We start from the raw sequence: 44,981 nt of genomic DNA, 5'->3' as shown, positions 1-44,981 counted from the left end.
ACGGCATGACAAGCCACCACGGACACCCCCGCCAACCGAGCCACGGGCGCCTCCGCCCGGCACCGATCATTGGCATGCGGACAACGCGGATGAAACGTGCACCCTGACGGCGGATTCAACGGATTCGGCACTTCCCCGGCCACCGCGGTGCGCGGCTTGCCCGCCCCGTTGATGTCCGGAATCGCCTCCAACAGCATCCGCGTATAAGGATGCCGAGGCCGCGCGAACAACTCGTCCCGCGGCGCCACTTCCACCATGCGCCCCAGGTACATCACCCCCACCCGGTCGGCCACGTGATGCACCACCGCCAGGTTGTGCGAAATGAACAGGTACGTCAGCCCCAGCTTGCGCTGCAGGTCCTTCATCAGGTTCAGCACCTGCGCCTGCACCGACACGTCCAGCGCCGACGTCGGCTCGTCGCACACCAGAAATTCGGGATTCACCGCCAACGCCCGCGCGATCGAAATGCGTTGACGCTGCCCGCCGGAAAACTGGTGCGGATACCGCCCCTGATCCGCCGGGTCCAGGCCCACCTGCTTCAACAATTCGCTGACCCGAGCCACGCGCTCTTCCGGTGTCATCCGGGTATGCGTCAGCATCGGTTCCGCGATGATGCGGCCCACGCGCCAACGCGGATTCAAGCTGGCATAGGGGTCCTGGAAAATCATCTGCAAGCGCTTGCGCAAAGCCCGCCCGCCAGGCTCCGACATGCGCGACAGAGGTTGCCCGTCAAAACGGATATCGCCGCGAGTCAGTCCATACAGGCCGACCAGCATCCGCGCGACGGTGGATTTTCCACAGCCCGATTCGCCCACCAGCGCCAGCGTTTCACCGCGGGCGATCTCGAACGATACGCCGTCCACCGCCCGCAGCATCACTTTGGGCTTGCCGGCAAGTTTGCGTTCCAACCACGGCGGCGACACATCGAACCAGCGCGCCGCGTCCTTCACTTCCACCAAGGGCGCGCTCATGCTGCCTCCTCTGATCTTTTGCCGTCGGACCGCCCCGCCCCCTCCGGGGTGACAAACCCGCCTGGCGGGAGCGTCGTTGGGGCGTTTCCGGTGTCATGCAACCAACAGGCCGCGCGGGACGTGCCCGCCGGCAGCAACTCGGGGCGCTCGGTCGCGCAGCGCGGCAAGCGCTGCCCGCAACGCGGATTGAACGCGCAGCCCGGCGGAATCGCGTTCAGGCGCGGCATGCTGCCGTCGATCTGCACCAGACGCTCGCGATGGCCCTCCAGCGACGGGATCGATCCCATCAGCCCCGCCGTATACGGATGGCGCGGCTTGTGGATCACGTCCGCCACCGGGCCGATCTCGGCCACACGGCCCGCGTACATCACCGCCACGCGGTCGGCGGTTTCCGCGATCACGCCCATGTCGTGCGTGATCAGCATCACCGCCGTGCCGTGTTCGCGGCACAGGCGTTTCAGCAGTTCGATGATCTGCGCCTGGATGGACACGTCCAGCGCGGTCGTCGGCTCGTCGGCCACCACCAGTTTGGGCTCGGCCGCCAGCGCCAAGGCGATCACCACCCGTTGACGCATGCCGCCCGAAAACTGATGCGGATAGTGGTCGATGCGTTCGCGCGCCGCCGGAATGCCGGTGGACGCCAGCAGTTCGACCGCGCGGTTGCGCGCCTGCGACCACGTCATGTCCAGGTGCGTGACGATGGTTTCGGCCAACTGCCGGCCCACCGTGTACAACGGATTCAACGAGGTCAACGGGTCCTGGAACACCGCGCCGATCTCACGGCCGCGCACGCGGCGCATTTGCTCGTCGGGCAGGTTGTCGATGCGGCGGCCCGCCAGCAGGATCTCGCCCGCGGCGATGCGCCCGGGCGGCTCCAGCAAGCCGATGATGGATGCGCCGGTCAGCGATTTGCCGGCGCCCGATTCCCCCACCACGCCCAGGACTTCGCCCGCCTGGATGGAAAAGGACACGTCGTCCAGGGCGCGTAGCGTGCCGCGGCGCGTGGGAAACTCCACGCGCAGATTGCGGACTTCAAGAAGTGCGCTCATGGTTACCTCAATTCAGCCGCGGGTTGAGCGCATCGCGCAGCCAGTCACCCAAGAGGTTGACCGACAGCACCAGCAGCACCAGCGCCGCGCCGGGGAAAATGGTGATCCACCACTCGCCGGAAAACAGGAAGTCGTTGCCGATCCGGATCAGCGTGCCCAGCGACGGCGCCGTCGGCGGCACCCCCACTCCCAGGAACGACAGCGTCGCCTCGGTGATGATGGCGGTGGCCAGATGCACCGTCGCCAACACCAGCACCGGCCCCAGCACATTGGGCAGCACGTGGCGGAACATGATCACGGGGGACGCCACGCCGATCACGCGCGCGGCCTGCACGTATTCGCGGTTCTTCTCCACCAACGTAGAGCCGCGGACCGTGCGCGCATACTGCGGCCAACCGGCAAGCGCAATGGCGCCGATCAGCACCGGGAACGCGATCAGCTCATGCATCTCGCGCGGGACGGCGGCGCGCGCCACCCCATCGATCAGCAACGCGATCAGGATCGCCGGGAACGACAGCTGCACGTCGGCGATCCGCATGATGAACGCATCGATGCGCCCGCCCGCGTATCCCGAGATCAGCCCCAGCACAATGCCGATCAGCATCGACAGCACCACCGAGGCCAGCCCGATCAGGAGCGACACGCGGGTGCCGTACAGGATGGCCGAATACAGGTCCCGGCCCTGGCTGTCGGTGCCCAGCAGATAGGTCTGCTGGCCGTTGGCCTCCCAGGCGGGAGGCAGCAAGGCGTCCAGCAGTTCCACCGTGGTCAGGTCGAAGGGGTTGTGCGGCGCCACCCAGCCGGCCCCGAAGGAGCCGATCAGCAGCAGCGCCAGCAACACAGTCGCCACGATGGCCACGGGCGCCCGGCGCCAGGCCCAGGCTAGGTCGCTGTCCCACCAGCGTTTGAGTACGGCGCGCATCAGTGAGCTCCCCCGGCACGGGTCATGCCCGAACGCAAGCGCGGGTCCACGACGAAATACAGAAGATCGACGATCAGGTTGATCACCACGAACACCAGCGCGATCAGGCACAGGTACGCGGCCATGACCGGCACGTCGGCGAATTGGACCGCCTGGATGAACAGCAGGCCCATGCCGGGCCACTGGAACACGGTCTCGGTGACGATGGCGAAGGCGATGATGCCCCCCAGCTGCAGGCCGGTGATCGTGATGACCGGCACCATCGTGTTCTTCAACGCGTGGCCGAAGTGGATGGCGCGGCGCTTCAGGCCCCGGGCGCGCGCGAACTTGATGTAGTCCGAACGCAGCACTTCCAGCATTTCCGAACGCACCAGGCGCAGCACCAGCGTCATCTGGAACAGCGACAAGGTGATGGACGGCAGGATCAGGTGCTTCCAGCCGGTGGCCGTGAAGAGGCCCGACGTCCACCAGCCCACGCTGACGGTTTCGCCGCGCCCGTAGCTGGGCAGCCAGCCCAACTGCACGGAGAACACCAGGATCAGCAGGATGCCGATCAGGAACGTGGGCAACGACACGCCCAGCAGAGAACCTGCCAGCAGCATCTGGGACACCAGGCTATTGCGCTTGAGCGCCGTGTACACGCCCAGCGGCACGCCCACGACCAGCGCCAGCAAGGCCGCCACCATGGACAGTTCCAGCGTGGCCGGCAGGCGCGATTTGAGCAAGGTGGAAACGGGTTCGCTCTGCCGCAGGGAAATGCCGAAATTGCCCTGCGCGGCGTTGGCCACGAAATGGCCGAATTGGACGATGGCGGGCTCGTTCAGCCCCAGTCGTTCACGCAACTCGATGCGCTCGGCATCGGTGGCGTCCTGCCCCAGCATGATGGTGACAGGGTCGCCGACGTATTGAAAAAGCACAAAGGCCAGTAGCGCGACGGTGAGCATCACCGCTACGGCCTGCAACAGGCGACGCAGTATGAAAGCAAACATAGATGGAAATACCCCCACGCCGCGCACGGACAGCGTGCGTGCTGCCTCCCAAGGGGGCGTATTTTCCTTGGGACCGCCCGGCGGAAAAGAAGAAAACAAAACGGCGGGGGTCGGGTAGACCCCACGCCGTCCGGTTAGCCAGGATCAGTCGACCTTGACCCAATCGGCGACAAGGCGATTGTCGGCACGGTGGATGACGGTGACGTTCTTGCGCATCGCCCAGGGGATGACCTGGTCATGCAGCGGGATGTGGCCGAAGTCCTTGGCGTGCCCTTGCAGCACGGTGATGATGTCGGCGTCGCGCTTGGCGGGATCGGTTTCGGTCTTGATGCGATCGATGATCACGTCAAGCTCCTTGTTGCTGTAGCCGCCCAGGTTGTACATGCCGTCAGCGCCTTCGCCCTTGGTGCGGATCAGGTTCTGCAGGGAGTACATGGCGTCGAACGTGGGCACGCCCCAGCCGAACAGGAAGGCGCTGGTGTCGAACGACTGCACCTTGGGGAAGTAGGTGGAACGCGGCATGGCGTTCATCGTGGCCTTCACGCCAACCTTGGCCCACATGCCGACCACGGCCTGACAGATGGCTTCGTCGTTGATGTAGCGGTTGTTCGGGCAGTCCAGCGTGAAGTTCAAGGTGCCGTCGTAGCCGGCTTCCTTCAACAGCGCGCGCGACTTTTCGGGATCGTAGGGCACGCGCTTGTGCACGGATTCCGCCCAGCCATGCACCTGCGGCGCGATCATCGTGCCGGTGGGCGCGGACAGGCCACGCATCACGGCGCGCTTGATGGCGTCCACGTCGATGGCGCGGTACAGCGCTTCACGCACGCGGATGTCCTGGAACGGGTTCTTGCCCTTGATGTTCGAGTACTGGAGTTCCGGACGCTTCTGGTCCAGGCCCAGGTAGATGGTGCGGTATTCGTTGCCTTCCACGACCTTTTGCGCCTGGCGGATGCGCTCCAGATCCTGGGCGGCCGGGTCCAGCACGAAGTCGATTTCGCCCGACAGCAGCGCGGCGGTGCGCGTGGCGTTCTGCTTGATCGGCGTGAACACCACTTCGGTCACGTTGCCGACCTTGCCGGCCTTGTTCCACCAGTCCTTGTTTTCTTCAAAGACCGTGCGCACGTCCACTTCACGCGACTTCAGCTTGTAGGGGCCGGTGCCGTTGGTGTTGCGCGCGCCGTAGGTCTCTTCCTTGTTGACGTAGTCCTGCGGCTTGGCGATGTTGTTCTTCTCGGACCAGGCCTTGTTCATGATGAACACGTTGGTCAGCTGGCGCAGCAGCACGGGGTTGGGCGCAGACGTTTCGATCTCGATCGTCAGGTCGTCGATCTTGCGCGCTTCCTTGATGCCGGTCGTGTAGGCCTTGTAGTTCGACGTCGGGGCCATGGCGCGATGGATCGAGAACACCGCGTCGTCCGCCGTGAAGGCGGCGCCGTCATGGAATTTCACGCCCGGGCGCAGCTTGAAGCGGTACAGGGTCGGCGACAGCTGTTCCCACTCCGTCGCCAGGCGCGGCACCACCTTGAACGTCTTGTCGTAATCCACCAGCGGTTCGTAGATGTAGCTGTTGGCGGCGATCGTCATGCCTTCGTTCTGGGAGTGCGGATCGAAGGTGAGGATGTCGCCCTGGGCGGCCCAGCGGAAGGACTTGGCCTGCCCGATCGAGGGCACAGCCACGGCGGCGGCGATCGCGATAGCAATCAAGGTGCGGCGCATAGGGGTTAACTCCTGACATTAGTCTGAATACCGGCGCGAGTGTGCCTACGCGCCAGACCCCCGTCAATTCAGGGTTTATGCGTACCGGAGACCGTTTTCACAGAGAGCGAACAATTGGGGACATATATGCTTGTAACAAAATAATTGAAACGAACAGCGTTCGAGTGCGCGCCTGCAACAGGCTTACTCGTCCGCGTCGATCGGCAACTCCAGCGGCACGTGTTCCGTCATCAGCACGCCCAGCATCTCGATCAGCAGCGCGGCGCGTTCTTCGCCGAAGGGCGCCAGCACCGCTTTCTGATGCTGGAGCGCCTGTTCGCACAGGGAAGCGATCAGGTGGGTGCCCTTGGTCGTGATGCAGACCCGCGTCTGGCGCCGGTCGGCGCGCACCCCCGTGCGCGCCACCAGCCCTTCGGCCTCCATGCGCTGCACCACCTTGCTTAACGTCGGTTGCTTGGTGATGGCCAGCACCGCCAGCGTGCCGATGGTTTCGCCCGGGCTGCCTTCCAGACTGGCCAACACGCGCCATTCGGTCACCGACAACCCCGCCGCCTTCACCTGCAAATGGAATTCGGCCGAAATGCGCTGGCTGGCCTGCGCCAGCAGATAGGCCAGGTAGCCGTCGACGAAACGCGGCCCCGCCGCGCCCCGACCTGTCAGAAGCGTGTCCCGCTGCTTGTCCAACCGCATGTTGCATTGCTCCCACGCACCGGAATTCATGTTTGGCCGATGGCCGAAAAGCGCATTGCACCACGACGGCGCAAACACGCGCCATGATGAGCCGCAATGCTGTTGCGCAGCACAGGGTATACCCGGAATCGCAACCCGTTTTTGCACCATGCCGGCGCTGAAATATTGCCGTCGGCCTAGAGAACAACCAGTATATACACCCTTGTTTTAGCGTGATATTTTTTGAGTTCCATGAAATTTCATCTTTTTTGTTGACAGCTAAAACGTTGACTCCTAAAGTATTTTTCAGATGAAGTTTTCGTGGCATGACGATGCTGCACGGCAGCAAGGCTTGAGGACCGGCAACCCGGCCCGCGAAGGAGTTCGAGATGGCTGAAAGGTCTTTCAAGAAAGAAGTCCAGCAGTTGCGCATCGGCGAAGGCGAAGAGTTTCGCGGCGAGGGCATTCTTGCCGTCACGAAAGGCCTGCTGCAATCCGGGGTCGGCTATGTGGCTGGCTACCAGGGTTCGCCGATCTCGCACCTGATGGACGTGCTGGCCGACGCCAACGACATCCTGCAAGAACTCGGCGTGCACTTCGAGGCCAGCGCGTCGGAAGCCACCGCCGCCGCCACGCTGGCCGCCTCCGTCATGTACCCGATCCGCGGCGCCGTCACGTGGAAATCCACCGTCGGCACCAACGTCGCCTCCGACGCGCTGGCCAACCTGGCCTCTGGCGGCGTCACGGGCGGCGCGCTGGTCATCGTGGGCGAAGACTACGGCGAAGGCTCGTCCATCATGCAGGAGCGCTCGCACGCGTTCGCCATGAAGTCGCAGATCTGGCTGCTGGATCCGCGCCCCAACCTGGAAAGCATGGTCAAGGCGGTGGAAGACGGCTTTGAACTGTCGGAAGCCAGCAAGACGCCCGTGATGCTGCAACTGCGCATCCGCGGCTGCCACGTGCATGGCCGCTTCATCGCGAAGGAAAACAAGCGGCCCGCCTTTTCGCTGGCCGAAGCGCTGGAAAGCCCGGCGCGCGACACCAGCCGCATCGTGCTGCCGCCCGCCTCGTTCCTGCACGAGCAGGAAAAGATCAAGGAGCGCTGGCCCGCCGCCATCCGCTACATCAAGGAGCACAAGCTCAACGAGCACTTCGACGGCGACCAGAAAGACATCGGCCTGATCCTGCAGGGCGGCCTGTACAACGGCGTCATCCGCTCGCTGCAGTTGCTGGGCCTGGCCGACAACTTCGGCAACAGCCGCATTCCGCTGTATGTCATGAACGTGACCTATCCCGTCATCGAGGACGAGGTCATCGATTTCTGCCGCGACAAGCGTGCCGTGCTGCTGCTGGAAGAAGGCCAGCCCGACTATATCGAACAGAACCTGCACGCGGTGCTGCGCCGCGCCGGCATCGATACCCACCTGTCCGGCAAGGACGTGCTGCCCATGGCGGGCGAGTACACCACGCAAGTCATGCGCGACGGCGTACGCGAATTCCTGAAACGCCACCGCCCGGAATCGTTGCAGACCCATCCCGCCGTGGCGGCGGACGCCCAAGCGGATGCGCGCCAGCTGGAAATCACCGAAGTCTCGCGCCCCAAACCCGCCAAGCCCGCCGCCGCGGAGCAGCCCATCACTTTTCACAGGCAGGTCGAAGGCCTGGCGTCCGTCGTGCCCCCTCGGCCCGCCGGTTTCTGTACGGGCTGCCCCGAACGCCCCATCTTTTCCGCGCTGACGCTGGCGCAGGAAACGCTGGGGCAGCACCATATTTCCTGTGACATCGGTTGCCACCTGTTCTCCATCCTGCCGCCCTTCAACCTGGGCGCCACCACGATGGGCTACGGCCTGGGCGCTTCCAGCGCGGCGGCGTTCAACGTGCCGGCCGCCAAGCGCCCGATCTCCATCATGGGCGACGGCGGCTTCTGGCATAACGGCTTGTCCTCGGGCATCGGCAACGCCGTGTTCAACAAGTACGACGGCGTCATCGTCATCGTCGACAACTTCTACGCGTCGGCGACCGGCGGGCAGGACATCCTGTCGTCGCGCGCCGAGAACCCCGACCGCTCGACCAACAATCCCATCGACCATGCCGTGCGCGGCGTGGGCGTGAAATGGGTGCGCACGCTGGACCGCACGTATGACGTCGCGCGCGTGCGCGCCACGATCGAAGAGGCGCTGACCACCGACATCAAGGGTCCCAAGGTCATCATCGCGCAGTCCGAATGCATGCTGAACAAGCAGCGCCGCATCAAGCCGCTGTTCAACAAGGCAGTCAAGGAAGGCAAGCGGGTAGTGAAGGAACGATTCGGCGTGGACCCCGACGTCTGCACCGGCGACCACGCCTGTATCCGGCTGTCAGGCTGCCCGTCGCTGTCGGTGAAAGACAGTGGCGACCCCTTGAAGGAAGACCCGGTGGCGCACGTGGAAAGCAGCTGCGTCGGCTGTGGCAACTGCGGCGAAGTCGCCCATGCCGCGGTGCTGTGCCCGTCTTTCTACCGCGCCGACATCGTGCACAACCCGACGGGCGGCGACCGCTTCCTGGCCCGGGTGCGCGGTGCCGTCATCGGTTTCCTGCAACGCCGCCGCGCGGCGCGCCTGGCCCAATACGCCCTGTAAGGACGACAGCTTCATGAACCCGGTGGCACTGCAACAAGGCAACCCGATCAAGATCGCCATCCTGGCCATGGGCGGCCAGGGCGGCGGCGTATTGGCCGACTGGATCGTCGACATGGCCGAGCATGCCGGCTGGTGGGCGCAGACGACGTCGGTGCCGGGCGTGGCCCAGCGCACCGGCGCCACGATCTACTACCTGGAACTGCTGCCCGAGGCCGATGTGCAGCGCGCCGGCCGGCCGCCCGCACTGGCGCTGATGCCCACCCCGGGCGATGTGGACCTGGTGGTGGCCGCCGAACTGATGGAAGGCGGACGCGCCATCCAGCGCGGCCTGGTCACGCCGGAACGCACGGTGCTGCTGTCTTCGTCGCACCGCAGCTACGCCGTCAGCGAAAAATCCGCGCCGGGCAACGGCATCGCCGATCCCAACAAAGTGCTGGAGGCCGGCCGCGCCGCCGCCAAGCGCTTCCTGTGCTTCGACCTGCAAGACCTGGCCGACCGCGCGGGCAGCGTCATCAGCGCCAGCCTGTTCGGCGCGGTGGCCGGCAGCGGCGCCCTGCCCTTTTCGCGCGAAGACTTCGAAGCCACCGTGCGCCGCGCGGGCCTGGGCGTGGAGGCCAGCCTGCGCGCCTTCGCGCTGGGTTTCGACGCGGCCCACCAAGCCCCGGCCCAGCCGGCCGCCATCGACCTGACGCGCCCGGTGCCCGCCGTGCCCGAACGCGCCGCCAGCCCCAAGACCCAGGCGTTGCTGGACGCGATCAAGCGCGACTTCCCCGCCTGTGCGCAGCCCATGCTGACGGCCGGCGTGCGCCGCCAGCTGGAATTCCAGGACGCCGCCTACGCCGCCGACTACCTGCGCCGCATGAAGGCGCTGCGCGACCTGGACGCGCAGCACGGCGGCGAGGCCCGGCAGTGGGCACTGACCTGTGCCGCTGCCCGCTACGTGGCCACGGCCATGGCCTACGACGACGTGATCCGCGTCGCCGACCTGAAGACGCGCGGTTCGCGCTTTGACCGCGTGCGCCAGGAAGTGGGCGCGCGCCCGGAACAACTGGTCTTGACGACCGACTACATGCATCCGCGGCTGGAAGAGATCTGCGGGACCCTGCCCGTGCGCATGGGCCGCTGGCTGGAAAGCTCCAAGGCATTCGGCGGCTTTGTCGAACGCCGCCTGGGCAAGGGCCGGTTGATGCAAAGCAGCACGCTCGGCGGTTTCCTGATGCTGTATTCGCTGGCCGGCATGCGGCGCTTTCGCCGCAGCACGCTACGCCACCAGATCGAATCCGCCGGCCTGGAACAGTGGCTGGACCTGATCGCGCGCCTGGCGCCGCAGGACTACGCCCTGGCCGTCGAAACCGTCAACTGCCGCCGCCTGGTCAAGGGCTATAGCGACACGCACGTGCGCGGCGGCGGCAAATACCGCCAACTCATCGCCGCGGCGGCGCAGCTGGTGGGCCGCCCCGACGCCGCCGACACCTTGCGCGCCCTGCGCGACACCGCACTGGCCAACGAGAAGTGCGGTCCCATGGAACGCCAACTGGCCGAAAAACTGGCCGCCTGACAAGAACACCGAAAGAGACAACCGCCGTGCAGACACTCAAACTGATCGTCCGGGAAGTCCGGCAAGAGTCGCCGCTGATCCGATCCTTCCGCCTGGCGCGCGAGGACGCCGGCCCGCTGCCCGCCTTCGGGCCGGGTGCGCACCTGAAGGTGACGGTGCCGGGCCTGCGCGACCCGCGCTGCTACTCGCTGGTACAGCTGGCGCCCGAGGCCGGCCAATTCGCCCAGCCCGCGGAATACCGGCTGGGCGTGCGCCTGGAAGAAGCCAGCCAAGGCGGATCGCGCCACATGCATGGGCTGGCCGAAGGCGACGTGCTGACCGTCGAAGGCCCGAAGAACGATTTCCCGCTGCATGAATCGCCCGCGGGCGACGAACCCGTGGTGTTGATCGCGGGCGGCATCGGCATCACGCCGGTGGCGTCCATGGCCGCCGCGCTGAAAGCCGCCGGCCGCGACTTCCATCTGCATTACTGCGGACGCAGCAAGGACCAGTTGGCCTTCCTGCCCGAACTCGCCGCATTGGCGGGCGACGCCCTGACCGTGCATGCCGACGACGACCCTTCTTGCCGCTTCGACCTGCAGGCGCTGCTGGCAGCGGCCTCGCCGAAGCAGCACCTGTACGTATGCGGCCCCAAAGGGCTGATCGACGCCGTCATCCACGAAGCCCGCGCACGCCACTGGCCCGATGCCCACATCCATTTCGAACTGTTCGTCACGGCAGCGCCGCAGGCCGGCGACCAGCCGTTTGAAGTCGAGCTGCGCCAAACGGGCCGCACGCTGACCATCCCCGCCGACAAGACCATCGTCGACGTCATGGAAGAAGAAGGCTGCGACCCGATGTACGACTGCAAGCGCGGCGAATGCGGCGTCTGCCAGGCCACGGTGCTGGAAGGCGAACCCGACCACCGCGACTACTACCTCTCGGACACCGAGCGCGCCAGCGGCAAGATCATCCAGATCTGCATCTCGCGCGCGAAGTCCGCGCGCCTGGTGCTGGACCTCTAAGGCCGCCGGGCCCACGACAAGGAAGCGACATGGCCAAATACCGCGACAACCCCGCCGCCATCCGCGCCCTGCTGCGCGACACCGAAGTCCACAAGGACCTGTTCATCGACCAGGAACTGTTCGACCTGGAAATGGAGCGGCTGTACGCCAACACCTGGGTCTACGTCGGCCACGACAGCCAGGTGCCCAACCCGGGCGACTACATCACCACCACCGTGGGCAACCAGCCCGTGGTGATGGTCCGCCACAGCGACAAGAGCGTGCGCGTGCTGCACAACCGCTGCCCGCACAAGGGCACGATGGTGGCGGGCGAGGCCTGCGGCAACACCGGCAAGTTCTTCCGCTGTCCTTATCACGCCTGGACCTTCAAGACCGACGGCAGCCTGCTGTCGATCCCGCTGAAGAAAGGCTACGAGAACACCGGGCTGGAGAACTGCGAAGCCAGCCAGGGCATGGCGGCCGTCAAGGACGTGAAGAACCATCGCGGCTTCGTCTTCTGCCGCCTGAACCCGGAAGGCCAGTCGTTCGAAGACTTCTTCGGCGAATCGCTGTCCACGCTGGACAACATGGTCGACCGTTCGCCCGAAGGCCGGCTGGAAGTGGCCGGCGGCGTGCTGCGCTACATGCACCGGTGCAACTGGAAGATGCTGGTCGACAACCAGACCGACACCTGCCATCCCATGGTCGCGCACGAATCGTCGGCCGGCACCGCCGTGAAAGTCTGGGAACAGGCGCCGGAGGGCACGCCCAAGCCCATGGCCGTGGAACTGTTCGCGCCCTTCATCTCGCCTTACGAGTTTTTCGAGAACATGGGCATCCGCGTGTGGGAGAACGGGCACGGCCACACCGGCGTGTCGGATTCCATCCACGCGTCCTACTCGGGCGTGCCCGGCTATTGGGACGCGATGGTCTCGGCCTACGGCGAAGCGCGCGCCAAGCAGATCCTGGGCGACGTGCGCCACAACACCGTGTACTTCCCCAACATCATGGTGAAGGGCCCGATCCAGACGCTGCGGGTCTTCAAGCCCATCGCCGCGGACCGCACGCTGGTCGAATCATGGACGTTCCGCCTGGTGGGCGCCCCCGACCTGCTGCTGGAACGCACCCTCATGTACAACCGGCTGATCAATGCGCCCACCTCGGTCGTCGGCCATGACGACCTGGAAATGTACGAACGCGCGCAAGACGGCCTGAATTCCCGCGCGCGCGACTGGGTGAACGTGGGCCGGCTGTACACGCCCGACGAAATCGGCCAGAAGAACGTCACCACCAATGGCACCAATGAATGGCAGATGCGCAACCAGTACCGCGCATGGGGCCGCTACATGACCGGACCGGAGTCGGTATGAGCGCAAGCGACCGCGAGTTGATCGATTTTGTCTACGCCGAGGCGCGCCTGCTGGACGAGCTGCGCTTTGAGGACTGGCTGGACCTGTACACCGAAGACGGCTACTACTGGATGCCCCTGGCACACGGCCAGACGGACCCGAAGCTGCACGCCTCGCTGATGTACGAAGACAAGCTGCTGCTGCGCGTGCGCGTGGAGCGGCTGGCCGGCCAGCGCACGTTTTCGCAGCAGCCGAAAAGCCGTTGCCACCACCTGCTGCAGGCGCCCACGGTCGAACACGGCCACCCCGACGCGGCGCCCGCCGACGGCCGCCACGTCGTGCGCACCGCCTTCCACTACGTCGAGACCCGGCAGGACGCCCAGACGCTGTATGCCGGCTGGACGACGCACCATCTGGTGGAGCAGGACGGCGCGCTGCGTATCCGCTTGAAGCGCGTTGACCTCGTCAACTGCGATGCCGCCTTCGGCAACATCCAATTGTTCATGTAGGAGCGGCTTGTGAACACGACCGTCCACCAGGCTTTCCGCAACACCGCGTCGCGCCACGGCGCCCAGCCCTTCCTGTGCATCCTGCCGGAAACGGCAGCCGCCTATGGCATCGAAGCCGGCGAACTGGCCTACGCCCGCGCCGCCGACGCCATCGAGACGCTGCGCGCCGCTTATGCCCGCGCGGGCTATGGCCACGGCCACCGCGCCGGCCTGCTGCTGGAGAACCGCCCGTCGTTTTTCCTGCACTGGTTCGCGTTGAATGCGCTGGGCGTATCGGTGGTGCCGATCAACCCCGACCTGCGCGCGGCCGAACTGGAGTACCTGACCGGCCACTCCGAGATCGCGCTGGCCGTCGCCTTGCCGGAACGGCACGCCGACCTGCTGGCGGCCGCCACGCGCGCAGGCCGCCCCTTGCGCGTGATGGGCCCGGACGACGCGCCGCCCGCCGCGGCCTTTGCCGCCCCGCTGGGCGACACCGCGCCGACCGAACTGAGCGAATGCGCGTTGCTGTACACGTCCGGCACCACCGGCCGCCCCAAGGGCTGCATCCTGCCGAACCGCTATTTCCTGCACGCGGGCGGCTGGTACGCCCGCATCGGCGGATTGGCCGCCTTGCGTCCCGGCCAGGAGCGCATGCTGACCCCGCTGCCTCTGGTCCACATGAACGCGATGGCGTATTCGGCCATGGCCATGGTGCTGACGGGCGGCTGCCTGATCCCGCTGGACCGCTTCCATCCCAAGACCTGGTGGGACAGCGTCCGCGAGTCGGGCGCCACCGTGCTGCATTACCTGGGCGTCATGCCCGCCATCCTGATGAAGGCGCCGCCGTCCGACGGCGACCTGCAACCCGTCATTCGCTTCGGTTTCGGTGCAGGCGTGGACCGCAAGCTGCACGCGCCGTTTGAAGCGCGCTTCGGCTTTCCGCTGCTGGAAGCCTGGGCCATGACCGAAACCGGCGCCGGCGCCGTCATCATTGCCAACCAGGAACCGCGCCACATCGGCACCAGCAGCTTCGGCCGCGAGGAAGACGATGTGCAAGTGCGCATCGTGACCGACGCCGGCCAGCCGGCCGCCATCGGCGAACACGGCGAACTGCTGGTGCGCCATGCGGGCGACGACCCGCGCTACGGATTCTTCGCGGGGTACCTGAAGGACGACGCCGCCACCGCCGAAGCCTGGCAGGACGGCTGGTTCCATACCGGCGACATCGTCCGCCGCGAAGACGACGGCGCGTTGCGCTTCGTCGACCGCAAGAAGAACGTGATCCGCCGCAGCGGCGAGAACATCTCGGCCGTGGAAGTGGAAAGCGTGCTGATGCAGCACCCGCTGGTCAAGGCCGTGGCCGTGGCCGCCGTGCCCGACGCCGTGCGCGGCGACGAAGTGCTGGCCTGCGTCGTGGCGGAACCGTTGCCCGCTGGCGATGCGGGCATCTCGGATGCCGCGCGCAGCATCGTGCAGTGGTGTCTGGAACAGCTGGCCTACTACAAGGCGCCCGGCTACGTGGCCTTCGTGGACAGCCTGCCGCTGACCACCACCAACAAGATCCAGCGCGGCGAAATGAAAGCCCTGGCGCCCACCTTGCCCGGCACCGCGCGCTGCGTTGACACGACCGGCATGAAGAAACGCCAGGAGGCGGCCCGATGAGCCGCCTGGGCTATGACGGCATCGTGGCGGCCCTGCCCGTCACGATCCCGTACGAGCGCTATTCCACGCACGCCGCGCACTGGTGGCTGGGGCGGGCGCTGGGCGCGCTGATCCGGCAGTCCGGCGTGGCCAAGGCGGACGTGGACGGCCTGTGCGTGTCCAGCTTCACGCTGGCGCCCGACACCGCCGTGGGTCTCGTCCAGCACCTGGGCATGAGCCCGCGCTGGCTGGACCACATCCCGATGGGCGGCGCCAGCGGCGTGGCGGCCTTGCGCCGCGCGGCCCGCGCCGTGCAGGCCGGCGACGCGAACATCGTGGCCTGCATCGCGGGCGACACCAACCATGTGGATTCCTTCCGCAACACGGTCAGCCAGTTCTCGCGCTTTGCGCAAGACGCCGTGTATCCCTACGGCGCGGGCGGTCCCAACGCCAGCTTCGCGCTGCTGACCACGAACTACATGCGCACGACCGGCGCCACGCGCGAGGACTTCGGCAAGCTATGCGTGGCGCAGCGCGACAACGCGTTGCGCTATCCGCACGCGCTGATGAAAAAGCCGCTGACGCTGGCCCAGTACCTGGACGCCCGCGTCATCACCGACCCGATTCACCTGTTCGATTGCGTGATGCCCTGCGCGGGCGCCGATGCCTTCCTCGTCATGCGCGAGGCCCAGGCCCGCGCGCTGAACCTGCCTTACGCCCGCATCCTGTCCACCATCGAACGCCACAACGCCTGGATCGACGACCCTATCCAGACGCGCGGCGGCTGGACCATGGACATTGACGAGCTCTACGGCCAGGCCGGGGCCGCGCCCGCCGACATGGATTTCCTGCAAGCCTATGACGACTATCCCGTCATCAACCTGATGCAGATCGAGGACCTGGGCTTCTGCGATAAAGGCGCCACGCCGGAATTCGTTCGCGACAACACCTTCACCGTGGACGGCAGTTTCCCGTTCAACACCAACGGCGGCCAGCTGTCGGTGGGCCAGGCCGGCGCCGCGGGCGGCTATCTGGGCATGGTCGAAGCGCTGCGCCAGCTGACCGGCACGGCCGGCGGCACCCAGGTGGCCGATGCCCGCGTCGGCATGGTCAGCGGCTTCGGCATGATCAATTACGACCGCGGGCTGTGCACCGCCGCGGCCATTCTGGCCAGGAGCGACGCATGACCGAACCGCTAGCCAAGCCGCCCCGGAAGAACCCGGTTGCGCGCACCCGCCAGCCCACGCTGCCGCCCGGCTGGCGCAGCCGCAGCGCCCTGGGGCTGACGGCGGCCGCGGCCGAAGGCCGCTTCGACCTGCAGACCTGCGCCGACTGCGGCGCGGTGCAATACCCGCCCCGCGAAGTCTGCGGCCACTGCCTGTCGGAACATCTGCCTTGGCGGCCGGCCGATCCCAACGGCGTGCTGCTGGTCAGCACCACTTTGCACCATAGCAACGACCTGTATTTCCGCGAACGCCTGCCGTGGCGCGTGGGCACCGTGCGCATGGACGCCGGGCCCTCTGTCGTGGCCCACGTCCACCAGGACTGCGCCGACGGCGCCCGTGTGCGGCTGACGCTGAAACTGGATCGCGGCGGCCAGGCCGTGATGATCGCCCTGCCAGAAAGGAACACCCCGAACATGGAAGACGACAAGACCCTGCGCGAGACCTCGTGCGACCCGAAGTTCCGCCGGGCCCTGGTCACGGACGGCAAGTCCGCGGTCGGCCAGGCAGTGGCGCGCGCCCTGCTGGATGCGGGCTGCCCCACCGTGTTCCTGGGCGATCCGCAGGCCTGGAAACGCGACGACGCCTTCGACGCCCTGGCCGCCGACCCGCGCGTGCAGACCATCGTGCTGGACGTGACCGATACGGATTCCGTCGAACGCGCGGCTGCCTCGATCGGCGGCAAGGTCGAGATCCTGGTGAACACGGCCGATCTGGAACGTGAAGGCGGCCTGCTCGGCCGCAAGGACGTGAACACCGCGCGCGACGCCATGGACGTGAACGTGCTGGGCCTGATGCGCCTGGCGCAGTGCTTCGGCCCGGCCCTGTGCGGCCGCGCCGCCGACGGCGTGAACAGCGCCACCGCCTGGGTCAACGTGCTGTCCATCTACGCGCACATGAACCTGCCCGCGCGCGGCATGTGGTCGGCATCCAAGGCCGCCGCCCTGTCGCTGGCCCAGTGCCTGCGCGCCGAGATGCGGGGCGCGGGGGTACGGGTGGTGAACGTGTTCCCCGGCCCGGTGGACCACGAGTGGGAGCAGCGCACGCCCCCGCCGCGCGTGGCCCCCGCCGCGATCGCCGGCGCCATCGTGCGCGCGCTGAAGGACGGGGTTGAAGACGTCTACGTCGGCGACGTGGCGCAGGAATTCCGCGCCCGGCTGGCCGAAAACCCCAAGGGACTGGAACGGGAATTGGGCGCCTGACCGCCCGCGCCCGATAACGCACGAACCAAGAGGAGCAACAACATGAGCCAGAACATTCTTGCCCAATTCATGTCGGAACTCGTGTCGGGCCGCATCGGCCTGGTGGACCTGACCGAGACCCTGACGCCGGAATTCCCCACCATCGTGCTGCCGCCGGAGTTCGGCCAGGCGTGGCCCTTCCGCATGGAAGAGATCTCGCGCTATGACGAGCGCGGCCCGGCCTGGTACTGGAACAACTTCTCGTGCTCGGAACACACGGGCACCCACTTCGATGCGCCGGCCCACTGGGTCACGGGCAAGGACCAGCCCGACAACACGGTGGACACGATCCCCATCGAGTCATTCATCGCCAGCGCCTCTGTCATCGACTGTTCCGCCGAGGCGCGCGATAACCCCGACTTCCTCCTGACCATCGACTTCGTGAAGGCCTGGGAAGAAAAGCACGGCCGCATTCCGGCGCGCTCGTGGGTGCTGATGCGCACCGACTGGTCCAAGCGCGCCAAGCCCGCCGAATACCTGAACATGCAGGCGGACGGCGCGCACTCGCCCGGCCCCGACGCGGACGTCGTGCCGTGGCTGATCAAGGAGCGCGACGTGCACGGCTTCGGCACCGAATCCGTGGGCACCGACGCGGGACAGGCCCATCACCTGAACCCGCCCTACCCCTGCCACTACTACATGCACGGCAACAACCGCTACGGCCTGCAGTGCCTGACGAACCTGGATCAGCTGCCGCCCACCGGCGCGGTGATCTTTTCGGCGCCGCTGAAGATCCGCAGCGGCTCGGGCAGCCCCCTGCGCGTGCTGGCGCTGGCGCCCAAGGCCTGAACGGCCCCGCCCACAACGAACAAAGGGATTCCATGACACAAGCGAATGTTGCCCTCGTCACCGGCGGCAGCGCCGGCATCGGGGCGGAAATCTGCCGCAGCATGCTGGACGCGGGCTATGAAGTGATTTCGATGGCCCGCCGCGCGGCCGACTTCAGCCATCCGCGCCTGCACAACATGCAGGTGGACCTGCTGGACGCCGAGGCCACCGCTCAGGCCGGGAAGGAAGCCGCCTCCCGGTTCCCCATCAGCCACGTTATCCACAACGCGGGCGTCATCTGGCCGAATCTGCTGCCGCAGGTCACGCAGGAAGAACTGCACGGGCTGACCCAGATCCATCTGGGTGCGGCGATTTCCCTGGTGCAGGCGGCGTTGCCCGGCATGCAGGAACGCAAGTTCGGCCGCATCGTGATGATGTCCTCGCGCGGCGCGCTGGGCCTGCCCACGCGCACGGCCTATTCGGCCACCAAGGCCGGCATGGTCGGCATGGCGCGCACGTGGTCGCTGGAACTGGCGCCTTACGGCATCACGGTCAACGTCGTGGCGCCCGGCCCCATCCAGACGGACATGTTCTACGAAGTGATCGAACCCGGCAGCGAACGCGAAAAGCAGCTGGCCAACGGCATCCCGGTCAAGCGCCTGGGCCGTTCGGACGACGTCGCGCGCGCCGTGATGTTCTTCGCGGACCCCGCCAACAGCTTCGTCACCGGGCAGACCTTGTTTGTGTGCGGTGGCGCCAGCGTCAGTTCCATCACCATCTGACCGGGCGCATCCCGCGTCTGTCGTCGGGTTTTAACGGATAGGTAAGCATCAGTACCACGTCTACAGTGCTCATCCTTGCGTCTTAGAAATTTTAAGCAACAAGTAATTCCCGCCGTTCCTGTTTTCTCCGCTTTTCAACCGCACGCCCATTGCTCCCTATCCGGAGGTTTTGCCATGCTGTCGAAGAAACTCCCCCTGGCCGCGGTCGCCGCCGTCGCCGCCCTGTTCGCCCTGCCCGCCCTTGCCCAGGTCAAGGTCGGCGTCGTCACGTCTTCCACCGGGCCGACCGCGCTGGTCGGCATTCCGCAGAAGAACACCGTGCCGCTGCTGCCCAAGAAGATCGGCGACCTGACGGTGGAATACATCTCGCTGGACGACGCCAGCGATTCCACCAACTCGGTCACCGCCTTCAAGAAGCTGATCTCGGAGCAGAACGTGGACGCGTTGATCGGCCCGTCGGGTTCTCCCAACGCCATGGGCGTGATCCAGTTCGCGGCCGAAGCGGGCGTGCCGATGCTGGCGCCGGTGGGCACGGCAGCGGTCGTGCTGCCCATGAACGACCAGAAGAAGTGGGTGTTCAAGACCACGCAGAACGACGACATCATCGCCCGCGCGCTGGTGGACCACATGGTCAAGACGGGCGTGAAGACGGTCGGCTTCATCGGCCTGAACGATCCCTACGGCGAGAACTGGTCCAAGGTCTTCACGGGCCTGGCCACCGAGAAGGGCATCAAGGTCACCGCCAATGAACGCTATCTGCGCTTCGACAGCTCGGTCACGGGCCAGGCGCTGAAGATCCTGGCCGCCAAGCCGGACGCTGTGCTGGTGGCCGCCCCCGGCGCCGCCAGCGTGCTGCCGCAAGCGACGCTGTTCGATCAAGGCTACAAGGGCAAGTTCTACCAGACCCACGGCGCGGCGCTGCCCGACTTCCTGAAGCTGGGCGGCAAGAAGGTCGAAGGCACGGTGCTGGCCGCCAGCCTGATGCTGGTGCTGCCGGAAATGCCGGACAGCAACCCGTCCAAGAAGGTCGCCAGCGACTACATCGCGGCTTACGAAAAGCTCAATGGGTCGAAGCCCGCTACGTTCGGCGCCAACGTCTACGACGCCGGCCTGCTGCTGGAGAAGGCCGTGCCGCTGGCGGAAAAGGCCGGCAAGCCAGGCACCAAGGAGTTCCGCAGCGCCCTGCGCGACGCGCTGGAACAGACCAAGGAGCTGGTGGGCACGCAAGGCGTCTACAACATGAGCGCCGCCGACCACAGCGGCTTCGACGACCGCGGCCGCGAACTCATCACCGTGAAGGACGGCAACTGGGCGCTCGTCAAGTAAGGCCTTAACCGCGGCGTGGGCGGCGCAAACCGTCCGCGTTGCGCGGGCCGCCTTCGGGTGGCCCGGCGTTTCCCGTCCCTGTCGGAATTTCGCATGAATGCTCAGATCGCCTTGATACTTGGGCAGGACGGCATCACCAACGGCGCAATCTACGCGTTGCTGGCGTTGTCGATCCTGCTGGTCTTTACCGTTACCCGCGTGCTGTTCATCCCCCAGGGCGAGTTCGTCGCCTTCGGCGCGCTGACCATGGCGGCCATCCAGGCCGGCAAGCCCGTGCTGCTGGTCTGGCTGCTGCTGGCGTTCGCGCTGGCCGAAGCGGCCGCCGACCTGGTGGCGCGCGCCAAGCGTCCTGGCCGCGCCCGTGGCCTTTGGCGCATCGCGGCCAAGGCGATCTATCCGCTGGTGCTGGCGGCGCTGTTCTATCGGCTGCCGCTGGCGCAACTGCCCATGTCGGTGCAGGCGCTGTTGACCTTGCTGCTGGTAGTGCCGATGGGCCCGCAGCTGTACCGCCTGTTCTACCAGCCCATCGCATCGGCCTCGACGCTGGTGCTGCTGATCGTCTCCATCGCCGTCCACCTGGCGCTGGTCGGCCTGGGCCTCCTGGCCTTCGGCGCGGAAGGCGCGCGCACCGCGCCCCTCAGCGACGCCAGCCTGGCGCTGGGCCCCATCAACATCAACAGCCAGGCGCTGTGGGTGGTAGCGGTGTCGGCGGTGCTGATCATCGTGCTCTACCAGTTCTTTGAAAGATCGATGTACGGCAAGGCCCTGCGCGCCGCCGCCTTCAACCGGCTGGGCGCGCGGCTGATGGGCATCTCGCCCATCTTCGCCGGCCGCGCCACCTTCTTCCTGGCCGCGCTGATTGGCACGGTATCGGGCATCCTCATCGCCCCCATCACCACCATGTACTTCGACTCCGGCTTCATGGTCAGCCTGAAGGGCTTCGTGGGCGCCATCATCGGTGGCCTGGTCAGCTATCCGCTGGCTGCGGCCGGCGCCATCCTGGTGGGCCTGATCGAAGCCTTCTCGTCGTTCTGGGCCAGCGCCTACAAGGAAATCATCGTATTCACGCTGATCATCCCCGTGCTGCTCTGGCGCTCGCTGAAAAGCCATCACGTCGAGGAAGAAGACGAATGAATCCCCGCATCATCCTCTTCGTATTCCTGGCGCTGCTGGCGCTTGGGCCGCTGGCCTTGCCGCCGTTCTACGTGACCCTGCTGAACTACATCGGCCTGTATGCGCTGGTGGCGCTGGGTCTGGTGCTGCTGACCGGCGTGGGCGGGCTGACGAGCTTCGGGCAGGCTGCCTTCGTAGGCGTGGGCGCCTACACCACGGCGCTGCTCACCACCCGCGCCGACACCCTGCCGGCGTGGCTGGCCTGGCTGGGCGCCTCTCCCTGGCTGACCTTGCTGGCCGGACTGGTGCTGACGCTTTTCATCGCCTGGCTGCTGGGCGCCATCACGCTCAAGCTGTCGGGTCACTTCCTGCCGCTGGGCACCATCGCCTGGGGCCTGTCGCTGTATTTCGCCTTCGGCTCCGTCGAAGGCCTGGGCGGCCACACCGGCATCCCCGACATCCCCGCCATCAACCTGTTCGGCTGGTCGCTGAACCAGGGCGGCAGCATCTATTACCTGATCTGGGCGTTCCTGCTGATCGCCGTGTGGTCCACGCAGAATCTGCTGGATTCGCGCGAAGGCCGCGCCATCCGCGCGCTCAAGGGCGGACGCGTGATGGCGGAATCGATGGGCGTGGACACGGCGCGTTCGCGCATGGTGATCTTCATCATCGCCGCGCTGCAGGCTTGCGCCTCGGGCTGGCTGTACGCGCACATGCAGCGCTTCGTGAACCCCAACCCGTTCGGCCTGCAGATGGGCATCGAATACCTGTTCATGACCGTCATCGGCGGCGCGGGACAAGTCTGGGGCGCTCTCGTCGGCGCGGGCGTGTTCACCGTGCTCAAGCAATGGCTGCAGGACTGGATGCCCAGGCTGCTGGGCCAGACCGGCAACTTCGAGGTCATCGTCTTCGGCTTCGGCATGGTGCTGCTGCTGCATCGCGCGCGCAGCGGCCTGTGGCCGGTGCTGACGCGCTGGATCCGGGTGAAGAAGCCCGTGCGCCAACTGGACTTGAACGCCGAGCCTTTGCCCCGCAAGCCGATGCCGCCGCGCGGCGAAGTGGTGCTGAAGGCCGTGGACGTGACCCGCAAGTTCGGCGGTCTGGTCGCCAACAACGCCATGAACCTGGAGATCCGGGCGGGCGAGATCCTGGCGCTGATCGGCCCCAACGGGGCCGGCAAGAGCACGATGTTCAACCAGATTTCTGGCGTGGACACGCCGACCTCGGGTCAAGTCACGTTGCTGGGCCAAGCAGTGGCGGGCGTCGGCGCGCGCAAGATCGCCCGGCTAGGCCTGTCGCGCACCTTCCAGCACGTGCGCCTGCTCTCGCGCATGAGCGTGCTGGAGAACGTGGCCATCGGCGCCCACTTGCGCGGACATCGTGGCGTGCTGCCGGCCGCCTGGCGGCTGGACCGCCCCGAGGAATCCCGCCTGCTGGCCGAAGCGGCGCGGCAGGTGGAGCGGGTGGGGCTGGGCAAGCATCTGCATGACGAAGCCGGTTCGCTGGCGCTGGGGCAGCAACGCATCCTGGAGATCGCGCGCGCCCTGGCCTCCGACCCGTGCATCCTGCTGCTGGACGAGCCCGCGGCCGGCCTGCGTTATCAGGAAAAGTGCGAATTGGCCGAGCTGTTGAAGAAGCTGCGTGCTGAAGGCATGGCCATCCTGCTGGTCGAGCACGACATGGACTTCGTGATGGGTTTGGTGGATCGCGTGGTGGTCATGGACTTCGGCGAAAAGATCGCCGAGGGGCTGCCTGCCGAGATCCAGCACAACCCCGCGGTGCTGGAAGCCTACCTGGGCGGAGTGGAATGATGAGTGCGAAACTGCTGGAAGTGCGCGACCTGCGCGTCGCCTACGACAAGGTTGAAGCCGTGTCGGGCATCAGCCTCACGGTGGGCGAAGGCCAGATCGTGACCGTGATCGGCCCCAATGGCGCCGGCAAGACCACCCTGCTGTCCGCCATCATGGGCGTGCTGCCCTCGAGCGGGCAGATCGTGTTCGGCGGCAAGGCCCAGGCGCACGCCGAGATTGAGGAAATGGTGGCGGCCGGCATGAACCTGGTGCCAGAAAAGCGCGAGCTCTTCGCTGAAATGACGGTGGAAGACAACCTGATGCTGGGCGCGTTCCACCGCTTTCGCTGTGGCCAGCGAGACCAGGACAAGACACTGGCCGAGGTCTACGCGCTGTTTCCCCGACTGAAGGAACGCCACGCCCAGTTGGCCGGCACCCTGTCCGGCGGCGAACGCCAGATGCTGGCCGTGGGCCGCGCGCTGATGGCCAAGCCGCGCCTCTTGATGCTGGACGAACCCAGCCTGGGGCTGGCGCCGCGCATCGTGCGGGAAGTGTTCCGCATCGTCGCGCGGCTGCGCGAGATGGGCGTGTCCATCCTGCTGATCGAGCAGAACGCCCGCGCGGCCCTGCAGGTGGCCGATTACGCGTACGTGCTGGAGACCGGCACGGTCACGCTGGAAGGGCCCGCGGCGGAAGTCGCGGTGGATCCGCGTGTGGTCGAGGTGTATCTGGGGCTGGGACACGGCGCGCCGGCGGCGGCGCCTGCCTGAGGCCCCCGCGCCGGCGGCGCATGCGCCTACGCCACGCCGCGCCGGCGGTCGCGGCGGTAGAGCGCATAGCCCACGGGCCACGTCGCCGCCACCATGAAGGTCGCCGCCGGGTTCGTCAGCCGGTAGGCCTGCACGGCCGTGGGCACGCCGGAGTGCTTCAGGTGAAGGCGGAAACGCGTATAGCGCGCGGCCGCCATGATGAATTCGCGCGGCCGGAAGCGGAAGAACTCCAGATGGTGCTGCAGCATGTCCCAGGCCAGCAGGTACAGGCCCTGCGCATTGTTGGCCACCGACACGGCGCCCTGGCTCAGGCCGCCCGGCGTGTCATGGTAGGTGCGCACCACGCGGTTGATGAAGCGGCTGAGATAGCCAGCGCGCGCCACCGCCCACCACACCAGGCTTTCCGGCACAAAGCCCGCGACATCCTCGGGAAAGGGATATTTCCTGAGAATGTCGGTGCGCATACAGCCGAATTTCTCGCCCTTGATGCGATAGCGGAAATACACGTCCACCGCCGTGCTGTCGAACACGTCCTGCGGATAGCGGTCGCCGACGATGCTGCCGTCGGGGCGCGCGCACAGGCCGGTGACGGCCACATAGGAATCGCGCCTGGCAGGTGGAATGCTTTCCCAGGCGTCCTTGAACGTGGCCAGCGCGTCGGGCGGCATTTCGTCGTCGCTGTCCAGGCCGACGATCAGTTGGCCGCGCGCTTCCCGCACGCCGCGGTTGAATGCGGTTTTCTTGTGTTGGTTGTTCTGCCAGACGTAGCGGATCGGAAAATCGGCGCGCGTCTGCCAATCCAGGATGGAATCGTGGGTGTTGTCGGTAGAGCCATCGTCCACCACCACCCATTCGAAGTCCCTGAATGTCTGCCGGGAAAGCGATTCGTACACCCGGTGCAACGTACCCGCCCGGTTGTAGGTGGGCGTCAGAACGGTGAAAAACGTTGGTGTATCGGTCATGCCTGCTATGCCCCTTTGCGATCTCCGTGACACCGCTGCGGTCTTGGTCTTAACTGTTTTCGCCTGAAGTGTAGGGGATATGCCTGCGCTAACCGATGCCGACCCATTCGAATTTGCAATCAAATCTGTCAACCCCTGCATTTTTTGACGAGTATTCCGGACCTTTAAGCGTTGGGCGGGGCGCGGGAGTGGCGTAAACTCGGGCGGCCAAATCCGGAATGCCTATGGAAGCTTCGACCGTCCAGCTCAATGACATCGCCCTATTCGTAGAGGTTGCCAAGCGCAAGAGCTTCAGCCTTGCGGCGCGCGCGCTGGACATGCCCACGTCGACGTTGTCGCGCCGCATCAACGAACTGGAACGCGCGATCGGCCTGCGGCTGATCAACCGCAATACCCGCAGGCTGGACCTGACCGAGGCCGGCGCGGCCTATATGCGCCGCTGCCAGGGCCTGATCGACGAAGCCCGCCTGGCGCACGAGCAGCTGCTGTCGCTGTCGGGCGGCCCGTCAGGCAATCTGCGGGTGTCCATGCCCTACAGCCTGGCGATCTGGCTGCTGCCGGAAACCATCAACGACTTCACCGACCGCTACCCGGAAGTGGAGTGCGAGTTCGACCTGAGCATGATGACCGCGTCCGACGCGCAAGGCACGCCGTTCGACGTGGTGCTGCGCTTTGGCCGCAACACGGACTATCCCCTGGCCGCCGTCGACACGGGCAACGGCAATGGCAACGGCGCGGCCGTCGGTCGCAGCGATGGCGCCGTGGTGCAGGAACTGGTGTCGCTGAACAATTACCTGTATGCGTCCGACCGCTACCTGGAACGCTATGGCGAACCCAAGACGCCCGGCGACCTGACGCAGCACCAATGCCTGCGCACCACCATCGACGATGCGCATTCACATTGGACGTTGCACAACGGCACGGTCAGCGAGGTCGTGCCGGTCAGCGGCCATCTGGCCGCCAACAACATGAGTATCGCGGGCACGCTGGCCGGCCTGGACCTGGCCATCACGCGCATGCCGCACTGCCAGGCGCTGGATCCGATCATCAAGCGCAATTCGCTGCGCCGCGTGCTGCCGGGCTGGTCGGTGGACCCGATCTCGATCTACGTGGTGTACCCGTCCAGCATCCAGCCCGCGAAGACCCGGGCGTTCATGGATTTCATCAAGCCCAAGCTCGGGCCGGCGGGGCAGTGACGGGCCGGCGCCGCGCGCCGCCCCCCCAAAGCCCCGCCCCAAAAGAAAAATCCCCGCACAGCTTGCGCCATGCGGGGATTTTTCAGATCAGGGCGTTGATTAGACGCGCTTGATCTTTTCCAGCATCTTGAAAACACCCTTGGGCGACTTGACGAACAAGCGCTTGAAAGCCTTGCCCAAGCAACGGCGTTCCAGGGTGTTACGACGCACGCGTTTGCGTTCAGCCATGTTGATTCTCCTGTTGAATTTGCGGAAAGTGGCCCGCACAACCGGAAATAGGGCTGGCGGAAAAAATTCGGATAACTTGGCATTTTAGCCTGAAATCCTTGGGCAGCGCCAATTGGGGCGGAAGACGGGGCGCTGGGCGGCGACACAATCCGTCCCCGAATCCCCTGCCCCCTGCTGTCAGCGCCTAGCCCGCCAGCGATTTCAGCCGTTCCAGCACCTGTTCCGCGCGCGGCAGCGGATCGACCGCGCCATAGCCCAACGTGGACAGCGCCGCCGCCGCGTTGGCGTAGCGCACCGCGTCTTCCCAGGAATCGCCCTGGCAGCGACGCGCCAGCAGGCTGCCCGCGAAGCAATCGCCCGCGCCCGTGGCGTCCACCGCCTCCACGCGCAAGGCCGCGACCGGCGTCCGGGTGCGCCCGTCGTCGATGATGGAGCCGTCCTTGCCCAGTTTCAGCACCACCACGCCTGCCGCGCCGCCGTCGCGGATCCAGTCCAGCGTGCGTTCGGGGTCATCGTTGCCGGTCAGGTGCTGCATGTCGTCCATGCTGGGCAGGAACACGTCGGCTTCGCGCATGGCCTCGCGCAGGACGGCGCGGGCGCGGTCCACCGGCCACAGCCGCAGGCGCAGGTTCGAATCCAGGCTGACCTGCGCGCCCGCGGCATGCGCGCGGGCGATGGCGGCGAATACGGTATCGCAGGCGCTGGTGCTGATCGCCATGCTGATGCCCGACACGTGCAGGAAACGGCTGCGCTCGATCAGGCCGCTTTGCAGCAGGGCCGGCGTCATCAGGCTGGCTGCCGAACCGCGGCGCAGGTAGCTGAAGGCATGGCCGTCGGGGCCGTGCTGCACGAAATACAGGCCGGTGTGCGCATCGTCGTCCGTCTGCACCCCCGACGTATCCACGCCTTCGGACCGCCACAAGTCCAGGAACTGCGCCCCGAACGCGTCATTGCCCACGCGGGTCAGGTAGGCGCAGCGCGCGCCCTGGCGGGCAGCGGCGATGACCGCGTTGGACGTATCGCCGCCAAAGCCCTGCAGATACTGCAGCTGGCCCTTGTGCGTCTGGTTCAGTTCGACCAGCGGTTCGCCCAGCGCGACGATGTCGAAATCAGCCATGGGCGGCCTCGCGGGTTCGGGTGATCTGGGCGACCAGCGCCGCCGTGTCGCGCGCGGCGAACGCGGCCTTGTCGTACAGGTTGCTGCCGATGCCCACCAGGTTGGCGCCGGCCGCGAAGTACGCGCCCATGTTGTCCTGGGTGATGCCGCCCGTGGGGCAGAAGATCGTATCCGGGTAGACGGACTTCAGCGCGGCCAGGTGCTTGGGGCCACCGGTGTCCGCCGGAAACACCTTCACCACGTCCACGCCGGCGCGGCGGGCGGCCAGCACTTCGGTGGGCGTGAACGCGCCCAGCAGGCACAGGGCATCGGCCGCGTGCGCCATGTCCACGATTTCGGTCGCCAAGGCGGGCGACACCAGGAAGTCGGCCCCTGCCACCAGCGCCTCGCGCGCCTGGGTTTCGTCCAGCACCGTTCCCACGCCCAGCAGCAGGCTGGCGCCGTGCTTGTCGCGCAGCGCGCGCACCAGGTCGGTCACGCCGGGAATCGTCCAGGTCAGCTCAAGCGTGGTGCAGCCGGCCGCCACGGCGATTTCGGCGGCATAGGCAGCGGTGGCCGCGTCCGAGTAGCGCAGCACGGGCACGACCCGGGCGGCCAACAGGGCGGATAGCTTGGAGGCGATGGGAGCGGATGCGGTCATGGAATTCCTCTGGAGCGGGCGGTCAGACGCCGCCGGACGATGCCGGCAGGACGGCGAGTTTGGCCGCGGCGGCGTCGCGCAGCCGCAGCAAGGGATCGATATAGGCGGCTTGCGGGTCGTCGCGCCGCCGGAACAGCAAGGTGCTGACGCTGACGCCCGCCACGGGCCGGCCGGCCGCGTCGCACAGCGCCACGCCGTAGCAGACGATGCCGGCTTCATTTTCCTCGTTGTCCATGGCGTAGCCGCGGGCGCGATCCCCGTCCAGCACGGCCCGCAGGGCCGGCAGGCTGGTCACGGTGCCGGGCATGCGCGCCGGCAGCGGCAGGTCGCGCAGCAGGCGCTCGCGGGCGGCGTCGTCCAGGGCGGCCAGATAGGCCTTGCCGACCGCGCTGGAATGCAACGCCACCGACGATCCCACGCGCGACACCATGCGCACCGGGCCCGGACTTTCCAGCTTGTCGATATAGATCATTTCCTGGCCGGCAGGCACTGCCAGGTGCACGGTTTCGCCGGTGGCGTCACGCAGGGCCTGCAGGTCTGGCGCCAGCGCGGCGCGCAAGTCGAACTGCGACCAGGCACGGCTGGCTAGCGACATCAGGCGCGTCCCCAGGCGGTAGACACCGCCGGTTTCGGCCACCATGCCCTGCTCGGCCAGCGCGGCCACGATGCGATAGACGGTGGGTCGCGGATAGCCGCAGCTGCGCGCAAGCGAGGCCGCCGTCGGCGGCTGGGGCGCGTCGGCCACCGCCTGCAGCACGGTCATGAACTTGGCAAACGCCGCAGCGCCCGCGACCTTGGTTTCCGACAAGAACGTCCCCAAATAGTGGCAACCAGCCCTTAACTATGAACACACAGAATTCGCAAGGCAAACAGCGCGAATGTCAGACGAATCTGCGATACTGTTTATTTGTACAGCTAGTTAGCCTATGAATGTCCATATTATGGACAGTCGACTCACAATATAGGCAATTATTCCATATCGCCGCGCTCGAAACCAGCGAAGGGTTATCGCTCGGGCAGGCGGCTTCCTCAGGCTACGATACCGTCCATGAGCTCCCAAATCCGCATCGTTGGCGCACGCCAGAACAATCTCAAGAACCTGGACCTGACTATCGCCACCGGCGAACTGGTCGTTGTGACGGGCGTGTCGGGGTCCGGCAAGAGTTCGCTGGCCTTCGACACGCTGTACGCCGAGGGGCAGCGGCGCTACGTGGAAACCTTCTCGCCCTACGCGCGCCAGTTCCTGGACCGCATGGACAAGCCGCAGGTGGACCGCATCGAAGGCATCCTGCCGGCCATCGCCATCGACCAGACCAACCCGGTGCGCAGCTCGCGCAGCACGGTCGGCACGATGACCGAACTGAACGACCACCTGAAGCTGCTGTTCGCGCGCGGCGCGCGGCTGTACTGCCGCGGCTGCGGCAAGGTGGTGCGCCGCGACACGCCGGACTCCATCTACCACTCGCTGGCCGAACGCGCCGCGGTGGCGGGTGACCCGCGCCTGGTCGTGACCTTCCCCATCGCCGTGCCCGCCAACTTCACCGAAGACGAAGTGCGCGGCTTTCTTGAGCAGCAGGGCTACACCCGCGTGCACGCCGAGGAAACCGCTGTGCCGCGCGCCACCGCCGCGGCCAAGGGCGCGAAGGCGGCGAAAGGCGCCAAGAAGGGCAAGGCCGCCAAGGATGCCGGCGAAGAACGCCGCATCCTGCACGTCATCCAGGACCGTTTCCGCTTTGCGGGCACCGAACGCGAACGCGTGATGGAAGCGCTGGACACCGCGTTGCGCATGGGCGCCGGGCATCTGGCCGTCTACGTGATGGACGCCGAAGGCGGCGACGCGGAAATCTGGAAATACAGCGACCGCCTGCACTGTGCCGACTGCAACATCGAATACACCGACCCGCTGCCCAGCAGCTTCTCGTTCAATTCGCCGCTGGGCGCCTGCGAGTCCTGCCGCGGCTTCGGCCGCGTGATCGGCATCGATTTCGGCCTGGTCATCCCGGACGAGAACAAGACTCTGCTGGAAGGCGCCATCAAGCCGTGGACCACGCCGTCCTACAAGGAATGCCAGGACGAGCTGCAGAAGTACGCGCCGCGCGCGGGCGTGCCGCTGGGCGTGCCCTGGAAGTCGATGAGCGAAGAGCACAAGCGCTGGGTGCTCTACGGCACCCCCGACTGGAAGGGCGGCAACGACGCCTGGAAGCACCAATGGTACGGCGTGCAGCGCTTTTTCGACTGGCTCGAAACCAAGGCCTACAAGATGCACGTGCGCGTGCTGCTGTCGAAGTACCGCAGCTACACGCCCTGCCCCACCTGCAACGGCGCTCGCCTGAAACCCGACGCGCTGCTGTGGCGCCTGGGCACCAAGGAAGAGGCCGATACGGTGCTGCCGCCGGACGACGGCCGCTACCAGCGCTTCATGCCGGTCGGCGCCAACTGGACGCGCGACCAGCTGAACCACCTGGGCGGCCTGTCGATCCATGACGTGATGCTGCTGCCCATCGAGCGGGTGCGGCGCTTTTTCGACGAGCTGTCGTTTTCGGGCGCGCTGGACGCGGCCACCGACCTGCTCATGACGGAAGTGCGCGCGCGCCTGAAGTTCCTGTGCGACGTGGGCCTGGGCTACCTGACGCTGGACCGCCAGAGCCGCACCCTGTCGGGCGGCGAAGTCCAGCGGATCAACCTGACGACCGCGCTGGGCACTTCGCTGGTGAACACGCTGTTCGTGCTGGACGAACCCTCCATCGGCCTGCACCCGCGCGACATGCATCGCGTGGTGGAAGTCATGCACCGCCTGCGCAACGCCGGCAACACGCTGGTGGTCGTGGAACACGATCCGCAGGTCATGGTGGCCGCGGACCGCATCATCGACATCGGCCCTGGCCCCGGCGAACGCGGCGGCTACATCGTTTTCGACGGATCGCCCAAGCAGTTGCGCGCCGCCGACACGCTGACGGGCAATTACCTGGGCGGGCGCCAGCGCGTGGAAGCGCCGCGTCCGATGCCGGTCGCCAAGAACACGCCGCGGCTGCTGCTGGAAGGCGTCAACGCGCACAACCTGAAGAATGTCTCGGTGGAATTGCCGCTGGGCCGCCTGGTCTGCGTGACCGGCGTGTCCGGTTCGGGCAAGTCCACGCTGGTGCAAGACGTGCTGTACCCCGCCCTGCTCAAGCAAAAGGGCAAGCCGTCGGAAGCGCCCGGGGCGTTTGACCGACTGCTGGGCGCCGAGCAGATCGCCGAGGTCGTCATGGTGGACCAGACGCCCATCGGCAAGACGGCGCGCTCCAACCCCGCCAGCTATGTGGGCGCCTTTGACGCCATCCGCAAGCTGTTCGCCCAGGCCCCGCTGGCGCGCGAGCGCGCCTACACGGCCGGCACGTTCAGCTTCAACGGTGGCGACGGCCGCTGCCCCACTTGCGGCGGCACCGGCTTCGAGCACGTGGAAATGCAGTTCCTGTCCGACGTGTACCTGCGCTGCCCCGATTGCGACGGCAAACGCTTCCGCCCCGAAGTGCTGGAAGTGCGTGTCGAACACCTGGGCAAGAGCGCGTCCATCGACGAAGTGCTGGCCATGACGGTCAGCGAAGCGCTGGACTTCTTCAAGGGCCTGCGCGACGTGCAGACGGGCCTGGCGCCGCTGGCCGACGTGGGCCTGGAATACGTGCGGCTGGGCCAGCCCGTGCCGACGCTGTCGGGCGGCGAGGCGCAGCGCCTGAAGCTGGCCGGCCACCTGGCCGAAGCCGCGCGCAGCGGCATCTCCACCGCCAAGGTCGCCAAGAAGGGCAGCCTGTTCCTGTTCGACGAGCCCACCACCGGCCTGCACTTCGACGACGTCGCGCGCCTGATGCGCGCCTTCCGCAAGCTGCTGGCCGCCGGCCACACGCTGCTGGTCATCGAACACAACCTGGACGTGATCCGCGCCGCCGACTGGCTGATCGACCTGGGCCCGGAAGGCGGCGACGCCGGCGGCCTGGTGCTTGGCGTGGGCACGCCGCAAGACTTGATGGACAACCCCAAGTCCCACACCGGCGCCGCGCTGCGCGACTACGAAGTCAGCATCCTGCCGGCCGACGTGGTCGTGACCAGCGACGCCGACGCGCAGGAAGTCGAGCAGGCCGGCCTGACGGCCCGCATCGCCGAACCCGCCGCGACGTACGGCCAAGCCAACGGCGCGGGCGAAGGCACGCCGCTGCAATCCGTGATGCGCGCGCGCCGCCACGGCAACATGGCGATCGAGATCCGAAACGCGCGCGAGCACAACCTGAAGAACATCAGCGTCGAGATCCCGCACGACAAGTTCACCGTGATCACCGGCGTGTCCGGCTCGGGCAAGTCCACGCTAGCCTTCGACATCCTGTTCAACGAAGGCCAGCGCCGCTACCTGGAATCGCTGAACGCGTACGCCCGCGCCATCGTGCAACCGGCGGGCAAGCCGGACGTGGACGCCATCTTCGGCATCCCGCCCACCGTCGCCATTGAACAGCGCACCAGCCGCGGGGGCCGCAAGTCCACCGTGGCCACGATGACGGAAATCCACCATTTCCTGCGCCTGCTGTATGTGAAGCTGGGCACGCAGTACTGCCCTGACTGCAACGTGGCCGTCGAGCCGCAGAACACGGACCAGATCGTGGCCCGTCTGCTGCGCGACCACAAGGGTGAGCATATCGGCCTGCTGGCACCGCTGGTCACGGCACGCAAGGGCTACTACACGGACCTGGCCAAGTGGGCCGGTTCCAAGGGCCATACGCACCTGCGCGTGGACGGCGAGTTCATCCCCGTGGCCCCATGGCCGCGCCTGGACCGCTATAAGGAACACACCATTGAACTGCCCGTGGCGGACGTGGTGGTCGACCCGGCCAACGAAGCCGACCTGCGCGCCGCGGTCAAGAGCGCGCTGGAAAACGGCCAGGGCGTGATGTCGGTGGTGTGGCCGGTGAACAAGCTGCACGAAGCGCTGAACAGCGAATTGCAGCAACAGCATTTCTCGGTCAAGCGCGCGTGCCCGTCTTGCGGCACCAGCTTCCCCGAACCCGATCCGCGCCTGTTCTCGTACAACTCCAAACACGGCTGGTGCACGGGCTGCTTCGGCACGGGCCTGCAATTGCAAGGCTTCGACGAAGAGCAGACCGGCGAGGAAACCGCGTGGAACGCCTGGTATGAAGGCGAGGCCAAGGCTTGCACGCAATGCGACGGGCAGCGCCTGAACCGCGTGGCGCGCGCAGTGCGCTGGCGCGACAAGTCGATCGCCGAACTGGCGTCGCTGCCTGTGTCGGACGCGCACACGTTCTTCACCGGACTGGTGGCGCGCGGCCGCGAAGGGGAGATCGCCCGAGACATCCTCACGGAAATCCGCGGCCGCCTGAACTTCATGCAGGAAGTTGGACTGAACTACCTGGCGCTGGACCGCGCCGCCCCGACGCTGTCGGGCGGCGAGGCGCAACGCATCCGGCTGGCCGCGCAGTTGGGCTCCAATCTGCAGGGCGTCTGCTATGTGCTGGACGAGCCCACCATCGGCCTGCATCCGCGCGACAACCGCATCCTCTTGAATGCGCTGGCCCGCCTGGAAGAAAACGGCAACACGCTGGTGGTGGTGGAGCATGACGAAGACACGATCCGCCGCGCCTCGCACGTGATCGACATCGGGCCGGGTGCGGGCATCCGCGGCGGCCGCGTGGTCGCGGAAGGCTCCGTGCAGGACCTGATGGATGCGCCGGAATCCGTCACCGGGCGTTATCTGAAAACGCCGCTGCAGCACCCGCTGCAAGGACGTCGCGCGGTCGAGGCCGACACGCCGATGATCGAGATCCGCGGCGCGCGCTTGCACAACCTGCGTAGCGTGGACGCCAAGATCCCGGTAGGCCGCCTGAGCGTCGTGACGGGCGTGTCCGGTTCCGGCAAGTCCACGCTGGCGCGCGAGGTGCTGCTGGACAACCTGAGCCAGGCCGTCTCGCAAGGCAAGTCGCCGGGCTGGGCAGGCTGCGAAAGCATCAAGGGCTGGGAAGCCATCGACCGCGTGCTGGAAGTGGACCAGACGCCCATCGGCAAGACGCCGCGCTCGTGCCCGGCCACCTATGTGGGCTTCTGGGACGACGTGCGCAAGCAGTTCGCCGATACCCGCGAAGCCCGCATGCGCGGCTGGACGGCGGCGCGGTTCTCGTTCAATACCGGCGACGGCCGCTGCCCGGTCTGCGAAGGCCAAGGCATGCGCACCATCGAAATGAACTTCCTGCCGGACGTGAAGGTGCCTTGCGACGCATGCAACGGCGCGCGCTTCAACAGCGACACGCTCAGCGTGAAGATGCGCGAAAAGAACGCCGGCGAGCTGCTGTCCATGGAAGTGGACGACGCCATCGGCTACTTCGCGGCGCACCCGAAGATCCATCGCCCGCTGCAGCTGATGCAGGACGTGGGGCTGGGCTACCTGACGCTGGGCCAGCCCTCGCCCACCCTGTCGGGCGGCGAAGCGCAGCGCATCAAGCTGGTGACCGAACTGTCCAAGGCGCGCCTGACCGACGGCCTGATCAAGACCGGCCGCGCCTCGCGCATCCCGCACACGCTGTACGTGCTGGATGAACCGACGGTGGGCTTGTCGATGGCCGACGTGGAAAAGCTGATCCATGTGCTGCACCGCCTGGTGGAAGCGGGCAACACGGTCGTGGTGATCGAGCATAATCTGGACGTCATCGCCGAAGCCGACTGGCTGCTGGACCTGGGCCCCGAAGGCGGCACGGGCGGCGGCCAGCTGGTTGCCGAAGGCTCGCCGGAACATGTGATGACCCTGGCCGACCACTCCCACACCGGGCGCGTCCTGACGGAATTCCTGGCACATCAACCGCAGTAATACGCATGGATTGTCGTTTTGAAGACCGGCTGGCCGGCCGTGCGCGGCGATTCGAGGGCTTTTGCTCCCGCATCGAAGCGCGCGCTGCGGCCGACGTCGCCCCTGCGCTGGCGGCCATCGAGGCCGCGCGGCGGCAGGGGCGATGGATCGCCCTGTTGCTGGATTACGAATTGGGCGAATGGCTGTTGCCCGAAGCCGCCCTGGCCCCGCCCGCCGGCCCTTGGACGCCCCCGCGCGACGACGGCCGCCCCCGCCTGACCGCGCTGGTGTTCGAGCGCAAGATCGAAGAGGCCCCTTGGGACGCGCCCGATGCCGCCAGCACGCCCGCGTCCATCAGCCTGCCGGCTCCGCGCATGACCGAAGCGGACTACGTGCGCCAGATCGATGCCATCCGCGGCCTGATCGGCGATGGCGAGCTCTATCAGGTCAATTTCACGCAACCGCTGGATCTGCAGTACCAGGGAGATCCCTCCACGCTCTACCGCCGCATCGCCGCCCGCAACCCGGTGGCGCACGGCGCGTTCATCCAGGACGGCGACCGCACGGTGCTGTCTTTTTCGCCCGAGCTCTTTGTGCGGCGGGAAGGCCCGCGGCTGACGACCCGCCCCATGAAAGGCACCGCGCCGCGCCACGCCGATCCCGTCGAGGACGCGCGCCTGGGCCAGGAATTGCTGGCCAGCGAAAAGAACCGCGCCGAAAACCTGATGATCGTGGACCTGCTGCGCAACGACCTGGGCCGGCTGGCCGAGCCGGGTTCGGTCAAGGTCGATGCGCTGTTCTCGCTGGAACGCTACCCCACGGTCTGGACCATGACGTCCACCGTCTCGGCGCTGGCGCCGGACGCCACGCTTGAAGACGTGCTTTACGCCCTGTTCCCTTGCGGCTCGATCACGGGCGCGCCCAAGGTGGCCGCCATGCGCCGCATCCGCCAAATGGAAGCCGCGCCGCGCGGGCTGTACTGCGGCAGCGTGGGCTGGCTGGCGCCGGACGGCGATTTTTCGTTGAACGTGGCGATCCGCACCCTGGTGCTGGACCCGGCCGGCCACGGCGTCTACAGCGTGGGTGGCGGCATCGTGCACGATTCGAATCCCGCGGAGGAATGGCAGGAATGCCATTGGAAGGCCCGGATTTTGCGCGCCTGACGATGTCGCCGCAGGATGGGTGGGGCGCGAGAGTTCTCAAACAAGAACCCCGGTGCGCAACGCGCGTAACCCATCCTACCGGGACGGCGGCAGCAGTAGTAGCATAGAGCGCGGCCCCGCCCGCCTTTCCAGGAGAGTCCCATGCAACCCGAATTGATCGAGACCATCCTGGTCGATGCCGAACAACGCGTGCCCCTGCTGACCCGCCACTTGCAGCGCCTGGAGGCGTCGTGCAAGGCGCTGGGCTATGCCTGGGGCGGACGCTCGGTGGAAGGCGACATCATGATCGCCGCGATGGGTCTCGTCACCCCCGGCCCGCACCGCCTGCGCCTGCTGGTGGCCCGCGACGGCTCCCGCCATATCCAGACCGCCCGGCTGCCGCCGCTGCCCGCCGTCCAGGAAGTGATGCTGGCGCCCGAGGCGCTGCGTTCCTCGGAACCGCTGCTGCGCTACAAGACCACGCACCGCCCCTGGTACACCAAGACGATCGAATGGCTGCCCGCGCACCCGCACATCTTCGACCTGCTGTACCTGAACGAGCGCGGCGAGCTGTGCGAAGGCAGCCGCAGCAACGTGTACCTGCGCATGGATGGCCACTGGTACACCCCGCCGGTCGATAGCGGCTGCCTGCCAGGCGTGCAGCGCGGCGAATTGCTGGACACGGGCAATGTCCGCGAACGTGTGCTGACGCTGGCCGACCTGCACGCCGCCGACGAGATCCGCTTATCCAATGCCCTGCGCGGCTGGTTCACCGTCACGCTGCGGGAAGCCTGAGCCCTGGACGCGGACACGCGCCGATTGCCAAACCTGCGCCGCTGAATAATAATTGATACTCATTCTTATTGACATCATGTCAGCGGTTCCATCGTGTCCTCCCCCCGCCTTGCGGCACCCGCCTGCATCGAATCCCTGTATTGCGACCATCACGGCTGGCTGCAGGAATGGTTGCGACGCCGCCTGGGCAACGCGTTCGACGCGGCCGATATCGCGCACGACACGTTCGTGCGCCTGTTCCGCAACCAGGAACCGATCCGCGAGCCGCGCGCGTTCCTGACCACCATCGCCCACGGGCTGGTCGTGAACCATTGGCGCCGCCAGGACCTGGAACGCGCCTACCACGACACGCTGGCCACGGTCGCCGACACTCACCTGCCCTCGCCTGAAGAGCGTGCGCTGCTGATGGACGCCCTGTGCGAGCTGGACGCGCTGCTGAACCGGTTGAATCCCAAGGCCCGCACCGCTTTTTTGCTGGCGCACCTGGAAGGCCGCACGTATATCGAGATCGCCGAACAGCTGCAGGTATCCGAGCGCATGGTGAAGAAGTACATGGCGCAGGCGATGCTGCAGTGCCTGACCTCAAGCCTGGCGCCGGCGCCGGACGTGCCATGACGCCCGCCCGCGGCGCGCCTCCCAGCTTCAAGGTATTGCAGGAAGCCGCCGAATGGTTTGCGGTGCTGCGCGCGCCCGCGGTGCCTGCCGATGAGCGGATGCGCTGGCGGCAATGGCACGATGCGGACCCCGCCCATCAACTGGCCTGGAGCCAGGTCGAGGCCATCAGCGGCAAGTTCCAGAATGTGCCGGGCGGCGACAACCCGATGGCGCACCGCCTGCTGGACGCCGCGGCGGCCAAGCGCGCCCAGCGCCGCCGCGCCATGAAGATGTTGACCCTGCTGTGCGGGACCGCCCTGGGCGTCTGGGCGGGCGCGCAGACTGCGCCTTGGCGCGTCTGGACGGCCGAGCATGCCACCGGCCTGGGCGAACGGCGCCAGATCCGCCTGGCCGACGGCGCCAGCGTCTGGCTCAATACGGATAGCGCAATCGACGTGGACTACGGCGGGGATCTGCGGCGCATCAAGCTGATCGCGGGCGAAATCCTGATCGACACCGCGCCCGACTTCCAGTCTCCCGCCCGGCCCTTCGTGGTCGACACGGCCGAAGCGCGGCTGCGGGCGTTAGGCACCCGCTACAGCGTCTTCCAGGAGGACGGCACCAGCGTCGTCGCGGTGTTTGACGGCGCGGTAAGCGTCGAGCCGTTGCAGGCAGGCGCCCGCCCCGTCTTGCTGCACGCCGGCCAGCAATCCCGCGTTACCCGGACCGGCGCCGACGCGGCCGTACCTGCCGACGAGGCCCGCCGCTCCTGGTCCAACGGACTGATCGTCGCCGAAAACATGCGCCTGGGCGACTTCATTGCCGAACTGTCGCGCTACCGGCGCGGCTATCTGGCATGTGCGCCGGAAGTGGCCGACCTGCGGATCGTCGGTGCCTATGCCGTGGCGGACACCGACCGGGTCCTGGCCGCGCTGGCGGCCACGCTGCCGGTGCGCGTGCGAGCCTCCTTGCCCTGGTGGGTCGTGGTGGTGCCAAAGTAATTCGCGCGCGGCGCAAATATTTCCACGCGGAGGTTCCCTTTTCGATGCCCGCGTTTGGCATACGGGGTGAAGACCGACTTTTCTCCCTATCGACAAGGCCCCGCCATGCATCCGTCACCCCCCCTCCGCCGCGCCCTCCTGTCGCTGGCGGTCCGTTCCGCCTTGCCGGGCATCGCCCTGGCCGCGGCCGCACCGGCCGTGGCGCAGACCGCGCAATCCGCGCCGGCCGAGCGCGACTACGACATCGCGCCCGGCGCGCTAAGCCGGGTGCTGACGCAGTTCGCGGCGCAGGCCGGCATCCAGGTGTCGGTGGACGCATCGCTTACCGCCGGCCGCGGCAGCCCCGGCCTGCGCGGCAGGCAGTCGGTGCAAGGCGGCCTGAACGCGCTGCTGGCGGGAACGGGGCTTGATGCCGTCAACCGGGGCGGCGGCGAATTCACGCTGCGCGCCAGCCTTACGCCCGGCGTGACGACCTTGCCCAGCGTCACCGTCACCGGGTCGGCCACTGCCGCCTTGCAGCAGGACGGGCTGGCCAGCGACGGTTACCGCTCGGGGACCTTGTCTTCCGTCGGTGCCCTGGGCGGCATGGATTGGCAGCATACGCCCTACGCCTTCAACGTCGTGTCGCGGGAACTGCTGCAGAACGTACAGGCCCAATCGCCTGACGACGTCTACAAGATCAGTCCGTCCACCCTGTCGCAGACGCCGCAGATCAGCGGGTGGGCGCCGATGGTGAAGATCCGCGGCTTCAACAGCTACGACCGGGCCGAAGATGGCTTGCGCCGCTCTTACGGCTTTGCCGCGTCGCTGGAAGACAAGGAACGCGTTGAAATCCTGAACGGCTTGTCGGGATTCCTGTTCGGCGCCGCCTCGCCCGGCGGCATGGTGAACTACGTCAACAAGCGCCCCACGGCAGAGCGGCTGAACAGCATCACGGTGGGCAACTACGGTGGCAGCCAGTACTACGTGCATGGCGACTTCGGCGGCCCCGTCGACAGCAACGGCAAGGTCGGCTATCGCGTCAACCTGGTGCGCCAGGATGGCGATACTGCGGTGGATGACCAGAAGATCGACCGCACGCTGGCCAGCGCGGCACTGGACTTCAACATCACCGACCGCTTCAAGCTTGAGTGGGGCGCGACCTACGGCGATTACAAGATGCAGGCGCCCACAGCCTACTGGTTCTTCCAGGAAGGCGCGCCTCGCCCGACCCTGGACACCAGCAAGAACTGGAGCCAGCCCTGGATCCGTGACGAAACAGAAACCCGCAAGTGGATGGCCCGCGCGACCTACGAGGCCAGTGACAACCTGACGCTGCGCGTGGCCCATATCCGCGAATACCAGGACCGCCCGGTGCAATACCACAGCATGAATTCGGTGGCGGGACCGGGAGAATACTTGCAGCTGCGGCAGAAGGTCGGTCCGACCAAGACGGAATCCGAGTCCTGGCAGGCGTTGGCGGACCTCTCGTTCGCCACGGGGGCCGTCACCCACAAGGTCACCATGGGCTACTACGGCTTCACCGACCGGCAATGGCAAACCAGCTATTTCCCCCACACCGGCTATCAGGGCCCTTACGGGCTCGATTCGCCCACGCATGTGCCGGAACCTGGCTGGCCGTCCACGCCCAAGACGATGTACTTCTCGAACCGCGTGCGCAACGACAACTTCATGATCGGCGACCTGGTCCGGTTCAATGACCAATGGTCCGCGCTGGTCGGCATCAACCGCAGCACCATCCAGACCATCGACCGGCAACAGGACGGCAGCGCCAGCCAGCCCGACTACGACCGTGGCCGCAATTCGCCCAACGCGTCCCTGATCTTCACGCCGGCGCCGTGGTTGACGACGTACGCGACCTATATCGAGGGGCTGGAGCAAGGCGGCGTGGCGCCAGAAGAGGCCGCGAACCGCCTGCAGGTCATGCCGCCGATGCGCAGCAAGCAAAAGGAACTGGGCATCAAGGCCGAAGTGGGCAGCGTGCTCGTCAGCGGCGCGCTGTTCGATATCGAAAAGGCCTACGAATTCACCAACGGCGACAACATCTACGCCCAGGACGGCATCCAGCGCCATCGCGGTGCGGAGGTGTCGGCCGTGGGCAAGGTGACCGAGGCGTGGACCGTCATGGGCGGTGCCACCCTGCTTCACGCCCGCGTTGAAGGCGGCAGCAATGACGGCCAGGTTCCCATCAACGTGCCGAAATTCATGGCCAAGCTGTATTCGGAATATGCGCTGCCCTTCGCCCCCGGGCTAAGCGTAACCGGCGGCGTCTACCATGTCGGCAAGCAATGGGCCACGGACACCAATACCAGCCGCCTGCCGTCCTACACGACGTTCGACCTGGGCTTGCGCTACGCGGCAAAGGTGTCAGGACGCCCCTTGACGCTGCGCTTGAACGTCAACAACCTGACTGGCAAGGATTACTGGCTTAACAGCTACTACCTCGGCAGCCCCCGCAGCGTCGCGCTATCTGCCCAAGTCCAGTTCTGACCCCGCCTCAATCCGCGAACTCGTCCACCACCACTTGCCGCAACCACTGGTTGGCGGGTTCGCGGTGGCTGCGGGCGTGCCAGAACACGTTGATGACCGACGCCGGGATCTTCACCGGACAGGGCGCCGTCGCCAGGCCGAAGGGCCGACAGGCGCAGTCGGCAAAACGCTGCGGCACCACGGCGATCATGTCGGTGGCGGCCAGCACCGGCCCCACCGCCATGAAATGCGGCACCGTCAGTCGCAGGCGGCGGCGGATGCCGGCGTGTTCGATCACCTCGTCCACCACGCCGTGGCCCGTGCCTTCGGACACGATGGCCACGTGTTCGGCCGCCCGGAATTGCCTGGCGGATACGCCCGACCGCGCCAGCGGGTGGTCGCGCCGAAAGATGCACACGTAGGGCTGGCTGAACAGCTTGCGCTGGAAGAAGCCGCTTTTCAGGCCCGGCAGAAATCCCATGGCCAGGTCGATGCGGCCGCGCTCCATCTCGTCTTTCACGTCGATCGAGGTCGTGCGCACCGTCCGGATCGTGACGCCTGGCGCCGCGCCGTCCAGCGCCCGCATCAAACGCGGCAGGAAATAGGTTTCGCCCACGTCGTTCACGCCGATCACGAACGCCCGTTCGCTGCGCGCGGGATCGAAACGCGCCCGCGCGTTCAATGTGCTGTGCAGCGCGCCCAGCGCATCCGCGATGGGCTGGGCCAGGGACTCTGCGTACGGCGTGGGCACCATGCCGCGCGACGTCCGTAGAAACAACTCGTCGCCCAGCAACTTGCGCAGGCGCCCCAGCGCGTTGCTGACGCCGGGTTGCGAAATGCCCAGGCTCTGGGCCACGGCGGACACCCGGCCGTGCTTCTGCAGTTCATTGAAGACAACCAGCAGATTCAGGTCCACGTCTTTCAGGTTCATGCGCTTGTCTCCACCAATATTGATTTTGGTGATCTGCCTTATCAAGCAGATTCTATTTATTTATTCAGCGGTCTACCGGATGATGAGGCGACAACTGCCCGCGCCGATGCCGCGCCGGCCCTGCCCCGCCCTAACGGCGCAGATGGAAAATGGAGACAAGCCATGCAACCCGCCACGCCCTGTAGACCGGGCGGCCACCCCGGAGGCCGCCCATGAACGCCGACCAGCCGCTCAACTTCGTTCCGCCCTGGCAGGGCGACGGCTGCCACCGCATTCCCTTTGGCGTCTATACCGACGCCGCGCTGCACCAGCGCGAACTGGAACGCTTTTTCTACCGCGCGCATTGGAGCTACGTGGGCCTGGAGGCCGAAATCCCCAACCCGGGCGACTTCAAGCGCACCGCAGTGGGAGAACGGTCCGTCATCCTGCTGCGTGACAACGACGGGCAGGTGCGCGTCGTGGAAAACGTGTGCGCCCATCGCGGCGTGCAGTTCTGCCGCGAACGCGCCGGCAACCGCAGCGAATTCGTCTGCCCCTACCACCAGTGGAATTACGACCTGCAGGGCAACCTGATCGGCGTGCCCTTCCGGCGCGGCGTGAAGCAGGACGGCAAGGTGAACGGCGGCATGCCGCCTGATTTCAAGCCTGAAGAACACAGTCTGACCAAACTGGCCGTGGCTTGCCGCAACGGCGTGGTCTTTGCCTCGTTCGACCACGGCGTAGAGCCGCTGGAAGACTACCTGGGCCCCGACATCCTGCACTACTTCGACCGCGTCTTCGACGGCCGCGAACTGGTGATCCACGGTTACAGCCGCCAGCGCATTCCGGGCAACTGGAAACTGATGCAGGAGAACATCAAAGACCCCTACCATCCGGGCCTCTTGCATACCTGGTTCGTCACCTTCGGGCTCTGGCGCGCGGACAACCGGTCCGAACTGAAGATGGACCGCCACTTCCGCCACGCCGCCATGATCTCCACGCGCGGCCAGGGCGGCAAAGGCAGCGTCACCAGCGGCGTGTCCAGCTTCAAGGAGCAGATGGCGCTGAACGACGACCGCTTCCTGGACATCGTCCAGGAGCCCTGGTGGAACGGCCCCACCGCCGTACTCATGACGCTGTTTCCCAGCGTCATCATCCAGCAGCAAGTGAATTCGCTGTCCACCCGCCACATCCAGCCCGTGGGCCACGACGCTTTCGACTTCGTCTGGACCCATTTCGGCTTTGCCGACGACACGCCCGAGATGACACGCCGGCGCCTGCGGCAGGCCAATCTGTTCGGCCCCGCCGGCTTCGTGTCCGCCGATGACGGCGAGGTGATCGAATTCTCGCAAGCGGGTTTTCAACAGAAGCCGTGGCACCGCAGCGTGGCGGAGCTGGGCGGCAAGACCGCCGAGAACACCGACCACATGGTGACTGAAACGCTGATCCGCGGCATGTACGCATATTGGCGCCGTGTGATGGAGGCATGACCATGCTGGACTTCCCGCTTTACTACCAGCTGACCCGCCTATACGCCGACTACGCCGCCGCGCTGGATGCGGAAGACTGGGAGAAATGGCCGGATTTTTTTCTGGAAGACTGCACCTACAAGGTGCTGCCCCGCGAAAACCACGAGCGCGGCTATCCGCTGGCGACCATGGCCTTCGAAAGCCGCGGCATGCTGAAGGACCGCATTTATGGCGCCACCGATACGATCTTCCACGATCCGTACTACCAGCGCCACGTCGTGGGCGCGCCGCGGGTGCTGTCGGCCGATGGCGACCGCATCGAATCCGAGGCCAGCTACGCGGTGTTCCGCACCAAGCCCAACCAGTTGACCACGGTATTCAATGTCGGGCGCTATCTGGACGTGGTGCGCCAGACGCCCGACGGCCTGAAATTCGAATCGCGGCTGTGCATTTTCGACAGCGAACTGATCCCGAATTCGCTCATCTATCCTATCTGACCAGGACAATCGCTATGAGTACGCAATGGATCAAGGCCATCGCGCGGGCCTACGTGCCGGACGAAGACGTCATCGCCGTTGAGGCGGGCGGCCGCGAGATCGCGCTGTATGGCGTCGACGGCGAGGTCTACGCCACCGCCAACCTCTGTACGCACGGCAACGCCCGCCTGTGCGATGGTTTCCTGGAAGGCCACGAGATCGAGTGCCCGCTGCACCAGGGCCGCTTCGATGTGCGCGACGGCCGGGCCTTATGCTCCCCCTTGCGGGAAAACGTGGCGACCTACCCCGTCAGGATCGAGGACGGGATGGTGTTCGTGGCGCTGTAAGGCGAAGGCTGTGCGGCGCAATGGCGGCAGGTTGGCTGTGACGCGACCACCGGCTGGCGTTCAGATCGCCAACCGCAGCGCCTCGTTGGCGGCCGCCATGCCCATCGCGGCCGTCACCGTCACGACCGAGCCGTAACCCGCGCACGACAGCCCCTGCGGTGCGATGTTCTGGCCGGAAGCACCCAGGTCGTCCTCGCCCTCGACGGGGCGGGTCCAGGCGTCGGGCAGGATGGCGGGCTGGTCGAACCACAGCGCATGGATACCCATCTTGGGCACGCGCTTGAGCGCCTTGCCGTTCTGGTCGGAGGCGCGCGGAAAGCCATGCTCGCGGCGCAGCTTGTTGCGCAGCTTGGCCAGCAAGGCGTCGTTCACCGCAGCCGACAGGTCCCCTGCCCGCAACGCCAGCGGATCCGTCTTGCCGCCGGCGCCGCCACACAACAGCATCGGCACGCCCAGCGCCCGGGCATGCAGGATCATGGCGATCTTGGCCGTGGCCTGGTCGGTGCAGTCGATGATGACGGTGTAGGGCCCGGGCAAAACGTCGGCGACGTTCTCGGGCGACACGAAATCATCCACCCGCGTCAGCCGGCATTCCGGATTGATCGCCAGCACCCGTTCCGCCATGGCATCCACCTTGGATTGGCCCAGCGTGGACGACAGCGCATGGATCTGGCGGTTGACGTTCGATTCGGCGATGTGGTCCAGGTCAATCAGGGTCAATGCCCCCACCCCGCAGCGCGCCAGCGCCTCGACGGTCCAGGAACCGACCCCGCCCAGGCCAGCGACCGCGACGTGGGCGTTTTGCAGGCGTGCCGGGGCCTGAGGGCCATAGAGACGGGACAGGCC

Annotated in this window: 37 protein-coding genes; 24 read left to right on the top strand and 13 right to left on the bottom strand. The window is 66.6% G+C overall.

Annotated features, from left to right (window positions below; translation table 11 throughout):
• The 6 genes from ACO6D5_RS19645 to ACO6D5_RS19620 all read right to left on the bottom strand — a co-directional run.
• On the bottom strand, positions 1–971 hold a 971-nt coding region (locus ACO6D5_RS19645), incomplete at its 3' end, for an ABC transporter ATP-binding protein (protein WP_485826283.1).
• Positions 968–2,020: an oligopeptide/dipeptide ABC transporter ATP-binding protein gene (locus ACO6D5_RS19640; protein WP_315845107.1), complete on the bottom strand. Its 1,053-nt coding sequence runs from the start codon at positions 2,018–2,020 to the stop codon at positions 968–970. The genes ACO6D5_RS19645 and ACO6D5_RS19640, both read right to left, overlap by 4 nt.
• A gap of 7 nt (positions 2,021–2,027) precedes the next feature.
• Positions 2,028–2,942 carry an ABC transporter permease gene (locus ACO6D5_RS19635; RefSeq protein WP_006226428.1) on the bottom strand — a complete coding sequence of 305 codons (915 nt, stop codon included), beginning with the start codon at positions 2,940–2,942 and terminating at the stop codon, positions 2,028–2,030.
• Complete coding sequence (locus ACO6D5_RS19630) at positions 2,942–3,931, bottom strand: ABC transporter permease (protein WP_088587736.1); 990 nt, start codon at positions 3,929–3,931, stop codon at positions 2,942–2,944. The genes ACO6D5_RS19635 and ACO6D5_RS19630 overlap by 1 nt, the downstream gene beginning before the upstream one ends.
• 144 nt (positions 3,932–4,075) lie before the next feature.
• Positions 4,076–5,647 (bottom strand): ABC transporter substrate-binding protein, encoded by a 1,572-nt coding sequence (locus tag ACO6D5_RS19625; RefSeq protein WP_006226426.1) that lies wholly within the window; start codon positions 5,645–5,647, stop codon positions 4,076–4,078.
• Positions 5,648–5,830: 183 nt separating this feature from the next.
• Positions 5,831–6,337, bottom strand: coding sequence for a MarR family transcriptional regulator (locus tag ACO6D5_RS19620; RefSeq protein ID WP_315845106.1), 507 nt, complete (start codon positions 6,335–6,337; stop codon positions 5,831–5,833).
• A gap of 368 nt (positions 6,338–6,705) precedes the next feature.
• Here ACO6D5_RS19620 and ACO6D5_RS19615 point away from each other — a divergent pair, with 368 nt between their 5' ends.
• From ACO6D5_RS19615 to ACO6D5_RS19550, 14 genes are all read left to right on the top strand, one after another.
• Positions 6,706–8,934 (top strand): thiamine pyrophosphate-dependent enzyme, encoded by a 2,229-nt coding sequence (locus tag ACO6D5_RS19615; RefSeq protein WP_485826282.1) that lies wholly within the window; start codon positions 6,706–6,708, stop codon positions 8,932–8,934.
• Between the two features lie 13 nt (positions 8,935–8,947).
• Positions 8,948–10,492 carry an indolepyruvate oxidoreductase subunit beta family protein gene (locus ACO6D5_RS19610; protein WP_315845104.1) on the top strand — a complete coding sequence of 515 codons (1,545 nt, stop codon included), beginning with the start codon at positions 8,948–8,950 and terminating at the stop codon, positions 10,490–10,492.
• Between the two features lie 26 nt (positions 10,493–10,518).
• On the top strand, positions 10,519–11,496 hold the full coding sequence (locus ACO6D5_RS19605) for a 2Fe-2S iron-sulfur cluster-binding protein (RefSeq protein ID WP_315845103.1): 978 nt from the start codon (positions 10,519–10,521) through the stop codon (positions 11,494–11,496).
• Positions 11,497–11,525: 29 nt separating this feature from the next.
• Positions 11,526–12,845: an aromatic ring-hydroxylating dioxygenase subunit alpha gene (locus tag ACO6D5_RS19600; protein WP_485826281.1), complete on the top strand. Its 1,320-nt coding sequence runs from the start codon at positions 11,526–11,528 to the stop codon at positions 12,843–12,845.
• On the top strand, positions 12,842–13,333 hold the full coding sequence (locus ACO6D5_RS19595) for an aromatic-ring-hydroxylating dioxygenase subunit beta (RefSeq protein ID WP_315845101.1): 492 nt from the start codon (positions 12,842–12,844) through the stop codon (positions 13,331–13,333). Before ACO6D5_RS19600 ends, ACO6D5_RS19595 begins: the two co-directional genes overlap by 4 nt.
• A gap of 9 nt (positions 13,334–13,342) precedes the next feature.
• Positions 13,343–14,977 (top strand): AMP-binding protein, encoded by a 1,635-nt coding sequence (locus ACO6D5_RS19590; RefSeq protein ID WP_485826280.1) that lies wholly within the window; start codon positions 13,343–13,345, stop codon positions 14,975–14,977.
• A complete protein-coding gene (locus ACO6D5_RS19585) occupies positions 14,974–16,143 on the top strand; it encodes a thiolase family protein (protein WP_485826279.1) in 1,170 nt (389 codons plus the stop codon). Before ACO6D5_RS19590 ends, ACO6D5_RS19585 begins: the two co-directional genes overlap by 4 nt.
• On the top strand, positions 16,140–17,381 hold the full coding sequence (locus ACO6D5_RS19580; protein ID WP_485826278.1) for an SDR family NAD(P)-dependent oxidoreductase: 1,242 nt from the start codon (positions 16,140–16,142) through the stop codon (positions 17,379–17,381). Before ACO6D5_RS19585 ends, ACO6D5_RS19580 begins: the two co-directional genes overlap by 4 nt.
• 42 nt (positions 17,382–17,423) lie before the next feature.
• On the top strand, positions 17,424–18,209 hold the full coding sequence (locus ACO6D5_RS19575) for a cyclase family protein (protein WP_315845097.1): 786 nt from the start codon (positions 17,424–17,426) through the stop codon (positions 18,207–18,209).
• 32 nt (positions 18,210–18,241) lie between these two features.
• Positions 18,242–18,970, top strand: a complete 729-nt coding sequence (locus tag ACO6D5_RS19570; protein ID WP_315845096.1) for an SDR family NAD(P)-dependent oxidoreductase — start codon at positions 18,242–18,244, stop codon at positions 18,968–18,970.
• Between the two features lie 174 nt (positions 18,971–19,144).
• Complete coding sequence (locus tag ACO6D5_RS19565) at positions 19,145–20,296, top strand: ABC transporter substrate-binding protein (RefSeq protein ID WP_485826277.1); 1,152 nt, start codon at positions 19,145–19,147, stop codon at positions 20,294–20,296.
• A gap of 93 nt (positions 20,297–20,389) precedes the next feature.
• Positions 20,390–21,430 (top strand): branched-chain amino acid ABC transporter permease, encoded by a 1,041-nt coding sequence (locus tag ACO6D5_RS19560; RefSeq protein ID WP_485826276.1) that lies wholly within the window; start codon positions 20,390–20,392, stop codon positions 21,428–21,430.
• A complete protein-coding gene (locus tag ACO6D5_RS19555; protein WP_315845094.1) occupies positions 21,427–23,220 on the top strand; it encodes an ABC transporter permease subunit in 1,794 nt (597 codons plus the stop codon). Before ACO6D5_RS19560 ends, ACO6D5_RS19555 begins: the two co-directional genes overlap by 4 nt.
• Positions 23,220–23,969 (top strand): ABC transporter ATP-binding protein, encoded by a 750-nt coding sequence (locus ACO6D5_RS19550; protein ID WP_485826275.1) that lies wholly within the window; start codon positions 23,220–23,222, stop codon positions 23,967–23,969. The genes ACO6D5_RS19555 and ACO6D5_RS19550 overlap by 1 nt, the downstream gene beginning before the upstream one ends.
• A gap of 26 nt (positions 23,970–23,995) precedes the next feature.
• On the opposite strand, the gene ACO6D5_RS19545 is transcribed toward ACO6D5_RS19550, so the two are convergent.
• Positions 23,996–24,931, bottom strand: a complete 936-nt coding sequence (locus tag ACO6D5_RS19545) for a glycosyltransferase family 2 protein (protein ID WP_485826274.1) — start codon at positions 24,929–24,931, stop codon at positions 23,996–23,998.
• Positions 24,932–25,155: 224 nt separating this feature from the next.
• Between ACO6D5_RS19545 and ACO6D5_RS19540 the strand changes: the two genes are divergently transcribed.
• Positions 25,156–26,127, top strand: a complete 972-nt coding sequence (locus tag ACO6D5_RS19540) for a LysR family transcriptional regulator (RefSeq protein WP_485826273.1) — start codon at positions 25,156–25,158, stop codon at positions 26,125–26,127.
• 99 nt (positions 26,128–26,226) lie between these two features.
• On the opposite strand, the gene ACO6D5_RS19535 is transcribed toward ACO6D5_RS19540, so the two are convergent.
• The 4 genes from ACO6D5_RS19535 to ACO6D5_RS19520 all read right to left on the bottom strand — a co-directional run bounded on the left by ACO6D5_RS19535 (position 26,227) and on the right by ACO6D5_RS19520 (position 28,920).
• A complete protein-coding gene (locus tag ACO6D5_RS19535; protein ID WP_006226408.1) occupies positions 26,227–26,355 on the bottom strand; it encodes a hypothetical protein in 129 nt (42 codons plus the stop codon).
• 184 nt (positions 26,356–26,539) lie between these two features.
• Positions 26,540–27,472: a sugar kinase gene (locus ACO6D5_RS19530; RefSeq protein WP_485826272.1), complete on the bottom strand. Its 933-nt coding sequence runs from the start codon at positions 27,470–27,472 to the stop codon at positions 26,540–26,542.
• On the bottom strand, positions 27,465–28,112 hold the full coding sequence (locus ACO6D5_RS19525; RefSeq protein WP_485826271.1) for a bifunctional 4-hydroxy-2-oxoglutarate aldolase/2-dehydro-3-deoxy-phosphogluconate aldolase: 648 nt from the start codon (positions 28,110–28,112) through the stop codon (positions 27,465–27,467). Before ACO6D5_RS19525 ends, ACO6D5_RS19530 begins: the two co-directional genes overlap by 8 nt.
• Positions 28,113–28,134: 22 nt before the next feature.
• A complete protein-coding gene (locus tag ACO6D5_RS19520) occupies positions 28,135–28,920 on the bottom strand; it encodes an IclR family transcriptional regulator (RefSeq protein WP_006226405.1) in 786 nt (261 codons plus the stop codon).
• Positions 28,921–29,160: 240 nt separating this feature from the next.
• Here ACO6D5_RS19520 and uvrA point away from each other — a divergent pair, with 240 nt between their 5' ends.
• From uvrA to ACO6D5_RS19490, 6 genes are all read left to right on the top strand, one after another.
• Positions 29,161–34,953, top strand: a complete 5,793-nt coding sequence (gene uvrA, locus ACO6D5_RS19515; RefSeq protein ID WP_485826270.1) for an excinuclease ABC subunit UvrA — start codon at positions 29,161–29,163, stop codon at positions 34,951–34,953.
• Between the two features lie 5 nt (positions 34,954–34,958).
• Positions 34,959–36,095 carry an aminodeoxychorismate synthase component I gene (locus ACO6D5_RS19510; protein WP_485826269.1) on the top strand — a complete coding sequence of 379 codons (1,137 nt, stop codon included), beginning with the start codon at positions 34,959–34,961 and terminating at the stop codon, positions 36,093–36,095.
• 141 nt (positions 36,096–36,236) lie between these two features.
• Positions 36,237–36,869 (top strand): aminotransferase class IV, encoded by a 633-nt coding sequence (locus tag ACO6D5_RS19505; protein WP_315845087.1) that lies wholly within the window; start codon positions 36,237–36,239, stop codon positions 36,867–36,869.
• 93 nt (positions 36,870–36,962) lie between these two features.
• On the top strand, positions 36,963–37,484 hold the full coding sequence (locus tag ACO6D5_RS19500; protein ID WP_315845086.1) for a sigma-70 family RNA polymerase sigma factor: 522 nt from the start codon (positions 36,963–36,965) through the stop codon (positions 37,482–37,484).
• Positions 37,481–38,464: a FecR domain-containing protein gene (locus ACO6D5_RS19495; RefSeq protein ID WP_485826268.1), complete on the top strand. Its 984-nt coding sequence runs from the start codon at positions 37,481–37,483 to the stop codon at positions 38,462–38,464. Before ACO6D5_RS19500 ends, ACO6D5_RS19495 begins: the two co-directional genes overlap by 4 nt.
• A gap of 105 nt (positions 38,465–38,569) precedes the next feature.
• A complete protein-coding gene (locus ACO6D5_RS19490; RefSeq protein WP_485826267.1) occupies positions 38,570–40,954 on the top strand; it encodes a TonB-dependent siderophore receptor in 2,385 nt (794 codons plus the stop codon).
• Between the two features lie 7 nt (positions 40,955–40,961).
• Here the strand turns inward: ACO6D5_RS19490 and ACO6D5_RS19485 are convergent, their stop codons facing one another.
• On the bottom strand, positions 40,962–41,864 hold the full coding sequence (locus tag ACO6D5_RS19485) for a LysR family transcriptional regulator (RefSeq protein WP_485826266.1): 903 nt from the start codon (positions 41,862–41,864) through the stop codon (positions 40,962–40,964).
• A gap of 212 nt (positions 41,865–42,076) precedes the next feature.
• Between ACO6D5_RS19485 and ACO6D5_RS19480 the strand changes: the two genes are divergently transcribed.
• From ACO6D5_RS19480 to ACO6D5_RS19470, 3 genes are read left to right on the top strand one after another with little or no spacing between them, the layout of a single operon-like run.
• Positions 42,077–43,333, top strand: coding sequence for an aromatic ring-hydroxylating dioxygenase subunit alpha (locus ACO6D5_RS19480; protein ID WP_485826265.1), 1,257 nt, complete (start codon positions 42,077–42,079; stop codon positions 43,331–43,333).
• Between the two features lie 2 nt (positions 43,334–43,335).
• A complete protein-coding gene (locus tag ACO6D5_RS19475) occupies positions 43,336–43,809 on the top strand; it encodes an aromatic-ring-hydroxylating dioxygenase subunit beta (protein WP_485826264.1) in 474 nt (157 codons plus the stop codon).
• A 14-nt stretch (positions 43,810–43,823) separates the two neighbouring features.
• Positions 43,824–44,135 (top strand): non-heme iron oxygenase ferredoxin subunit, encoded by a 312-nt coding sequence (locus ACO6D5_RS19470; protein WP_485826263.1) that lies wholly within the window; start codon positions 43,824–43,826, stop codon positions 44,133–44,135.
• Between the two features lie 60 nt (positions 44,136–44,195).
• Here ACO6D5_RS19470 and ACO6D5_RS19465 read toward each other — a convergent pair.
• Positions 44,196–44,981, bottom strand: a 786-nt coding sequence (locus tag ACO6D5_RS19465; protein WP_485826262.1) for a tRNA threonylcarbamoyladenosine dehydratase, incomplete at its 5' end; no start/stop codon positions are given.

It is taken from the genome of Achromobacter sp., from assembly GCF_057314935.1.
The sequence above is the reverse complement of the archived record's forward strand: the minus strand, read 5'-3'. Positions and strand labels throughout refer to the sequence as shown.

What these genes read in the sequence shown, in the direction of transcription:
- ACO6D5_RS19640 (WP_315845107.1), bottom strand. Translation starts at nt 2,020, where the DNA reads ATGAGCGCACTTCTTGAAGTCCGCAATCTGCGCGTGGAGTTTCCCACG.
- ACO6D5_RS19635 (WP_006226428.1), bottom strand. Translation starts at nt 2,942, where the DNA reads ATGCGCGCCGTACTCAAACGCTGGTGGGACAGCGACCTAGCCTGGGCC.
- ACO6D5_RS19630 (WP_088587736.1), bottom strand. Translation starts at nt 3,931, where the DNA reads ATGTTTGCTTTCATACTGCGTCGCCTGTTGCAGGCCGTAGCGGTGATG.
- ACO6D5_RS19625 (WP_006226426.1), bottom strand. Translation starts at nt 5,647, where the DNA reads ATGCGCCGCACCTTGATTGCTATCGCGATCGCCGCCGCCGTGGCTGTG.
- ACO6D5_RS19620 (WP_315845106.1), bottom strand. Translation starts at nt 6,337, where the DNA reads ATGCGGTTGGACAAGCAGCGGGACACGCTTCTGACAGGTCGGGGCGCG.
- ACO6D5_RS19615 (WP_485826282.1), top strand. Translation starts at nt 6,706, where the DNA reads ATGGCTGAAAGGTCTTTCAAGAAAGAAGTCCAGCAGTTGCGCATCGGC.
- ACO6D5_RS19610 (WP_315845104.1), top strand. Translation starts at nt 8,948, where the DNA reads ATGAACCCGGTGGCACTGCAACAAGGCAACCCGATCAAGATCGCCATC.
- ACO6D5_RS19600 (WP_485826281.1), top strand. Translation starts at nt 11,526, where the DNA reads ATGGCCAAATACCGCGACAACCCCGCCGCCATCCGCGCCCTGCTGCGC.
- ACO6D5_RS19595 (WP_315845101.1), top strand. Translation starts at nt 12,842, where the DNA reads ATGAGCGCAAGCGACCGCGAGTTGATCGATTTTGTCTACGCCGAGGCG.
- ACO6D5_RS19585 (WP_485826279.1), top strand. Translation starts at nt 14,974, where the DNA reads ATGAGCCGCCTGGGCTATGACGGCATCGTGGCGGCCCTGCCCGTCACG.
- ACO6D5_RS19580 (WP_485826278.1), top strand. Translation starts at nt 16,140, where the DNA reads ATGACCGAACCGCTAGCCAAGCCGCCCCGGAAGAACCCGGTTGCGCGC.
- ACO6D5_RS19575 (WP_315845097.1), top strand. Translation starts at nt 17,424, where the DNA reads ATGAGCCAGAACATTCTTGCCCAATTCATGTCGGAACTCGTGTCGGGC.
- ACO6D5_RS19570 (WP_315845096.1), top strand. Translation starts at nt 18,242, where the DNA reads ATGACACAAGCGAATGTTGCCCTCGTCACCGGCGGCAGCGCCGGCATC.
- ACO6D5_RS19565 (WP_485826277.1), top strand. Translation starts at nt 19,145, where the DNA reads ATGCTGTCGAAGAAACTCCCCCTGGCCGCGGTCGCCGCCGTCGCCGCC.
- ACO6D5_RS19560 (WP_485826276.1), top strand. Translation starts at nt 20,390, where the DNA reads ATGAATGCTCAGATCGCCTTGATACTTGGGCAGGACGGCATCACCAAC.
- ACO6D5_RS19555 (WP_315845094.1), top strand. Translation starts at nt 21,427, where the DNA reads ATGAATCCCCGCATCATCCTCTTCGTATTCCTGGCGCTGCTGGCGCTT.
- ACO6D5_RS19550 (WP_485826275.1), top strand. Translation starts at nt 23,220, where the DNA reads ATGAGTGCGAAACTGCTGGAAGTGCGCGACCTGCGCGTCGCCTACGAC.
- ACO6D5_RS19545 (WP_485826274.1), bottom strand. Translation starts at nt 24,931, where the DNA reads ATGACCGATACACCAACGTTTTTCACCGTTCTGACGCCCACCTACAAC.
- ACO6D5_RS19540 (WP_485826273.1), top strand. Translation starts at nt 25,156, where the DNA reads ATGGAAGCTTCGACCGTCCAGCTCAATGACATCGCCCTATTCGTAGAG.
- ACO6D5_RS19535 (WP_006226408.1), bottom strand. Translation starts at nt 26,355, where the DNA reads ATGGCTGAACGCAAACGCGTGCGTCGTAACACCCTGGAACGCCGTTGC.
- ACO6D5_RS19530 (WP_485826272.1), bottom strand. Translation starts at nt 27,472, where the DNA reads ATGGCTGATTTCGACATCGTCGCGCTGGGCGAACCGCTGGTCGAACTG.
- ACO6D5_RS19525 (WP_485826271.1), bottom strand. Translation starts at nt 28,112, where the DNA reads ATGACCGCATCCGCTCCCATCGCCTCCAAGCTATCCGCCCTGTTGGCC.
- uvrA (WP_485826270.1), top strand. Translation starts at nt 29,161, where the DNA reads ATGAGCTCCCAAATCCGCATCGTTGGCGCACGCCAGAACAATCTCAAG.
- ACO6D5_RS19510 (WP_485826269.1), top strand. Translation starts at nt 34,959, where the DNA reads ATGGATTGTCGTTTTGAAGACCGGCTGGCCGGCCGTGCGCGGCGATTC.
- ACO6D5_RS19505 (WP_315845087.1), top strand. Translation starts at nt 36,237, where the DNA reads ATGCAACCCGAATTGATCGAGACCATCCTGGTCGATGCCGAACAACGC.
- ACO6D5_RS19495 (WP_485826268.1), top strand. Translation starts at nt 37,481, where the DNA reads ATGACGCCCGCCCGCGGCGCGCCTCCCAGCTTCAAGGTATTGCAGGAA.
- ACO6D5_RS19490 (WP_485826267.1), top strand. Translation starts at nt 38,570, where the DNA reads ATGCATCCGTCACCCCCCCTCCGCCGCGCCCTCCTGTCGCTGGCGGTC.
- ACO6D5_RS19485 (WP_485826266.1), bottom strand. Translation starts at nt 41,864, where the DNA reads ATGAACCTGAAAGACGTGGACCTGAATCTGCTGGTTGTCTTCAATGAA.
- ACO6D5_RS19480 (WP_485826265.1), top strand. Translation starts at nt 42,077, where the DNA reads ATGAACGCCGACCAGCCGCTCAACTTCGTTCCGCCCTGGCAGGGCGAC.
- ACO6D5_RS19475 (WP_485826264.1), top strand. Translation starts at nt 43,336, where the DNA reads ATGCTGGACTTCCCGCTTTACTACCAGCTGACCCGCCTATACGCCGAC.
- ACO6D5_RS19470 (WP_485826263.1), top strand. Translation starts at nt 43,824, where the DNA reads ATGAGTACGCAATGGATCAAGGCCATCGCGCGGGCCTACGTGCCGGAC.